Source organism: Burkholderia sp. HAN2018, from assembly GCF_024704855.1.
GTDB lineage: Bacteria > Pseudomonadota > Gammaproteobacteria > Burkholderiales > Burkholderiaceae > Burkholderia > Burkholderia cepacia.
In genome coordinates this window covers 57490-113227 of record NZ_QOBB01000027.1, presented here as the reverse complement: position 1 = coordinate 113227, position 55738 = coordinate 57490, and the positions used below count along the sequence as shown (strand labels likewise).

Here is a 55738-nt window from a genome sequence, read left to right as displayed (position 1 = left end):
GCCGTACGACACGCGCTTGCCGCCTTCCAGGAACGCGCGGATCGACGGGTGCGTCTTGTAGCGCTGGAATTCCTCGAACGGCGACAGGTACGGGTTCGTGTAGCCCAGGCCCACCACGAAGCCGACCACGACCTGATTGTTGTCCATGTGATACAGGAACGAGCCGCCGTACGTATCGGACTTCAGCGGCCAGCCGGCCGTGTGGATCACGAGGCCCGGCTTGTGCTTCGCGGGGTCGATTTCCCACAGCTCCTTGATGCCGATCCCGTACGCCTGCGGATCGGCGTTCGCGTCGAGCTTGAACTTCGCGATCAGTTGGCGGCCGAGGTGACCGCGGCAGCCTTCGGCGAACAGCGTGTACTTCGCGTGCAGTTCCATGCCGAGCTGGAAGTTCTCGGTCGGCTCGCCGTCCTTGCCCACGCCCATGTTGCCGGTCGCGACGCCTTTCACCGAGCCGTCATCGTTGTACAGGATCTCGGCGGCCGGGAAGCCAGGGAAGATCTCGACGCCCAGCGCCTCGGCCTGCTGGCCCAGCCAGCGGGTCACGTTACCCAGCGAAATCACGTAGTTGCCGTGGTTCTGGAAGTTGGCGGGCAGCGCCCAGTTCGGCGTGGTGACCGCGCTTTTCTCGGACAGGAACAGGAAGCGGTCTTCCGTCACCTCGACGTCGAGCGGCGCGCCGCGTTCCTTCCAGTCGGGGAACAGTTCGGTGATCGCGCGCGGGTCCATCACCGCACCCGACAGGATGTGCGCGCCGATCTCGGAACCTTTCTCGAGCACGCACACGCCGATCTCGGTGCCTTTCTCGGCGGCCAGCTGCTTGAGCCGGATCGCCGCCGACAGCCCGGCGGGGCCGCCGCCGACGATCACGACGTCGTATTCCATCGATTCGCGCGGGCCGTATTGCTCGATGAGGCTTGCGGGGGTCATTGGCGTTCCTCTAACCGTTAGAATGCTTTTATTCGGGAGCGTATTGTCTGCGAAACGAAACGCTTGCCGCAACAGCATGCGGCTAGATTAGCACGATCGTTCTATTTTTGTGCTAGGGTAATGCCGCTCGGGCCGTGCTGCCCGTAGCGGCGAAACGACATCGAAAGGGGATGTGCAAATGGGTCGTTCGATCAATCTGGAAGGCAAGGTTGCGCTGGTCACGGGGGCGTCGAGCGGCCTGGGGCAGCGTTTTGCGCAGGTGCTGTCGCAGGCCGGTGCAAAGGTCGTGCTCGCGAGTCGTCGCGTCGAGCGCCTGAAGGAGTTGCGTGCCGAGATCGAGGCGGCGGGCGGCGCCGCGCACGTCGTGTCGCTCGACGTCACCGACGTCCAGAGCATCAAGGCGGCGGTCGCGCATGCGGAAACGGAGGCCGGCACGATCGATATCCTCGTGAACAATTCGGGTGTCTCGACGATGCAGAAGCTCGTCGACGTGACGCCCGCCGATTTCGAGTTCGTGTTCGACACCAACACGCGCGGCGCGTTTTTCGTCGCGCAGGAAGTCGCGAAGCGGATGATCATGCGCGCGAACGGCAGCGGCAACGGCAAGCCGCCGTGCCGGATCATCAATATCGCGTCGGTGGCCGGCCTGCGCGTGTTCCCGCAGATCGGGCTGTACGCGATGAGCAAGGCCGCGGTCGTGCAGATGACGCGCGCGATGGCGCTCGAGTGGGGGCGCCACGGGATCAACGTCAACGCGATCTGTCCGGGTTATATCGATACCGAAATCAATCATTACCTGTGGGAAACCGAGCAGGGCCAGAAGCTGCAGTCGATGCTGCCGCGCCGGCGCGTCGGCAAGCCGCAGGATCTCGACGGGCTGTTGTTGCTGCTCGCGGCCGACGAGTCGCAGTTCATCAATGGCTCGATTATCTCCGCCGACGACGGCTTCGGCCTCGCCTGAGCGGATGACATTCAGCAACACAGAAGACTGCAATGAGCGCAACAAGCGATTACTCCCCCGTATTTGAGATGTCGATGCCGATCCGCTGGGGCGACATGGACGCGTTCGGCCATGTGAACAACACGGTCTATTTCCGCTACATGGAGCAGGCGCGGATCTCGTGGTTCGAGGAGCTCGGCATCGCCGGCGGCAATGGCGAGGGGCAGGGGCCCGTCATCGTCACGGCGTCGATGGAATTCCTCAAGCAACTGCACTATCCGGGCGACGTGATCGCGAAGATGTCGGCCGCGAAACCCGGCCGGAGCAGCTTCGACACCGGTTTCGAGCTTACGCGCGCGGACGATCCGCAGCACGTCTATGCGCGCGGCAAGGCGCGCTGCGTGTGGGTCGACTACGCGCTCGGCAAGTCGGTACCGCTGCCCCAGTTGCTGCGCGACACGATCGAGCGCGCGCTCGCGACGAAGGTCGGCTGAGCGCCGGCACGGCGAGGCCGGTGCCCGGTCGCCGGCGGCACGCCATGCCTGCCTGTTTCACGAATCGGCCGCCATGCGCGGCCGATTGTCATCCGGGAGCCGCCATTCACTGCCCGAGCAGGCGCTGCAGCAGCTCCGGCGTATTGTTGGTGCCGTACTTGCGCATCAGCCGCGCGCGGTAGATGTCGACCGTGCGCGAGCTGATGTCGAGCACGCGCCCGATCTGCTTGCTGGTCTTGCCGGTCGCAAGCTGGGCAGCGATCTCGCGCTCGCGCGGGGTCAGTTCGACGGCGACCCGGCGCGTCGCGCTCAAATCCTCGAAGGTCCAGACGCCTGCCGCGAGCGGTGCGGTGCGGTCGAGCGCGCGGCCGGTGACGTGGCACCAGAACAGCTCGCCGTCCGCGCGTTTCATGATTCTGTCGTCCGAGTAGATGCCGTTCGCGGCCATCATGCGCGCGATACGTTCGCCGATTCGCTGGAATTCGTCCGTCGACGGGTAGAGCACCTCGTACGATTTCCCGATCAGGTCGGCCCGCACGCAGCGGAAGATCGACGCGAGCGCGTCGTTGCAATCCTCGATCACGCGGTCGCGCGACAGGACGAGGCCGAGCGGCGCGAGGTGGAAGGCGGTCTGGTAATCGAGAGCGGGCATGGCGCAGGCAAGCGGAGGCAAACGCTTATGTATTTTTGCGTATTGTGCCGCATCCGCGCCGCATCGTACCCTTTCAGGCATCTCGTGGCGGTTTGCCGCGGTATAAAAACAGCGCGCCTCGACGCAGGCATCGCCGTGCATGCATAGAATGATGCGGCGGGCTTGCGGGCCACGTGGCGCGTGAACCGGTTTCGCTGGTTTCCATAGAGGAAGGGACAACAGATGAACAAAGTCTATCCAAGCGCGGCTGCCGCGCTGGAAGGGATCGTCCGTGACGGACAGACCTTCGCGGTGGGCGGCTTCGGCCTGTGCGGGATTCCGGAGGCGCTGATCGCAGCGTTGCGCGATTCGGCCGTCAAGGGCATCACCTGCATCAGCAACAACGCGGGCGTCGACGGTTTCGGCCTCGGCCTGTTGCTGGAAACGCGCCAGATCAAGAAGATGATCTCGTCGTACGTCGGGGAGAACAAGGAGTTCGAGCGCCAGTACCTGGCCGGCGAACTCGAACTCGAATTCACGCCGCAAGGCACGCTCGCCGAAAAGCTGCGCGCGGGCGGCGCGGGCATCCCGGCGTTCTTCACGAACACGGGCTACGGCACCGTGATCGCGGAAGGCAAGGAAACGCGCCAGTTCGGCGATCGCCACTACGTGCTCGAGCCGTCGCTGACGGCCGATGTCGCGCTCGTGAAGGCCTGGAAGGCCGACAAGTCGGGCAACCTGATCTATCGCCGCACCGCGCGCAACTTCAACCCGATGTGCGCGATGGCCGGCAAGATCACCGTCGCGGAGGTCGAGGAAATCGTCGAGAACGGCGAGCTCGATCCGGATCACATCCACACGCCGGGGATTTTCGTGCAGCGCATCGTGCTGAACGCGACGCCCGAAAAACGCATCGAACAACGCGTCGTACGCGCGAAAGGAGACTGACATGGCCTGGAATCGTGACCAGATGGCCGCGCGCGCGGCGAAGGAACTGCAGGACGGCTTCTACGTGAACCTCGGCATCGGCCTGCCGACGCTCGTCGCGAACCACGTGCCGGAAGGCGTGGAGGTGTGGCTGCAGTCGGAGAACGGCCTGCTCGGCATCGGCCCGTCGCCGACCGAAGACGAAGTCGACGCCGATCTCATCAACGCCGGCAAGCAAACCGTCACGACGCTGCCGGGCTCGTCGATCTTCTCGTCGGCCGATTCGTTCGCGATGATCCGCGGCGGCCACATCAACCTCGCGATCCTCGGCGCGATGCAGGTCAGCAAGCAGGGTGACCTCGCGAACTGGATGATCCCCGGCAAGATGATCAAGGGGATGGGCGGCGCGATGGATCTCGTCGCCGGCGTGAAGCGTGTCGTCGTGCTGATGGAGCATGTCGCGAAGGGCGATCAGCACAAGATCCTCGAGGAATGCAACCTGCCGTTGACGGGTGTCGGTGTGGTCGACCTGATCATCACCGATCTCGGCGTGATCGAAGTGACGCCGTCCGGCCTGAAGGTCCTCGAGCTCGCCGATGGCGTGAGCGCCGACGAGATCCAGGCAAAGACGGGCGCGCCGCTCGACGTCAGCGCGGTCGCCTGAGTTTTCTTCATGTCGATTCGCCCCGCATGCCGTCAGGCATGCGGGGCGTTTATGTTTGTGGCATGCGCGCTCGGCCGCGTCAGACGGCGGTCTGCAACGATTCCAAGCGTTGTTCGCCGGTGGGCGTGCCGTCGTCGGGCGAACCCAGCTGCAGTGCATGAAACAGGAAGCGTTGCAGCGTGACTGCCGCCGACGTGTGATCGCCGAGGTCCGCGCGGCTGAACAGCCCGAAATCCGCGGCGGGTGGCGCGGGCAACCCGGCTGCCAGCGGATCGAGTGCGCGCATCGTGTCGCGACGCACGTTCCAGTCGAGCAGTACCGCGACGCCGAGGCCTGCCTCGACCGCCGACTGGATCGCGGACAGGCTCGTGCTGGTGCAGATGACGCGCCACGCACGGCCGGCGTCGCGCAACATCGCGAACAGCTTTTCCTGCCACGGGCAGGTGCCGCCGAACGCAACGATCGGTACCGGTTCGTTGCGAGGGAGCCGGTTGGTGGTGGCTGCGGCGGCCCAGTGCAGCGGATGCTGCCATGTCGCGAGCGGCTCTGCCCGGATCAGCGCGGGGTCGCCGATCACGAAATCCAGCGCGTGGGTCGAGAGTCGCTGCGACAAGACGGGGCTCGTGTCGACGACGATCTCGAGCGCGACGTTCGGAAATGACGCTGCGAACTGTCGCAACGCGTGCGGCAGACGGCCGACGGCGATGTCCTCGAGGACGCCGAGCCGTACGGTGCCCGAGATGTCGCCTGCGGCGAGCGCGGCGCGTGCGGCGAGCCCGACGCCGAGCAGCTGATGTGCATAGGGCAGCAGCACGTTGCCCGCGGCCGTCGGCGTGACGCCGCGCGGCGAGCGTTCGAGCAGGCGCTGGCCGACTTCATCCTCGAGCCGTCGCAGCGCCATGCTGACGGCGGCCTGCGTGCGATGCAGCGCTGTTGCCGCCGTGCTGACGCTGCCGGTTTCGACCACGGTGACGAACGTGCGCAGCAGGGTGCTGTCGAGATCGCGGGTCATCAATATTCCTGATGCGAGCATAAGAATTATCAGCTTATATCAAGCATGCGGCCGCGGTTAGCATCGGCGTGTCACTGAACCGGAGCGGTTGCATGAGCGAGGAATCGAGTACGGTCCGACCGGATGTCGCGCAGCGCGTGGCGTCACCTTTCACGAATGCGGTGGCGCCGCTGCTGGCCGTCGCGTCGATGTGCAGCGTGCAGCTCGGCGCGGCGCTGTCGAGGCCGGCGACGATCGAGTACGGCACCGTCAGCACGACCTGGCTGCGGCTCTGTTTCGCCGCGCTCGCGCTGGCCGTTGTCGTCCGGCCGCCGCTCCACACCTATTCGCGGCAGCGCTGGATCGCGGCCATCGCGCTCGGCACGGCGATGGCCGCGATGACGCTGTGCTTCTTCGAAGCCGTGCGTCGCGTGCCGCTCGGGCTGGCGGTCGCGATCAACTTTCTCGGGCCGCTGGCGGTCGCCACGATCGGCGTGCGCAAGCCGACGATGCTGGCATGGCCGGCACTTGCGCTGGCTGGCGTGCTGCTGCTGGCGCGGCAGGACGGCATGTGGGTGACGGCGCCGGCCGCGCTGGTCTTCCCGGTCGGCTCTGCGCTTGGCTGGGCCGCCTATATCGTGTTGATGAAGCGTGTCGGCACGCTGTTCGACGGACTGCAAGGGCTGTCCGCGTCGCTGTTCGTGGCCGCGCTCGTCACGACGCCGTTCGGGCTGGCGCAAAGCGGCGGCCACTTGCCGGCCGGTCAACTGATCGATGCCGCGTATCTGGCGGTGCTCGTCCCGCTGTTTCCGTACGTGCTCGAACTGATTGCGTTGCGACGGATGAGCGCATCGGCATTCGGCATCCTGATGAGCGCCGAGCCCGCGATCGCTGCGGGGATCGGTTATGTCGTGCTGGCGCAGCCGATGAGCACGCTGCAGGTCGCCGGCACGCTGTGCGTGGTCGGTGCGAGCATCGGCGCGGTCATGCAGAAATAGCCGCGCTTTCCCGGTCATGACGGGCCGGTGCGCGATGGTGCGTTTGCGGCGCCGTCGCCGCGGCCGCAGGGGAGGCTGGATCGGTAGCCTGCTGAACACGGAACACCGCGCCCGATTCCGCACGGCCGCGTGACATGTCATTGGCGCTCGCACGAGCCGCAAGCCCGCAAGGGTGGTCAGGCGACTCGTGATCCGGAACGGGTTTACAATCGATCGCATCCCCCGGCTGCCCTGGCGGGCCGGGCCCACATGCCATCGCGCCGCACCGTTCGGCAGGACGCCTCCGATGCCCACTTCCCCAGTGAACTCCCCGATTCCCCGTCAGCGGCGCGTGCAGTGTGCGAGCGCGGCCGGCCTTCACCACGTCGCCTATACCGAGTGGGGCGATCCCGCGAACCCGCGCGTGCTGGTTTGCGTGCATGGCCTGACCCGTTCCGGGCGCGATTTCGACCGGCTCGCCACGGCGCTGTCCGATACGTATCGCGTCGTCTGCCCCGACATCGTCGGGCGCGGCCAATCGGACTGGCTGGCCGATCCGCGGCTCTATGCGATTCCGCAATACGTGGCCGACATGGTGACGCTGATCGCGCGACTCGACGTCGAATCGGTCGACTGGTTCGGCACGTCGATGGGCGGCCTGATCGGCCTGGCGTTCGCGGGGCTGCCCGGATCGCCGCTGCGCCGGATGATCGTCAACGACGTCGGCCCGCGCATCGAACCCGATTCGCTGACGCGCATCGGCGAATATCTCGGCGTGCAGCCGCGCTTTGCGACCGAGCAGGAGGGCATCGACTATCTGACGTCGCTGTCGCTGCCGTTCGGTGCGCTGAGCGCCGACGAGTGGCGCGAGATCAACGGGCCGCTGTTGCGCGAACTGCCCGAAGGTGGCTGGACGGTCCGCTACGATCCGCGCATCGCCGAGCCGTTCAAGGCAACCACGCCCGAGTTGGCCGCACTCGGCGAGGCCGCGCTGTGGCACGCCATCGAGACGACGGATGCATCGCTGCTCGTCGTGCGCGGCGAGACGTCCGACCTGCTGTCGCGCGAGACGGTGGCCGAGATGGTGCGTCGTGGCCGGCACGTCACGCACGCCGAGATTCCAGGGGCGGGCCACGCGCCGGCGTTCGTCGACGCAGGCCAGATTGCGCTCGCGCGGCGGTTTTTCGTCGAAGGCGGCGCATAAACGCGTCATAATATGCGGTTCGACGGCACGCGGGCCGTGCCGTCACCCGAATCTCCATCCACTCACGACCGGAACATTCCATGGCAGTCATTCGTCACCACGTCGGGGCCCGACTCTCCGAAACCGCGATCCACAACGGTACCGTGTATCTGGCCGGCCAGATCGCCGAAGACACCACGCAGGACATCAAGGGCCAGACGCGCGAAGTGCTCGGCCACATCGACCGCCTGCTCGCCGAAGCGAACAGCGACAAGGCGCATCTGCTGTCGGTGCAGATTTACATTTCCGATCTGGCGAATTTCGACGGCATGAATGCGGAGTGGGACGCATGGGTCGCGCAGGGCAACACGCCGCCGCGCGCCACCGTCGAGGCGAAGCTCGCGGATCCGGCGCTGCTCGTCGAGATCGTGGTGGTCGCCGCACAGCGGAGCTGAACCGGACGCAACCCGACGATGATCGCATTCCGCCAGGCCAAGCAATGACCGAGTCCGTTTCCGCTTCCCCCGTCGCGGCACCGTCGTTCGACGACGTGCTCGCGTTCGTGCGCGAACGGGCCGGCGACGCGCGCCTGTCGTCGGGCGAACTGCTCGCCGATCACTCGGCGGGCACGGCGTCGATCATGCGCACGCTGAACGTCGATCCGCCCGCGATGCAGGCGGCCGCACTGTTCGTGCTGACGCCGCACCTGAGCGACCCCGAGCGCGAACTCACCGAGCGTTTCGGCGACGAAGTGGCGCGGCTCGTGTCCGACGTGCGCAAGCTGTTGCGGCTCGGTACCGTCAGCCTGCGTGCCGCGCAGAACGCGGTGCCCGATGCGGGGCGCGACACGGCGGAAGAGCGGCGTACGCAGATCGAGGCGCTGCGCAAGATGCTGCTCGCGTTCGCGCAAGACATCCGCGTGGTGTTGATCCGGCTCGCGTCGCGCCTGCAGTCGCTGCGCTACTACGCGGCCGCGAAGATCGACCCGCCGCCCGACGTCGCGCGCGAGACGCTCGAGATCTATGCGCCGCTCGCGAACCGTCTCGGTATCTGGCAACTGAAGTGGGAGCTCGAGGATCTCGCGTTCCGCTTCGAGGATCCCGTCACCTACAAGCGGATCGCGAAGCTGCTCGACGAGAAGCGCATCGAGCGCGAAGCGTACGTCACGCAGGCGATCGACCGGTTGCAGCAGGAGCTGGCGGACGCGCACATCCAGGCCGATGTGAGCGGCCGGCCGAAGCATATCTACAGCATCTGGCGCAAGATGCGCGGCAAGGAGCTCGATTTCTCCGAGCTGTACGACGTGCGCGCGTTTCGCGTGATCGTGCCGGACATCAAGGATTGTTACGCGGTGCTCGGCATCGTGCATCACCTGTGGCAGCCGGTGCCGAAGGAATTCGACGACTACATCTCGCGGCCGAAGCCGAACGGCTACAAGTCGCTGCATACGGTCGTGATCGGCGATGACGGCCGCGCGTTCGAGGTGCAGATCCGCACGCAGGAGATGCACCGTTTCGCCGAGTACGGCGTCGCCGCGCACTGGCGCTACAAGGAGGCCGGCGCGCGCGGCTACGGCGGCCAGTTCTCGGCGAGCGACAAATACGACGAGAAGATCGCATGGCTGCGGCAACTGCTCGCGTGGAAGGATGACGTCGAGGACGGCGCGGAAAAGTCGGGCGACAAGGCGTGGGCCCAATTGCGCGAGACGTCGCTCGACGACGACCACATCTACGTGCTGACGCCGCAGGCGCGTGTGATCGCGTTGCCGCAGGGCGCGACGCCGGTCGATTTCGCGTACCACCTGCACAGCGAGCTTGGCCATCGCTGCCGTGGCGCGCGCGTCGACGGCGCGATGGTGCCGCTCAACACGCCGCTCGCAAACGGCCAGACGGTCGAGATCGTCGCGGTGAAGGAGGGCGGGCCGTCGCGCGACTGGCTGAACCTGCAGCTCGGTTACATGAAGAGCCCGCGTGCGCGTCAGAAGGTGCGCGCATGGTTCAACTCGATCGAGCAGGAAGAAAACATCTCGCATGGCCGCGCGCTCGTCGAAAAGACGCTGCAGCGCGAGGGCAAGACATCAGTCAACCTGGATAATCTCGCCGCGAAGCTCGGCTTCAAGTCGCCCGAGGAGCTGTTCTCGGTCGTCGGCAAGGAAGAGTTCAGCCTGCGCAATGTCGAGCACGCGCTGTCCGATGCGCCGCCGCCGGAGCCGGCGCCCGAAGCGCCCGCCGATTTCGAGAAGCGCAGCAGCGGCGCGAGCGTGGCGCACGGCGCGTCGACCGGCGTGCTGGTCGTGGGCGTCGACGCGCTGCTGACCCAGCTCGCGCGCTGCTGCCGTCCGGCGCCGCCCGATCCGATCAGCGGTTTCGTCACGCGCGGCAAGGGGATGTCGATCCACCGCACCGATTGCCCGACGTTCCGCCGGATGGTCGAGCGCGCGCCGGAGCGCGTGCTGCAGACGACCTGGTCGGCCGACGTACTCGGCGGGCGCGGTGCGTCCGTCTATCCGGTCGACCTGATGATCGAGGCAAGCGACCGGCAAGGGTTGCTGCGCGATATCTCCGAAGTGTTCGCGCGCGAGAAGATGAACGTGGTGGGTGTGAAGACGCAGAGCCGCCGCAATGCGGCATTCATGCAGTTCACGGTCGAGGTGTCGAACTCGGCGCAGGTGCAGCGCGCGTGCGCGCTGCTCGGCGAGGTGCAAGGCGTCGTGCGGGCGGGGCGGAAGGCATGATATGGGGTTGGAGCCCCGTCATTTTGCTGCGACCGCATAAAAACACTTGCCAAGCCGGTAACGGCTCCATATAATCTTAGCTTCTTTAGGCTCGTAGCTCAGCTGGTTAGAGCACCACCTTGACATGGTGGGGGTCGTTGGTTCGAGTCCAATCGAGCCTACCAACGAATTGAGAATGCCCGGTCTCCGGGTGTTCGATGCAGTAAATAACTCAACGCGAACAAGGCGAATACGGTTATGGCACCGCGAACGTTGACCGAAACCTTTTCGGAGCGACGCTAGTCGAGGAACCCTTTCGCCCTTTCAGTCTGAGTGAAGTATCGAATGCGGCCCCTCGAAAGCGGGGCCGCATTTTTTTTGTCGCGAAATTTTCCCGCGCGATTTTCATGTCGCGTACCTGGTCTGCCGCCCACTGTCGGCATCACGGAGATTGCTATGGTTTCGATACGCTTGCCTGACGGCTCAGTTCGACAATACGAGCATCCGGTGACAGTTGCCGAGGTTGCAGCCTCGATCGGTCCCGGCCTTGCGAAGGCTGCGCTTGGTGGCAAGCTCGATGGCGAGCTCGTCGATACGTCGGCCGTGATCGACCGCGACGCGTCGCTCGCGATCGTGACCGACAAGGATGCCGACGGCCTCGACATCATTCGCCACTCGACGGCGCACTTGCTCGCATACGCGGTGAAGGAACTGTATCCGGACGCGCAGGTGACGATCGGCCCGGTGATCGACAACGGCTTCTATTACGACTTCTCGTACAACCGTCCGTTTACGCCTGAAGATCTGGAGAAGATCGAAAAGCGCATGCAGGAGCTCGCGAAGAAGGACGAGCCCGTGACGCGCCGTGTCGTGTCGCGCGACGAAGCGGCGGGCTACTTCCGCAGCATCGGCGAGAAGTACAAGGCCGAGATCATCGAATCGATTCCGCAAAGCGACGAAATCAAGCTGTATTCGCACGGCGGCTTTACCGATCTGTGCCGCGGCCCGCACGTGCCGTCGACGGGCAAGTTGAAGGTCTTCAAGCTGATGAAGGTCGCGGGCGCGTACTGGCGCGGCGATTCGAAGAACGAGCAGCTGCAGCGCATCTACGGCACGGCCTGGACGAAGAAGGAAGACCAGGACCAGTACCTGCACATGCTCGAGGAAGCGGAAAAGCGTGACCACCGCAAGCTCGGCAAGCAGCTCGACCTGTTCCACATGCAGGAAGAGTCGCCGGGCATGGTGTTCTGGCATCCGAAGGGCTGGGCGCTGTGGCAGCAGGTCGAGCAGTACATGCGCCGCCGCGTGAACGAAGCCGGCTACCTCGAGATCAAGACGCCGATGATCATGGACCGCTCGCTGTGGGAGGCGTCGGGCCACTGGCAGAACTACCGCGAGAACATGTTCACGACGGAGTCGGAGAAGCGCGACTACGCGATCAAGCCGATGAACTGTCCGGGTCACGTCCAGGTGTTCAAGCACGGCTTGCGCTCGTATCGCGACCTGCCGCTGCGCTACGCGGAATTCGGTTCGTGCCACCGCAACGAGGCGTCGGGCGCGCTGCACGGCCTGATGCGCGTGCGCGGCTTCGTGCAGGACGATGCACACATCTTCTGTACGGAAGACCAGTTCATCTCGGAGTCGATCGCGTTCAATACGCTGGCGATGAGCGTGTACAAGGACTTCGGTTTCGATCACATCGACATCAAGCTGTCGCTGCGCCCGGATCAGCGTGCGGGCACGGACGAGACGTGGGATCGTGCCGAGCAGGGCCTGCGCGACGCACTGACCGCCTGCGGTCTGACGTGGGAAGAATTGCCGGGTGAAGGCGCGTTCTACGGTCCGAAGATCGAATACCACATCAAGGATGCGCTCGGCCGTTCGTGGCAGTGCGGTACGCTGCAGCTCGACATGGTGCTGCCGGAACGCCTCGGCGCCGAGTATGTTGCCGACGACAGCAGCCGTCGCCGGCCGGTGATGTTGCACCGTGCGATCGTCGGTTCGATGGAGCGTTTCCTCGGCATTTTGATCGAGCACCACGCTGGTGCAATGCCTGCCTGGCTCGCGCCGTTCCAGGCAGTTGTGCTCAATATTGCCGAAAGTCAGGCCGAATATGCGCAATCTCTGGCCCAATCGTTGCAAAAACAAGGGGTTAGAGTGACGGCCGATTTGCGCAATGAGAAGATTAGCTATAAAATACGCGAGCACACGCTGGAAAAGGTGCCTTATCTCCTCGTCGTGGGTGATAAGGAGCGTGATGCGCAAACGGTAGCCGTGCGTGCCCGTGGCGGCGTCGATCTTGGCGTGATGCCGGTCGAAGCCTTCGTTGAGCGTCTGCAGGAAGACCTGCGCTCGTTCAAGTAACCGCCCTGGCAGCGCGGCTCGTTTTTTTAATTTTTAGAGGAAACGTAACATCGCTACTGATAAGTCGTCGCATCGCATCAACGGTGAAATCACTGCGCCGGAAGTGCGTCTGGTCGGGATCGAGAACGAACCGCTCGGTATCGTAAAACTCGCTGATGCTTTCCGTAAATCGGAAGAACTGGATGTTGACCTGGTGGAAATCGCGCCGCAAGCGGTTCCCCCGGTTTGCCGTCTGATGGATTACGGCAAGTTCAAGTACCAGGAATCGAAGAAGCAGCACGAAGCGAAGCTGAAGCAGAAGGTCATCCAGGTCAAGGAAGTCAAGTTCCGCCCGGGTACCGATGACGGGGATTACAACGTCAAGCTCCGCAATCTCGTGCGCTTCCTCGAAGAAGGCGACAAGACGAAGATCACGTTGCGTTTCCGCGGTCGCGAAATGGCTCACCAGGAAATCGGTATGCGGATGCTTGAGCGTCTGCGCACGGATCTCGAGGAAGTCGGCCAGGTCGAGCAGATGCCGAAGATGGAAGGGCGCCAGATGATCATGGTGCTCTCGCCGAAGAAAAAGAAGTAACGGGCCCGCGCGCTTCGCGCGCAGGTTTGCAGTGGTTCGGCGCGTTGCCCGGTCAGGGCAACGTGCCAGCAATGACGGCGGCTGCGCAAGCGGTTCGCCGTACACAAGTGGACTGGGTTTCGAAGGGCGGGTCAAGGGCGCAAGCCAACCGCACACCCATCGCCATCTAATAAACTGGAGTTGTTCGTCATGCCTAAGATGAAGACCAAGAAGAGCGCTGCAAAGCGCTTCGTGGTGCGTCCGGGCGGTACCGTCAAGCGCGGTCAAGCCTTCAAGCGTCACATCCTGACCAAGAAAACCACGAAGAACAAGCGCCACCTGCGCGGCGCAACGGCAGTTCATGATTCCGATCTGAACTCCGTCCGCGCGATGCTGCCGTTCGCGTAACCCCTCAATCGATACTCTAAGGAGAGAAACATGCCTCGAGTCAAACGTGGGGTAACCGCACGGGCCCGCCACAAGAAGATCATCAACCTGGCCAAGGGTTATCGCGGTCGCCGCAATAACGTCTACCGCATCGCCAAGCAGGCGGTGATGCGCGCTGGTCAGTACGCATATCGCGATCGTCGCAACAAGAAGCGTGTGTTCCGCGCACTGTGGATTACGCGTATCAACGCGGCGGTTCGTCAGCACGACATGACCTACAGCGTGTTCATCAACGGCCTGAAGAAGGCGTCGATCGAACTCGACCGTAAGGTGCTGGCTGACATGGCGGTGTTCGACAAGGCTGCTTTTGCTGCGATCGTCAAGCAGGTGAAAGCCGCCGTTGCAGCCTAATTGCGAAATTAGCACTGCGTGGTTAGTTGCAGCGATGCTCCGGTAGTTTCGGCCGCTGCAGCGAAAACGGGGCTCTTCCGAGCCCCTTTTTTGTTTGGTGTGCGATTTCGCTCGCCAAGACCGAATGACGTTGGAAATGATGGGATCTATGGATCTGGACCAGATTGTCGCCGACGCGCAGCAGTCCTTCGAACAGGCTGCCGACATCACCACGCTCGAAAACGAGAAAGCACGATTTCTCGGCAAGTCGGGTGCGCTGACCGAGTTGCTGAAGGGCCTCGGCAAGCTCGATCCCGAAGCACGCAAGACCGAAGGCGCACGCATCAACGTCGCGAAGCAGCAGGTTGAAGCCGCGCTGACCGCACGCCGTCAGGCACTGGCCGACGCGCTGCTGAACCAGCGCCTCGCCGCCGAGTCGATCGACGTGACGTTGCCGGGCCGCGGCGCCGGTGCAGGCAGCCTGCACCCCGTGATGCGCACGTGGGAGCGTGTCGAACAGATTTTCGGCTCGATCGGCTTCGATGTGGCAGACGGCCCCGAAATCGAGACCGACTGGTACAACTTCACATCGCTGAACAGCCCGGAGAACCATCCGGCGCGTTCGATGCAGGACACCTTCTACGTCGAAGGCAAGGATGCCGACGGCCGCCAGCTGCTGCTGCGCACGCACACGAGCCCGATGCAGGTGCGTTACGCGCGCATGAACCGTCCGCCGATCAAGGTGATCGCGCCGGGCCGCACGTATCGCGTCGACAGCGATGCGACCCACTCGCCGATGTTCAATCAGGTCGAGGGGCTGTGGATCGACGAAAACATCAGCTTCGCCGATCTCAAGGGCGTCTATACCGACTTCCTGAAAAAATTCTTCGAGCGCGACGACATCCTCGTGCGCTTCCGTCCGTCGTATTTCCCGTTCACGGAACCGTCGGCCGAGATCGACATGATGTTCGAGCAAGGCAAGAACGCCGGCAAGTGGCTCGAGATTTCCGGTTCGGGGCAGGTGCATCCGACCGTGATTCGCAACATGGGCCTCGATCCCGAGCGCTACATCGGCTTCGCGTTCGGCAGCGGCCTCGAGCGCCTGACGATGCTGCGCTACGGCGTCCAGGATCTCCGGCTGTTCTTCGAGAACGACCTGCGTTTCCTGCGCCAGTTCGTGTAACGCCGCGCGCCGCGCCGACCTGTGCCCGTGCACGCCCCGACGGACGATCCGACGGGGCCCGGGCGTCGATCTAACCTGTTTCGAACGTAGACATCCATGCAATTCCCTGAATCCTGGTTGAGAACCTTTGTCGACCCGCAGCTGACGACCGACGAACTGTCGCACGCGCTGACGATGGCGGGGCTCGAAGTCGAATCGCTGAGCAAGGCTGCGCCGCCGACGTCGAAGATCGTCGTCGGCCGCGTGCTCGAAGTCGTCAAGCATCCGGATGCGGACAAGCTCAATGTCTGCCAGGTCGATGCCGGCACCGGCGCGACGCTGAATATCGTCTGCGGCGCACCGAACGTCGCGCCCGGCATCAAGGTGCCGGTCGCGCTGGTCGGCGCGGAACTGCCGCCGGCGGAAGAGGGTGGCAAGCCGTTCGCGATCAAGCTGTCGAAGCTGCGCGGCGTGGAGAGCCAGGGGATGCTGTGCTCGGCACGTGAACTGAAGCTGTCCGAGGATCACAGCGGCCTGCTGGTGCTGCCGGAAGTTACGCCGGTCGGCCAGGACATCCGCGAGACGCTCAATCTCGACGACACGATCTTCGAAATCAAGCTGACGCCGAACAAGGCCGACTGCCTGTCCGTGTTCGGCATTGCGCGCGAGACGGCCGCGATCACCGGTGCGCCGCTGACGCCGGTCGATATCCGCCCGGTGCGCGTCGAACTCGACGAAACGCTGCCGGTGCGCATTGCCGCCCCCGATCTGTGCGGTCGCTTCTCGGGTCGCGTGATCCGCGGCGTGAACGCGCGTGCGAAGACCCCGCAGTGGATGATCGAGCGCCTCGAGCGCTCCGGCCAGCGCAGCGTGTCGGCGCTCGTCGACATCTCGAACTACGTGATGTTCGAGCTCGGCCGCCCGTCGCACGTGTTCGATCTCGACAAGATCCACGGTGGCATCGAGGTGCGCTGGGGCAAGCGCGGCGAATCGCTGAAGCTGCTCAACGGCAACACGGTCGAACTCGACGAAACGGTCGGCGTCATTTCGGATGACCGCCAGGTCGAGAGCCTGGCCGGCATCATGGGCGGCGACAGCACGGCCGTCACGCTCGACACGACCAACATCTACCTGGAAGCCGCGTTCTGGTGGCCGGACAGCATCCGCGGCCGCGCGCGCAAGTACAACTTCTCGACTGATGCGGCCCATCGCTTCGAGCGCGGCGTCGATTACGCGACGACCGTCGAGCATGTCGAGCGCATCACGCAGCTGATCCTCGAGATCTGCGGCGGCAAGGCCGGCCCGGTCGACGATCAGTCCGTGAACCTGCCGCAGCGCGCGCCGGTGAAGATGCGCGTGTCGCGCGCGAACCGCATCATCGGCGTGCAGATCGGCGCCGACGAGATCGCCAGCATCTTCACGCGCCTCGGCCTGCCGTTCGAGCGTGAAGACGACGCGTTCCTCGTCACGCCGCCGTCGCATCGCTTCGACATCGAGATCGAGGAAGACCTGATCGAGGAGGTCGCGCGGATCTACGGCTTCGAGAAGATCCCGGCGCGTCCGCCGGTCGCGACGAGCGAAATGCGCGCGACCAACGAGACGCGGCGTTCGATCCACGATGTCCGTCACGCGCTCGCCGCGCGCGACTACGCGGAAACCGTCAACTTCAGCTTCGTCGATGCGGAGTGGGAGCAGGATTTCGCGGGCAACGACCAGCCGATCCGCCTGCTGAACCCGATCGCGAGCCAGCTCTCGGTGATGCGCACGACGCTGTTCGGCAGCCTGATTTCCGTGCTGCGCCACAACCTGAACCGCCGTGCAGATCGCGTGCGCGTGTTCGAGGCTGGCCGTGTGTTCCTCGCCGATGCGTCGGCGAAGGCCGGTGAGCTGACGGTCGAGGGCTACGTGCAGCCGAAGCGCGTCGGTGCGCTTGCCTATGGCCCGGTGCTCGACGAGCAGTGGGGCGTGGCGACCCGTGCGGTCGACTTCTTCGACGTGAAGGGCGATCTCGAGGCGCTGCTCGCGCCGGCAGCCGCACGCTTCGTGAAGGCGGAGCATCCGGCCCTCCATCCGGGGCGCAGCGCGCGAATCGAAGTCGACGGCCGTGCGGTTGGCTGGATCGGCGAGTTGCACCCGCGCCTGATGCAGAAGTACGAGCTGCCGCACGCTCCGGTGATGTTCGAAATCGACGCGGACGCGCTGATTGCGCGTGCGTTGCCCACGCCGACCGAGGTGTCGAAATTCCCGCCGGTTCGTCGCGATATCGCCGTTGTCGTCGATCAGGCGGTCGAGGTTCAGGCACTTTTCGACGAAATGAAGAAGGCGCTTGCCGAAGAGGCCTGCCGATTCGTTCAGAAGGTTGTACTCTTCGACGAATTTCGTGCAAAATCAAATACTTCCGGTGGCCTTGCCGCGCACGAGAAGAGCCTTGCCTTCCGCGTGACGCTGCAGGACGCGGCTGGCACGCTACAGGACGAGGTCGTCGATCAGGCGATCCAGGCGCTGGTCGAGCGGATGGCTCGCGCCGGTGCGCGCCTGCGCGGCTAAGGAGGAGGTCCGCCCGCTCGCGGGCGGCCTTTTCCGATCGTAAGTTTTGATTTAACGCGCTGTATGGCAGATATGAACGACATGACCTCGAGTGAATTCGAAGCCCTCCTGACGGCGCAACGCAGCGCCATGAACCGCGATGCTTCGGCACCGGCGTCCACCGAGACGCCCACGCTGACGAAAGCGGAACTGGCGGAGTTGCTGTTCGACAGCGTCGGGCTGAACAAGCGTGAAGCGAAGGACATGGTCGAGGCGTTTTTCGAGGTGATTCGCGACGCGCTCGAAAACGGCGAAAGCGTCAAGCTGTCGGGGTTCGGTAATTTCCAGCTGCGCGACAAGCCGCAGCGTCCGGGCCGCAATCCGAAGACGGGCGAGGCGATTCCGATCGCCGCCCGCCGGGTGGTAACCTTCCACGCGAGCCAGAAGCTGAAGGCGCTGGTCGAAAACGGCGCGGAGTAAGCCCCCGCGCGCTGACGTCTCCGCGCGGCCGCCGCGCACCCTTTACCGACGGTTAACCGACGATGACCACTACGGTTGAGAAAGTCGTCTTGCCTCCGATTCCCGCGAAGCGCTACTTCACGATCGGTGAAGTCAGCGAGCTGTGCGGGGTCAAGCCGCATGTGCTGCGTTATTGGGAACAGGAATTTACTCAACTGCGGCCGGTGAAGCGGCGTGGCAATCGTCGGTATTACCAGCACCATGAAGTGCTGCTGATCCGGCGGATTCGCGAGTTGTTGTACGAGCAGGGATTCACGATCAACGGCGCGCGCAACCGGCTCGATTCACCGGGCGGCGAGCGGGCCGCGCCGGCACCCGTCGAGCCGGAGGCCCAGGCCGCCGATGCGCGCACACCGGGCAAGCCGGGCGCAACCGTCGACGTAATTGCATTGCGGCAGGCGCTGCTCGACGTGATCGATGGACTGAAGCACGACTGAGTGCGAAACGCGAAGCATGAAATGAAAAGCCCGGTTGGCGACGCGCCACCGGGCTTTTTGCTGCGCGTCGCGCATGCACATCAACGCGATGCGAGCGGATTCTTTTGGCCCATGTCGACGACCAGCGTGCCGTCCGGCAGCATCCGCACGGAACCTTGCGCGACCTGGCTGCGGTAGCCGTACAGGTCGAAACGCATCGGGCCTGCCTCGGCCGAATTCCTGATCAGCGCGCGCACGTTCAGTTCGAGCACGTTGAACATCTTCATGTCGCCGCCTTCCATCCACATGTAGCTCGGCGCATCGATCTGCGGCCGTTGCGGCGCAGGCGAGCCCGCCAGACGCCTGAACGTGAGGCGCAGCCCGTCGCGCTCGACCGTTGCCTGGCCGAGCTTGCCGTTCAGCACGGGGGGCGGGAACACGGTGTACTGGTCGAGCACGAGCGTGTCGCCGCGCAGTTCCGCGCCGCGACGCTGCAACGGCGTCAGCGAAGCGAGCTCGATGCCGAGCGAACGCAGCAGCTTCGCCTGCGGAACCCCGAGCACCGACACCTGGGATGGCTTGAACGCGAGATGCCGGTCGTCGAGCACGGACAGCGAGCCCTTCATGTCGGTCGGCAGCCAGACGCCGGGCACATGGTTCCACAGCTTGATGCCGCCCTGGACACGCAGGTTCGTGCCGTCCGCGCTCAGCTGCAGGTCGTTGAGCGAGCGCGGCGAGTAGTCGAGCAGATAGTCGTTGAAGAGCGCGGACATCGCCTTCCACGACTCGACGACCGTGCCGCCGAGAATCCGGATGTCGTACTGGTTCGGGTCGTCGAGATCGACGGGTTCGCCGGGCCGCTTCGATACGAGTTCCACGTCGAGATCCTCGACGTGAAAGCCGATATCCCCGGACAGGTTGAAATCGACGTTGCGCAGATGGATCGTCGGGTTGCGGTTCGACACGTGCCGCTCGTTGAACGGCGTGGTCGACGTGCGCCGCATGGCGACCTTCTGCATGCCGGGGTGCGTGGCGTTCGCCGCGAGTGCGTAGGCTTCCCAGTGCTGGCGTATGTCACGCAGCGCAGTCTGCTGCGCGGCGAGGAAGCTGTCGTTCAGGCGCGCGGCCGCGTTGCCGAGCAGCGCGCCGCTGGCCGGGCCCGTGTACGAAGGCATCCGGATCGCCATCGCACCGCTTTCGTCGAAATTGAAGTAGCCGGCCGACACCTGGTCGCGATAGTGGTACAGGTCGAACACGAAAGTCTGGTCGCGCTTCGCCGGATCGACCGGGCCGATCAGGATGTCCGCGTTCATCGGCATCGAGCGCATGAACTTCACGTCGCCGCCTCGAATGTACATGGCTTGCTGGGGCGCATTCGCAGGCATCGCGAAGCCGGCGTGCGTGCCGTCGTCGAGCTTCAGGTCGAGGCCGGCCGGTGTCACGCGCACCGCGGTGATCGTGAGTTTCAGGCGCGGCGGCGGCATCAGCTTGTCGACCGACATCACGAGATCGTCGCCGGCGAGTTGCGCGATCGGTGTCTGGACTTTCAGCAAGTCGGCCATTTTCACGTTGGCCGCGCGCATCACCGGCTGCGCGTTGATGCCCGAAACGCGCACCCCCGTCGGATGGAACACGAGCTGGCTGCCGTCGCGGATCGCGAGCGTGCCGGTCAGCGAGAACGGCACCCAGCCGTCGCGCTGCATCTCGCCTTGGAGGTGAATCACGCCGTCGCCGGCCGACACGGCGAGCTTGCGCAGCGGCGCGTTGCGGTAGCCGAAGATGTAGGTGTTGAAGAGCGCGGTCAGCTTCGCGTTGTCGAGCGTGACCGTGCCTTCATGCACGTCGATCTCGAAACTCGTCGGATCGTCGAACACGATCGGCGTGCCGGCCTGCGTCGGCACCAGCGTGGCGGACAACTGATGGATGAAGAAGCCGAGGTTGTTGACGATACGGAAATCGACGTCGCGCAGGAACGTCATCGCGCCGTTCTGGCCCGAGTCGCGCAGCGTGAACGGGCGCGGTTGCGTCAGGCTGATCGATGCGAGCGACGGCACGGTACGTGCGAGCTGCTGCTCGCGGGCGAGCCGCTCGGCCTTGGTGCGTTCGATCTTCGTCGACGCGACCGACGTGTTGCCGTCACGCTGCGCCGACGATTCCGCGCAACCGGTACAAAGCAGCGCAAGCGCCAGCATGCCGCAGCCGAACACGCGGGATGTTCCGGGCGAGATAGGCCGGGCCGCGCGTTGCGGGCCGGAAATCCAGTCGAAAATTGCCAAAGGCGAGCGATGGCCGCGCCGGACCGCATTCCGCATCGTCTGTCTCCATGTCTTGTCGTGATCGACGGCGGTGCGCGCCACTACACGGCGCGAGCGTCGATGCCGTGCAGTGTGGCATAGCACGCTAGAGCGGCGTTACCAAACAACGGGCGCCCGGGCAGAGTGGGCCAGCGTGCTGCGGGACAACGGATTCGGGGTGGTCGGGCGCGCGGATCAAACGGTCGTTTGGTTCGCGCGGCCCGCCCCAGGCGGCTTTCGTTGCAACCGGGAAAACCCGCCCAGGCCTTGGCCGGTAAGGGTTCCGCCGGATACGAGACGCAGCGGCCGCTGCGATCGAAGCGCAGATGCGATCCGGCCCCGTCGAAGCGGCCCGCGGGTGGATCAGGCCAGCATGTGCTGCCGGATGGCGTTCAGCGTTGCCTGGTCGAGTTGCAGGCCGTTCGCGATATACGACGCCATCGAGCCGTACGACGCGGTGACCTGATCGAATGCCGCCTGCAGATAGTCAGCGTGCGCGCCCTGCAGCGCGGTCATCATGTCTGCCGCATTTTGCCCGCCGGCTTTTTGTGCCTGGGCGATCGAGGCGGAGATTTCCGACGCGCTGTAGGCGTTGGTCAACAGGTAGTCGGCGAGTATCGTCTGCCCGGAGATGCCGAGGATCGTGTGCAGAATGGCGGTGGCCCAGCCAGTGCGGTCCTTGCCGGCCGTGCAGTGGAACACCAGGTTCTCGCCGGAGGCAGCGAAGCCGGTGAAGAGTGCACGATAGCTGGCATGCGCGGAGTCGGACGTGACGAACGCACGATACATGCTCGACATGAACGCTGTCGCGGTGGCGCCGGTCGTCGGGATCGGGGTGATGCTGGCGGCTCCGAGCACGTTGAGGTTTTGCCATGTGGCACCGACCAGCGGCGCATCCGGTTGTGTCTTGATCTCGGCGGGCGTGCGCAGGTCGCAGACTTGCCTGATGTCGAGCGTGCCGACGGTGGCGATGTCGGCGGCGGATAACGCGAGCGCGGATGACCGATAGATCACGCCTTTCTTCATCTTCGCGCCGCTCGTCGTTACATAACCGGCTCCGTCCGGGCCGGCCGTGTCGCGAAAATTCGATGCGGAACCCAGCCGCGGCGTCGCGACCGGCGCGACCGAAATCGAGTCGCCCCCGCATGCCGACAGAAATGACGCGCTCCCGAGCGCCGCACCTATCGTGCCGGCACCCAGCCGGAGAAAATGTCGACGTGAAATTTCGTTTTTCTGATGCATTCAATGTCCTTTGTCGGAGAAGGTTGCAAGCGGTCGCGACCGCGGTGGTGACCGACGCCGCCTCGTGTCTCGCACGCGACGCGGCAAAGCCGGGGCGGGCCGCATCGAGCGGCATGCAGTCGGACGGATCGCCCGCGCGCATCGGTCTCGCGCCGGGTAAGCGCACGGTAGCGATTTGCGGCGAACCGGCCATCGTCCTTTTCGATTAGGGCGGAATGCGGGATACCGATAGCGGATGTGCGTCGTCGACGGGTAGGATCGGTGGCAGCGGCGAGGTAAGATCGGCGACAGTGGCTGTATCGACCAAAGCACAAGTAGCCATCACGGGGAAGCGTCATGGATCTCAAGGAAGTCGACGTACTGGGTGCGGGCGTGGGCGATCACTGGTACTACGCGTCGAAGGCGAGTGCGATCCGCCGGTTCCTGGGTGCATCGGGCGCGAACCGGATACTCGATGTCGGTGCAGGCTCCGGCTTCTTCTCGAAGCACTTGCTCGAGCGTACGCAGGCGTCGGAGGCATGGTGTGTCGATACGAGCTACGCCGACGATACCGACGCGGAGGCGGCCGGCAAGCCCATCCACTTTCGGCGCTCCGTCGAACGATTCGATGCCGATCTCGTGTTGCTGATGGACGTGCTCGAGCATGTCGACGACGACGTCGGTTTACTCGCACGTTATGTGGCGGGCGCGCCTTCCGGAAGCCGGTTCCTGATCACGGTTCCCGCGTTCCAGTTCCTCTGGAGCGGCCATGACGATTTTCTCGAGCACAAGCGCCGATATACGCTCGGCAGTCTCGAGGACGTGGTGCGCCGCGCGGGGCTCGACGTCGAGCACGGCGCCTATTATTTCGGCCTTACGTTTCCGCTTGCGGCAGCGCTGCGGCTGGGGGAGCGGGCGCGTCGGCATCCGCGCGAGCCGGCGTCGCAATTGCGCCGTCACCATCCGTTCGTCAACGGCTTGCTCAAGACGATCTGCCGGATCGAGTTGCCGATGTTTCGCTTCAACCGCGTCGCCGGCCTGACGGTCATCTGTATCGCGCGCAAGCTTTGAATGCGATGCGCGGGGGCCGTGCGGCCGGTGCGAAGGTCGCCATATCATGCGCGTCGTTGGCTGCACGGGAGGCGTCACGCCAAAAAATTTCACAAGAACATTCACAAAATGCATGTGACCCGTTCTAAATTGGGAAACTGTCTGTTATAATTTTTTTCTTTCGGGGCGTAGCGCAGCCTGGTAGCGTACCTGCATGGGGTGCAGGTGGTCGGAGGTTCAAATCCTCTCGCCCCGACCAGGAAAATCAAGGACTTACGGTGAAAGCCGTAAGTCCTTTTCCATTTGGGGCGGATTTTGCCCCCACATTTGCCCCCACACGTTGAGTGGTTCTCGCGGGAACGGCACGGACTTCCGCCGAGCGAGGCGGCGTCCGATCGGTATTCCGGCTGTAGCGACGTCGCCCGCCCCCGCACAACTTGTGCAGCACTGTCGACGTTGCCGCTGTCGTAAAACTGATCACAAGTCACTCCAGCCTTTCTGCCTCAATTGAAAGGCGACCGACCGAGGTGCCACGTTGATTGTGACCGCTGTCGGAGGCCGCAGCCAAATGGACCCAGAAAATGAAATCGAAGCCTCTTTCCTCAAGGCGCTCGAACTGCGCCTCAGCTGCTGCAAGCTTCAGCAGGCATTGAGCTTGCCAATCCAGCCCCACCACGAACCATTTCCACGAATTGTTCCATCCGCGCCACAGGATGGCCCCGGCGCTGCAATGATCGTGTGCAAATTTCTGGATCCGTCGGTCGATTACTTTCGCATCGTCACGCGAAATGGATCCAGATACGCGGATTGCGACCGTGTTCGCTGCATCGTCACGCGTGAGATATACGTCTGCAATGCCGCCCAAGTGCCGACGAACGCTTTCGAGATGCTCGAGCTCCATATCTGTGTCCACTGGCATCGCGCCGCACAATACATATTCGCCCTTGTCTAGGGCATCTTCGATCTCCATGATCGTCACTCCGCTGATGTTTCGCCGGACAGGTTAAGCGACTGACTGGATGCTCCGGCGTGGGACAGGCGGCCAGCGACCATGCGACGGCGTGCTGCCGTGCTGGGCGTTCGGGAGAAAAGTCAGGAGTCGCCATGCGCCGTCGACGGGCAATGCTCTGGTGTGCGAGTCCAGATAATGGAATCTCGGGAGAGGTCGATATGCCGGTCTAGGCCGAGCGGCAAGAATGAAACGTCGCCGGCCCAATTCCTTGTGAAAATTGCAGCGGCGCTTGCGTGTTTCTGCGCAAAGTCGGCAAGCACTTTTTCCACCGCGAGCCATGCGTTCGGTAATAGTCCGCCTGTGAGGCAGATGACTAGACAGTGCGCAACTGTGTCGGTGGCAAAATAAACATCGACATTGACCTGTTCGGTCAACTTGCTGGCGAGGTTTTCGGCGTGTGCATGGCGAAAGTGGGCACCGACCGGTAGCGCGCCGCGGAGTATGTAGTTGGCCATGGTTTCCTCCGGACCGATTCGCCGCTTGTGCGAGCAGGCATGATGGGGCCCCGCTCAACAACGTGCGGTAACATCGAGAAGTCAAATGGTATGACGAGATTAGTACTCGTTTGTACCATTGTCAACGAACGAAATATGACAAATGGATGATTTCCAGACACGCCTCAAGCAGGAACGCAAGCGCATGCGCTTGACCCAGCCCGAATTTGCAGAGCTGGGCGGGGTCCACAAGCAGGCTCAGTTTCATTACGAGCGAGGGACGCGCCGACCGAATTCCGATTACCTCGTCGGACTGGCGTCTGCCGGCGTGGACGTGTACTACTTGCTTACCGGGAGGGTCGCGACGCTTGCATCGACTGTTGAGGAACAGCAGATCCTGACTAGATACAGGGCTCTCGACGCAGATCAGCGCATTGCAATGCTGGCGCTTATGGACACCATGGGGGGATCAACCCACCGTGTGAAAAAGAACGGTGATTCGTAGGGGAACTAAGAGGTCGGCACGTTCACGGATCGTACGATCTGACGATCGTGATCTGTAGACGAATTCGGGACGTCGTGTAGGGCCAATGTCTCTTCGGCTAGAAGAAGTCCCGTCAACGGCCCTGCCTAGAAACGATGACCGGCGTCTTCGACACAGCCAACCTTAACGGACAGCACTATGATGGCGACCGGCCTCATTAGATATGGACTGGCGGTATCACCTGCGATGGCCCGGACTCGATGTACTTCCTAGTGTGTGCTGCTCACCATTGACATATGTTGTCAGAAGGGTGATGCGGACTATTGCAGAGCCGAGGGCGCAGCCGGACAGTAGCCGAACTTCCACCGGTCGCGAAGCCGCGTTTCATCGCTCTAACGTCTATTCCGCGCAGTGCAGAGGTGCATGGCGCCCAGAACCGGCGCAAGCCTATCCTGCAGTCACTCATTTTTCATCTTGTTTTCTCTGCCGAGCGTGACTTCCGTATGCGTGATGTGCAAGCTATGCGCATTCTGAAATTGCGTCCGTATAGTTGCCGTGTGCGGCGCGTTTGATGCAGCGGTGTCAAGAAGTGAGCCGGGCATACACGATCGCATGATCTCGAGCGCATCACGTGTAAACGCATGGTGAATGCCTGAAAGCATGTCTTGAGTGATTGGTGCGTCCGACGCACCGCGTCGGGTCGTGCCGGTGGTACCCGAGTTTGGTCCGCAGTGGCGCGGCGGTGAATGTCTGCGTAACGCCGGAGCACGCGTGTAGCGCTGGCGTTGAAAGGACCGGGCAGAAGAGGTGAATGCCGAGTGCGCGCCGGTGGCATCGAATGCGTTGTGGATTGCTATTCAGCGCGAATCGACGGGCAGCAGTGTTCACTGCAATTCGTGTCCATACGCGCGCGAATGAGAAGTCAGATGAGGCGTCTGACGAGAGCAAAAATATTTCTTTTTCCGTCATATTCCTATGCATTCCTCTACATTCTGTTTGCTTCGAAAACGACATAGAACGAGGGTTGACGGAGCGTAAACGCGTGCGCAAGATGCAGTGAAGGGTGTGCGTCGGAGGTCGTCATGTCGGTTGCCAGAAGATTTACTCGAGGACAGTGGGCAGCGTTCGGTCGTAGGCTGGATGCGCTGCCGGAAAAACCGAAAGACGCGCAACCTGTCAAGGTCGGGGACGGTGTCAAATCTATACAGACACAGATCGTGGCGGCGCGGGAGAAGGGATATACGTTGTATGAACTGATAGAGCAGGCCGCGCAAGACGGCATCGACGTGAATCTCAATTCGCTGAGATATGCGATGCGCCGTGCGGACGGAAAGGGAAGGGTTCGGCGAGGCAATCGAGACACGGCACGAGAGCAGGCGACAGCGCCTGCTCGAGGCAGGAAGTCAGCACGGGCCAATGCGTCACGCGACAACCCGCCGCGCACGGGATTGCAGCAGAAAGAGAACACGGGGACAACCAGGCCGGGGCAACAGGTACAGGGCTTTCTTGGATTTCCGATCAGCCCGGATACCGAGAACTTGTAGAGGTCTCACATGGCAAGGCAAAATCCCCCCATCTATATGGTTGGTGGTAGCAAGGGTGGTGTCGGCAAGAGTTTTGTGACGCTGGCACTGGTCGACTATCTGCAACGCACGGACATCAACGTCGTGCTGGTGGAGACGGACACGTCCAATCCTGATGTCATGAAGGCGGTCCATGCCGAAATCGAGTGCGCGTCATGTAATTTGGACGACGTCAGCGGCTGGATCGACTTTGTTAACTTCTGCGATACGCACCGGGACGCGATCGTTGTCGTCAACACGGCAGCCCGGAGTCAGGCGGGTGTCGAGCAGTACGGAGGAACGCTCGCTAGCGCGCTCGATGAGCTCGCCCGGCGTCTGGTCGTGTTGTGGGTCATCAACCGGCAACGCGATAGTCTCGAATTGCTGCTCAAGTTCGGCGCGACGTTCCCCAACGCAATCACGCATGTTGTGCGCAATGGCTACTTTGGTTCGCCAGATAAATTCACCCTTTATCGGGACTCGCAATTACGCAACGCCGTTGAAGCACAAGGCCAATCGTTGGATTTTCCCGACCTTGCGGATCGCGTCGCGGACGAGTTACGTAGCCAGCGCCTGTCGGTCGGGAAGGCGGCGCAAACGATGCATATTGGTGAGCGGGCGGAACTGCTGCGCTGGCGTGCGATATACGGCACGATGTTCGCCAAGCTGACAGATCATGTGCAATTGGCGCGGTGAGGTCGCCCGGTGCGCTCGCGCGCCTGTTACTCGAGGTCGGGACGTCCCGGTCGGTGAGAATATTCGGGAGCCGCGCAAACTTCGCCAACTACCGTTTGCTAGCAGTGATATGGCTTATATGACGGACTTAAGGAGAGCCTGTCAGGAAAAAATCGAATAGTTATCCTGACGGGATTGGTTTGAGTAGGGCGACGCGATGCCGCCCTACGGCACTTACACTTTCATTTGGCGCATGGCGTCGGCCAGCATCCATAGGGCGCGATTGAGCTTTACGTTCTGGTCGATTCCGGTAACGGGGCGTGTGGACATTGCACGCCCGGTGCGCGAGCGTCCATGCAGCCCGCCTTTCGTGAGATTTTCCTGCACCCGGTTAAACACCGTCCAGAGGTCGTCACGGCGATCCTCGAAACGGCGGGGAGCGAGCAACTGGCTTTCGGTGATCGGGGCAGGAGCCTCGGCATCGGTTGGATCGTAGCGCAGCGCGAGCGCGGAGCGGGCGAACGCATGCTGCTCGTCACGGTTCAGCGAAACGTCGCGCATGCCTTCCTTTTGTTCGCGAATCAGCTCGAAACCGTCGAGCACGTCGAACGCACCATTGATGACGTCCTGAATGATGTTCCCTTTGTGCGGCACGCGAATATCGGCGACGTTGTCGCCCGCAACCATGCCATTCTGGCAGACAAAGCGCAGCAAGCCGGCGAGCATCTGGTAGCTACTCGTGCCGTCGTGCGAGTTCATCAACACGATTTCGTTGGCTTCGTCGCCATTGATCTGCTCGGCGTGGCGAAGGCGAAGCATGTGCTTCGTGTAGTCGCGCTTGCCCGGATCGCGCACGCGGGTCTGGCAGATCATGAACGGCTGGAATCCTTCGTTACGCAAGCCTCGCAATACGTCGATTGTCGGAATGTAGGTGTAGCGCTCCGAGCGGCTTTCGTGCTTGCCGTTGCCGAAGATGGACGGTGCAACGCGGCGAATCTGGTCGTCTGAGAGGGGTGAGTCGGCCCGAAGCATCGGGGAACTGTAATGGAAAGAAGAAGCGAGTTGCATGGCAATCTCCACAGCAAAAAGGGTTGAACGGCGGGCTGTGGGATGACCGTGCCGCTCACGCGGAAAACGCTCCCGGTGGAACTCGGGATTGGCTTTTGCTTTTGCCTGACACCCTGTTTCCTGCCCGTGCGATCCAAGGAGCCGAGCGCTGGACGGTGTCAAGGAAGGAGGCGAGGGATGGTGCGGGCAACCCGGTCCCTCGCCCCTTGATGCCGTCCAGCGCTTGGCTACGGTCGCGGGACAGGGCAGGAAATAAGGTGCCAGGCGCAGGCCAAGGCAGGAGTTTCACGGGAAGAATGACGAAGCCCCGGTTATTCACAGTCTCTGGGGGCAACGCTGTGAACAACTTTCGCGGCCGGAGCGTAAGTGATTGAGGTGTCTTGGATCTCGGGGCGAACGGTGCAGTAAGCGTGAATCGGGTCAGGATTCGGGAATTCGATCGCCCAAGTTCACTTTCGCTCGGAATCACATAGGCATCGGAAGTTAGCCGCCCCGTATACTGGGGCCGACGTAAGGACATGGGGGTGGGTATGGGGCTTCAGTGGATCGAGTATCTGAAGCAGAGCGGCTGGATGGATCTGCTGAAAGTTGGCGGCGTCGCCGGCGTTGTGAGCTCGGTCGTCACGCTGAGTTGGAATGAATTGCGGGAGGCCAGGGTCAGCAGGCGCAAAGCACGGCATGTCGCGTTGACAGTGGCGCTCTCGCTGGAAAGCTATCGATCCACGCATCGTCTCGCTGATTGCCGCGAATCAGGTTGGCGCGCGATCGTGGTCGACACCTCGATCTTCGACGCATATCCAGCACGAGATAGTCGAGCCCCGCACGACACAGGAAGTAGGCGGTGGCAAGCCCGGCCTGGCCACCGCCGATGACTACAACTTCAAGGTCTGCAGGCATGCGCTTTCGTCCCATCTCCTGATTCGAATTCCGGCGGTCACGCGGCCCATTGAGCTTAAAAGCGGTGGGCGGTGCACTGCACTACTCGGTCGCCCGCGACTTAATCACGTGCTCGAGGCCAACTGGCCCGACCGGTGCCTCTGGGAGCCACGGAATGAGCGCGGTGCGCTGCGCCAGATCGTCCGCCACGCGGCGCACGAACGGCACCTCGTAAGTGCCCCGCTGGCACAGCATCGGGTCGGTCGTACCGCTCGCCAGCAACGACTGGTTGATGACCCACGCGTACGGCGTAATTCCCGCGCGCGCGAGGTCGGCGCTCAGCCGTTCCGCTTCGTGAACGGGCGTCGCTTCCGGCAACGTGACGATGAGAATCCGGCTGTAGTTCGGGTCGCGCAAACGCGGCAGCAACTGGCGGACCGACTCTGGCATGTCGCCCTGGGTGCGCATCACTTCGCGGTGATAGGCCTCTGCTGCGTCCAGCAGCAGAATGGTGTGCCCGGTCGGCGCGGTGTCCAGCACCACAAAGCCTGACTTGCCTTGATCGACCGTGCGCGCGAAAGCCCTGAAGACGGCGATTTCTTCCGTGCAGGGCGAGCGCAGATCTTCTTCGAGCATCGCCCGGCCGCCCGCATCGAGATGGGATGCCGCTTTGCCCAGCACTTCTTCGGTGTACTGCTGCACTTCGCGCACCGGGTCGATGCGAGTGACGCTCAGCCGAGGCACGACGCCATCGACGGTCGCGGCCACATGCGAGGCCGGGTCGGTGGTCGAGAGGATCACGTCGTGTCCGCGGCCCGCCAGCGCGACTGCGATTGCCGCCGCTACCGTGGTCTTGCCCACGCCGCCTTTGCCCATCGTCATGATCACGCCGTGGCTCGCCGCCGACAGCTCATCGACGAGGCCGCCCAGGTCCGGCGGCAAGATGGTTTCGGGCATCCGGCGTTCGGTCGGCATGCGCACACGCTCGGGATGCGCCATGTCGCGCAGCGCGTCCAGCCCGACCGTGCCGCGCGGCAGAAACGGAATGCGCGTCTGCGGTAAGCCAGCCAACTCGCACGGCATGTCGGCCAGCGCCTGTTGCGCGCGCTGCGCCATGGCGGTCGCAATCGCGTCGTCGGTGCGGTCTGTGGCAAAGAGGCCGTTGATCGCCAGCACCAGGTTGCGAATACCGAGTTCGGCCAGCTCGTGCCGCGTGCGATTCGCTTCGCGCAGTGCGGCGACTTCGGGCCGGCTCACCAGGACGACGGTCGTTTGCGCTGCGCTCGACAGGCGTTCGACGGTCGCCGCGTACAGCGCCTTCTGCTTTTCCAGTCCGGCTAACGGCCCGAGGCAGGAGGCACCGCCCGTCGACGACGAGATGAACTCGTTCCACGCCGAAGGCAAGGTCAGGAGGCGCAGCGTGTGCCCCGTCGGCGCCGTATCGAAAATTACGTGATCGAAATCGGCCGTCGCGGCCGGGTCGCCGAGCAGTTTGGAGAATTCATCAAAGGCCGCAATCTCGACCGTGCAGGCGCCGGAAAACTGCTCTTCCATATTGCGGATCGCCGCCGCGGGCAAGACGCCGCGATAGGGTCCGACCATTCTGTCCCGGTAGGCCTGCGCGGCCGCTTCGGGGTCGATATTCAACGCGAACAGGCCCGGCGCGGCGGGCACCGGCGTCGGCAACTGACTCAAGCCGACGCCGAGTACCTCGTCGAGATTGGAGGCCGGATCCGTGCTGACGATGAGCACCCGCTTGCCGGCATCTGCCATGGCGAGACCGGTGGCACAGGAAAGCGAAGTCTTGCCGACGCCGCCTTTTCCGGTGAAAAAGAGATTTCGGGTTTGCGTTTCAGGCAGGGACATGGTCGCTCTCTAGCAACAGCCTGAGCCCGGCACGCGGCAGCTGCCGGCCTTGATGTGTGGTTTTTCCGCCGTGGTCAGCGCGATGCCGAGTTTCCGCACAAGCTGCTGGCGCGACGGATACATGCCCGTCGATACGATGTGACCATCGATCACGAGGATCGGCAGTCGTTCCATGCCGGCTTCCATTTCCTTGACCACCGCGGAGTTGGCGGCGAACGCCTGCGGTTCCTGGCCCAGGTTGTAGCGGGACACGGTGACGCCGTGTGCCTCGACCCATTTCAGGTCCGCGGCGAATTGCGCCAGCACGGGGTCCACATCGACACCGCAAACACCCGTCGAGCAACACATCGCGGGATCGAACACTTCGAGTTTCTTCATGGCAGGGCCTCGGCACAATCGGGATGCAGCGGTTTCCACAAGCACGGATGCGTCTGCGGGCAAAGGTGCGTGAATTCGGGCAGACCGCGAATCAGCTCGGGAATTTGGGTTCGCTCGATCTGCGTGAAGCCGCGCCGCGCAAAGAAGGTGCGGGCGGCTTCATCATTCGGAATAAGGTAAAGCGCGCGCAGCGATCGCGTTTGCGCTAGCGCAACGGAAGCGTCGATAAGACGGGTACCCAGACCGGATGCGCGCAGGCGCGGGTGAACGGCGATCGAACGCAACAGGGCCGCGTCGCCGGCTTGTTCCAGTCCCGCCACCCCGACGATCCCGGCGTCGCGCACGGCGACGTGGAAGCCGTCGAGGCTCCGTGCCGTGAGGTCGCTCGCCGGTAGCCCGCAGGTATCCAGCAACGCGCGGATACGGTCGAAGTCCGTGGCGGTTGCCCGGCGAATGTCCTCAACCGGCGTACTCATTTCAATCCTCCGCTGCGTTCATGGCGTCGAAGCGTCTGCCGGATGGTGATGCATCGCGCCCGGATCGTGCCCGGCCATCGCGTCGTGTCCGTGGTCGGACAGTTGGGCATCGAACCAGTCGTGCAGCGCGGCGACAAGACGAGGCTGCTCGCTGCGATACACGATTTCGCCGCCGCGGCGCACGTCGTGATAGTCGATAGTCAGCTCACCGCGTCGGGCCGCACGCAATACAGCGAGGCCCGGCATGTCGTTGCCGTGGATCTGCTCAGGCGCGCCAAAGTCTCCCGCCGAGAAGCGACGGGCGATCGCGGCGAGATGTCCGCGGATCAGCGCGGTCTGCCGCGCGTCGGGGCGCTTCGTGACGACCCGCTGGATGCCGCCGTCGGCCGTCTTCGTGAAGATGTGGGTGGTGGCCGCGAGCGAGAACAGCATCACGTTCGCGCCGTGTTGCGCGACCTCCTTCTGGCGTGCGGTGGCATCGGCAAGGGCGAACGGCGAAACAACCACCATGCCGAGCAGGGCCAGAATCGATGCAGCGACGACTGTTGCTGAACGGCGTTTCATGGAATATCCCACCTGGAATCGTGCCGGAGCCTGGCGCCGGCATCCTGTTCGACGGTTGAGTGAAATCATACGGCGGGCACGCGCTTCTTTGCTCTACCGGGTGGATACCGACATGACGCGATCGCGACTACGTGAATTCATGGCAATCGCAGCGACTGCGACCGCAGACACGAGGGAGAGGAGCCGCACCGTCCGCGCGACGGCCCCGTAACCCCGATCGATGTCTTTCAAGGCAACCTCCCTGATCTGTCGCTGATGGTGGCTCGTTCATCACCGTGATTCAGGTTGCCGGGCGATGATGGTGGGCGCGTTGATACACGTCAAGATGGCTAGGACCGCCCCTGGACATCATGAAAGGCACATTTCGTCCGCGAACAGACCTGTCCCGATGACCACGCCACCGTACAGGATTGCAGCATCCAAGCTTGAAGAAATACGGCACCGTCTTTGACAGCATCCCCCCGCAACCGCATTGCGGGCACGATCTGCCGTACCACCCTGAGTTCGTACGATTCCTTTGAGGAGTAATGCCATGAGCAACGTTGACGTCGTCTTGTGCAGCCCGGTACGCACCGCGATAGGAACCTATGGTGGGACGCTCAAGGACGTAGCGGCACCAACGCTTGGCGCTGCCGTTATCCGCGAAAGCCTCAAGCGCGCCGGATTGCCGCCTGCCAAGATTCAATCGCTGGTAATGGGCAACGTCATTCAGGCGGGTGTGAAAATGAACCCGGCACGGCAGGCTGGCATCGCTGGAGGCTTGCCGGTCGAAGTTCCCGCGCTCACGGTTAACCGCGTGTGTGGGTCAGGCGCGCAGGCAATTGCCAGCGCGGCCAACGAAATCTGGGCCGGCATGATCGACTGCGCGGTCGCAGGGGGTATGGAAAGCATGGACCGCGCCCCCTACCTGTTGCCGCAGGGACGCTGGGGCGCGCGGATGGGCGATGTGACACTGTTCGACAGCATGCTGCTCGATGGACTCAACGATGCTTTCAGCGGTCAGCATTCCGGTTGGCACACCGAGGATCTCGTCATGAAGTGCGGCATCTCGCGAGAAGACCAGGATCGATGGGCGCTTCGCTCCCAGCAGCGTTTCGCGAAGGCCCAGGCCGCAGGTCTCTTCGATGCCGAGATCGCGCCGCTGGAGATTCCAGGTCGCAAGGGAGCGACGGTCTTTGACCGCGATGAGCACAACCGGCCAGACACCAGCGCCGAATCGCTTGCCAAGCTCAAGCCGGCTTTTCGCAAGGACGGGACGATTACCGCGGGCAATGCGCCCGGCTTGAACAGTGGGGCGGCTGTGATGCTTGTCGCCGGGCGCGCCTGGGCCGAAAGCAATGGCCTGACACCGATGGCACGGCTGGTCAGTTACGGCGTGGGAGCGGTGGAGCCGAGTTTGTTCGGACTCGGCCCCATTCCGGCAGTGCGACAGGCCATCGCACGCGCTGGCTGGTCTGTCGCCGACGTGGATTGCGTGGAAATCAACGAGGCGTTCGCGGCGATCGCCTTGGCTTGCTCGCGTGAACTCGGTTTCGCGGAAGACATCGTAAATGTGGAGGGCGGAGCCATTGCGCACGGACATCCGATCGGTGCGAGCGGGGCCGTACTGACCACCCGGCTGTTGCACCAGATGCAGCGTGGTGGGGGCCGGCGCGGTATCGTGACGCTATGCATTGGCGGAGGACAGGGAATCGCGCTGGCGCTCGAACTTCTGTGAAAACCGCATAACGGCTGCGCCCGAAAGCCACGATTCGTTGAATAGGGGAACCGCCCAACGACATGTGCGCAAGAGCACTACACCGCACGACATCGCTCTTCGTAGAAGTGCGGTGACGGTCATCTGCAATGTGACCGTGCGGACGTCCCCTTATAGGCACAAAGCTGTCATTGGCCTCAGTGTTCGCAGAAGAGACGGATATGGGTCGGCTGCCGCCGGCCGAGCCCGGGCGCGGAGACGTAGGGCGACCTCCGGCCATGAGGCGTCGTTCGCGCTTGCGATCGAGCAGACGTTCAGCCGTCGGCTCTCCATCGTAAATCGGCCGTTCGCAATCTTTCAACCGATTTGCCCGGCCACCAATAGTCATTTGATACCGATCCCTAGTCCGGCGACTGCGGCCAGTCGATTATGAACGCAGCGCTGTAAGGTCAACCGGGGGAGCCTTCGCCGGTTGACGGGAGTTTGTCAGTGCATCTGCCCCATGAAACCGTACCTCTTCGGTGGATTCGTCCTGGAAATCCGGCCGTTGCCGACGCTTTGATCTGTTGATGCCGGTGCCAGTGCCGCTGGCGCACGTAAACTCAACGTCCAGCTGCTGTCCCGCCATCAACCGGAAGAAGCACGCCCGTAGTGAAATCTTCATGTTGATGTCCGCGCATCCCCGGTGGGTTAAGACTCGGTGGAAATCAACAAGGCGGCCCACTCGCGCGGTGCGAGGTGGGAGCGAGGACCAAATGGACGTACCGTCACATTTTAGTCACATTGGGTCTCTATCGTCTCGGCACCCGACGAATTGGCGTCGAACTGGAGATGATATGAGGATTTCTGTCCTTGCCGGCCTTGTGCTAGCCGCTTTCACAGCAAGCACCCACGCTGCGGACATTACAGGCGCAGGGAGCACATTCGCCGCTCCGATTTATACGAAGTGGGCCGACGCCTACCAGAAGTCGGGAGGCGGCAAGGTTAACTACCAAGGCATCGGTTCGTCCGGTGGTATCAAGCAAATCAACGCGAAAACCGTCGATTTTGCCGGCTCGGACGCGCCGCTAAAAGATGACGAACTGGCCAAGGACGGCCTGCTCCAATTTCCGACGGTCGTCGGCGGCGTAGTGCCCGCAGTGAACCTGCCCGGCATCAAGCCGGGCGAGATCGTTCTCTCGGGCCAGGTCCTTGGCGACATCTATCTGGGCAAGATCAAGAAGTGGAACGACCCGGCAATCACCGCGCTGAATCCGAAGGTCAAACTGCCGGATACGGACATTGCCGTGGTGCGCCGCGCCGACGGCTCGGGCACGAGCTTCATCTGGACGAACTACCTGTCGAAGGTGAACCCGGAATGGAACGCGAAGGTAGGCGAAGGCACGACGGTCAACTGGCCGACGGGTACCGGCGGCAAGGGTAACGACGGCGTTGCGGCGTTCGTGCAGCGTCTGCCGGGTGCGATCGGCTACGTCGAGTGGGCCTATGCGAAGCAAAATCACATGGACTACACGTCTATGAAAAACGCGTCGGGCGCAGTGGTTCAGCCGCAGACGGAAACCTTCAAGGCCGCTGCCGCCGGCGCAGACTGGAAGAAGTCGTTTTACCAGATCCTGACGAACGAGCCGGGCAAGGACGCATGGCCGGTTGTCGGTGCGACCTTCGTACTTCTGCACACGACGCAGGACAAGCCGGCGCAAGGTGCGGAGACGCTGAAGTTCTTCGACTGGGCGTTCAAGAACGGCGATCAAGCTGCGCAGGATCTTGATTACATCTCGCTGCCGAAGTCTGTCGTCGCGGAGATCCAATCGCAGTGGGCCGCGAAAATCAAGGACGCCGCGGGAAAACCGATCGCGCGGTAACCGTCGGTGATCTGCACGTCCCCGCTGCCATTCGCAGCGGCATCAATCATGACGCGTGCTCGCCGTATCGCAAGCGCGTCGGTTTAGTACGCGACACGTCGTGCGTGGAGACAGGGGGCAATCCGACGGTTGCCCCTTGAATCGCCTGCAGTAGTACTCACGCATTGGCCCCGGCAGTTGCCGGGATTTTTTTGCCCCATCTGCCGCACCGTCGGACCGTCTGACCAGAGCCCGAACGCCTATGATTCAGGCGGTCATCTATTGTTGAAGAGCAGGGCTTCCGCGAGACTTAGTGGAACGAGAAAGTCCGCGGGGAACCGCCTGTCAGTGGTCTTCGATTTCGATGCGCAATCGAACTTCTGTGCCTCGTTACCAATGTACTTAGACAGACGTCACCCACTGAGTGATCTGGTCGCCCGACATCGCGCCAGTGCGGCGATTGCGTTCGATTCCGTTGCGAAACAGAACAACGGTGGGTATCGATTGGATTCGATATTGAGCGGCAATGTGTTGTGCATGGTCCGTTTCCACCTTGGCAAACAGCACGGAGCCGGTCAAACGCCGCGCGGCCGCGGCGAACTGCGGCGCCATCGCTTGGCATGGCCCACACCAACTGGCCCAAAAATCGACCACCACCGGAAGGTCGTTCCGGCCCACGAACGTGGCGAAATGGCGCTCATCAAGGTTCGCTGGCTCGCCCGTTAGCAGGGGCGCGCCACATGTGCCGCACAACGGGTGTTCGCCAAGACGGTCAACATCGAGCCGATTGACGGCGAAGCAGCGACTGCAGACGATATGCATGACGTTCCCTCCTTGCTCGTGCGACGAGTACCGCGTGAGCCGACTCGCTCAGTGTTTCAGCTTTCTGATGCCCAGCATGTCTAGCAGCAGGCGCTCGTATGCCGGCTCGGTCGCGCCGGTTCTCATGCGATGGAGAAAATACTTCTCGAACGCGATCTTTGCCGCGTGCACCCATTTTCCTTCGCTCGACCAGTTCAGGTTGCGTGGTGGAATCTGCGGAAGTGCGACGAACGCGATCCCGCGATCGCCGAAATCCGCCAGGCAGACGGCATTCCATGTCGCGCGCGCCGACGGTTCGTGACCGTCGAGGGAAGCACGGATGTTCTCCGCCGCGGCATGCACCATCGATTCGATCATGAATCCGGTTTTGGGCACGCCGGTCGGGACCGGCGTGGGCTCGAGCGGCGCGATCGCGACGCACACGCCGACTGCATACACGTTCCGGTACGTCGGGTTGCGCTGGAATTCGTCGATCAGCACGAAGCCGCGCGGATTGGTCAGATCGCCGATGCCGGACACTGCGTCGACGCCTCTGAAGGCAGGCAGCATCATGCAATAGCCGAATGGCAGTTCGTGCGTGCGCCGCTCGTGCCCGAGATCGTCGAGTTCGGTCGCATACAGCGTGTTCGGCTCCACGCGATTCGTTTTCGCGTTGCAGATCCACTTGATGTCGTGCTCGCGCAACGTCGACTCGAGCATGCCTTTCGAATTGCCGACTCCGCCCAGTCCCAGATGGCCGACGTACGGTTCGGGGGTAACGAGCGTCATCGGTACGCGGTCGCGGATCTTGCGCCGGCGAAGATCGGTATCCATGATCATCGCGTATTCATAGACCGGCCCGAAGCAGGACGCGCCTTGTACTGCCCCCACCACCACGGGGCCGGGGTTTCGGACAAACGCATCCCAGGATGTCGCCGCCGCTTCCGCGTGATCGACATGGCAGATCGACTGCGTGTTGGCCTGCGGACCGAGCCCGTCGATTTCGTCGAACGCGAGCTTCGGGCCCGTCGCGATGATCAGGTAGTCGTACGCGACCGTGTCGCCGCTTGCCAGTTCGACTTCGTTTCGCTCCAGATGAACCCGTTTCACGCCGCCCGCATCGAAGCCTACACCTCGCTTCTGAAGTATGGGCTGCAGATCGACCGAGATGTCGTTGCGGTTGCGCCACCCGACGGCTACCCACGGATTCGACGGCACGAAATGGAATCGTGTGCTCTCCGACAGCACCATCACCGAGTCGTCCGTCCGCGCGGCCTTGCGCATCGCAAAGGACATCGACAGGCCGCCGAGTCCGGCGCCCACTATCACGATTTGAGCCATATCGTCTCCTCCTGGATTTGATTGCCTGCTGGAGCGGTTCAGATGAAAATCCATGCGCACCGCCGCGTGAAACCGGAATGCCGGTGGCCCGGCTATTGAAGATAGCCGTTGATCCGTGCCAGCAGCGTCTCATCGAGCTCACCGGCGGCGGCAGCGAGCCGCAATCGGTTCATCACAACCTGATAACGGGCGGCTGCGAGATCCCGGCGGGTCGTATACAGCGCCTGTTGCGCATTCAGCACGTCGATGGATGGCCGATCGCCGGCCTCGAATCCCGTCTGGTTCGCATTCAGTTGGCGTTCGGCCGAACGTAATGCCAGCGCAAGGGCGGCGACTTGCGCCATTGCGCTACGCAGGCCCAGAAACGCCTGTCTGACCTCGCGCGCAACCGCGATGCGCGCGGCTTCCTCGTCGAACCCGGCTTTGCGCAGCAATGCCGCGCTTTCATCGCGCTTGGCATTGCGCAAGCCCCCCGTGTACAGCGGAATGGTCACCATGACGCCGACGACCGCGCTGTTGCTGCGCATCGAACTGTTTCCGCCATAGCCGGTGCCGTTCGTCCGATCGCCGATGTACGATGCAAACGCGTCGACCGTCGTCCCGGCTCCGGGGCGATACCTTGTTGCCTCCGCCCTTGCGCTTTCCATGCCCAGCCTGCGCAGCGCGATCAGCGGGTTGCCCGTCATCGCGCGCGCTTGCCAGTCAGCGAAGTCGCCCGCATCGATGGCATCGAGCGTCGACGTTCGGCCAAGGTGACGCAGCGCAGTGTCGGCATTGCCGGTGACGTCGCGAAGTTCGGCGCGCTTCAGGTCGAGCGCCGTCTGCGCAGCGATCAGCTGCGCGTTCGCGAGGTCCGCGCGTGCTTCTGCGTCCCTGACGTCCGTGATCGACGCATCACCGGTCTCGAAGCGAGCACGTGCGATATCGCGAGCTTCGAGTGCCGCGGCCCTGGTCGAGTTCAGCGCGGCTACGTCGTCTTCCGCGAGCAGGATGGCGAAGTAGGTCTGCGCGACTTCGAGCATCACGGATTGACGGGCCTCGGCCAGTTGCGCGTCGCCGGCGTCAGCGGCTGCATTCATCTGGACGGCGACGGCGTTTCGTTCGGCGCTGAACAGGTTTTCCTTGATCGTGATGGCCCAGCCGGCGCCGGTCGCACCGGCCGCGCGCGTGTCGAAAGCGATGCCGTTGCTGGAACCGAAGCCGCCGCCAGAGAAATGTGCGCCGGTGGTTTCCTGATCGACGGTTCCGTAACGCACGTTCCCGGTCGCCACGACCTGGGGCAGGAAACCTGCGTGTCCCTGTCGGCGCTTGGTCGCGTCGGCCTGATGCTGGGCAAGTGCGGCCGCATAGCCGGGATCGTGTGCTAGGGCGTCCTTCGCGGCGGCCAACAGGTCTGTTTCCGCGCGTGCAAGCGGAATCCAGGCAAGCGTGAGCAGGATCAGCAGGCGTGCGGTGCGCGTCATGATCGTCACCATCGTGAGCCGGGAGATTTGTCGCCAGCGCTCAGGCGCCGCCCTTCACGCCGAGCTTGCGCATGAAGATTTCCATCGGACACCATTGCGTGAAGCCGCTCTGCAACAGGTTCGCCCCGACGAAGGCGGTCAACCAGAGCCACCAGCTGCTCTCGTACAACGGGCTGGCGGACGCGCCGATGGCCAATGAAACCAGGATCAACATGCCCGCGACGATTCGCGTGATTTGCCAGGATGTCATGATCGTCTCCTCAACGATGGACAGCGAGAGGGCGCTGCCGGTAGGCGGTGTAGTAGAGCAACGGGATGACGACGAGCGTCAGCAGCGTCGATACCAGGATCCCGAAGATCAGCGATACCGCCAGGCCGTTGAAGATCGGGTCGTCAAGGATGAAGAACGCGCCGATCATCGCGGCGAATGCGGTGAGCAGGATGGGCTGCGCGCGTGTCGCCGCCGATCGCACGATGGCATCCTTGAAGGGAACGCCATCGGCGACCTGAAGGTTCACGAAGTCGACGAGCAGGATGGAGTTGCGCACGATGATTCCGGCGAGCGCGATCATTCCGATCATCGACGTCGCAGTGAACTGCGCGCCGAGCAGCGCGTGTCCAGGCATCACGCCGATGATCGTCAGCGGGATCGGCGCCATGATGATCAGCGGTGTCAGGTACGAGCCGAATTCCGCGACGACGAGCAGATAGATCAGCACGAGTCCGACCGCATATGCGATGCCCATGTCCCGGAAGGTTTCGTACGTCACCTGCCATTCGCCGTCCCATTTGATCGCGAACGAGCGGTACGGGTCGTCGGGCTGCCGGATGAACCATTCGCCGAGCGGACTGCCACCGGGCGTCGCGAGCTTCGACAGGCGGTCGCGCATCTCGAACATCCCGTACAGCGGACTGTCGATCCTGCCGGCCATGTCGCCGACGACATAGGTGACGGGCAGCAGATCCTTGTGGTAGATCGGCTGTTCGATCCGGCTGCTCCGTTCGCGTACGAGTTCCGACAGCGGAATCAACTGGCCGTCGCTGCCGCGGACCGCCAGCGCCAGCAGCGCCGACGCATCGCCTTCGAGCGTGGCAGGCAACACGAGCCGAACGGCAGCCGGGTATTTGCTGCCGTCGTGCAGGTAGGTCACGTCGTTGCCGGTCAGCCCCGCTTTGAGCGTGCTGGCGACGTCAGCCTGCGAGACGCCGCGCAGGCCGGCCTTGCGGCGGTCGAGATCGAAATCGCGTTGCGGGGCCGCGGCAACCGTGCTGTCGTCGACGTCCACGACACCGCGCGTCGTCGAGAAGACACGACGAACCTCGCGTGCCACGCGGTTTCGTTCGTCTGTCCCGGTGCCGTATACCTCGGCGACGATGGGCGCAAGCACGGGCGGCCCCGGCGGCACTTCGACCACTTTCACGCGTGCACCGCTGCGCTCGGCGATGCGCTCGAGCGCCGGTCTCACGGCGGTCGCGATCGCGTGGCTTTGCTGCCGGCGCCCGGACTGGCCGACCAGATTGACCTGGATATCGCCCACGTTGCCGCCTGCCCGCAAATAGTACTGGCGGACGAGGCCATTGAAATTGATCGGGGCCGACAGGCCTGCGTACGCCTGGTAGGTGGACACTTCCGGGACGCTCGCAAGGTACGCGCCCATTTCGTGCAGGACTGCCGCGGTCCGTTCGAGCGGCGTGCCGGCCGGCATGTCGACAACGACCTGGAACTCGGACTTGTTGTCGAACGGCAGCATCTTCAGCACGACCCACTGGAACACCGGCAACGTGAGCGAAAGCGCGATCGCACCGGCAATGGCCAGCCACAGCAGGTTGCGGTGCCGCGCGCCAGCCGCATCGTCGAGGAACGGCGCGAAGATCCTGCCAAACAGCGGTTCGAGCTTCGCATGCAAGCCGCCTTTCGCATTGGGCCGTACTTGCGCCAGCCAGATGCGTGACAGCCACGGCGTCACCACGAAGGCGACCGACAGCGAGATCGCCATTCCCATGCTCGCGTTGATCGGTATCGGGCTCATGTACGGCCCCATGAGACCTGTGACGAATGCCATCGGCAATAGCGCCGCGATCACGGTCAGTGTCGCGAGTATCGTGGGGCCGCCGACCTCGTCGACCGCGCGTGGGATGACCGACGCGACGGGCGCTTCCGGCTCGAGCAGATGGTGGCGATGAATGTTTTCGACGACGACGATTGCATCGTCGACGAGAATGCCGATCGCGAGAATCAATGCGAACAACGAGACGCGATTCAGCGTGAAGCCCCATGCCCACGATGCGAACAGCGTGGCGGTGAGCGTCAGGACGACCGCGAGACCGACCACGAGCGCCTCGCGCCAGCCGAGCGCGACGAGCACCAGCACAACGACCGATGTGGTGGCGAAGGCGAGCTTCTCGATCAGCTTCAGTGCTTTCGCGTTGGCGGTGACACCGTAGTCGCGCGCGACTTCGATTCTCACATCGCCCGGGATAACGGTGTTTCGCAACGTGTCGACTCGCTTCAGCACGTTTGCCGCGACGGCGACCGCGTTTTCGCCCGGCTTCTTGGTCACCGTGACGGAGATGGCCGGGTATTCGGCCGGATGCGCGCCGGCAAGACCCTCCCACACATAGCGGGTGGGCGCGGGCGCGCCGTCGCGCACATCGGCCACGTCGTCGACGGATACGGGGTGGCCGTCATGTACGGCCACGATCACGTTGCCGACGTCGCGCGCATCGGCGAGTACTGGGCCGCTTTCGACATGGATCGCACGATTGTCACGCACGAGATCGCCGACCGACGCACCCGCATTGGCGGTGGCGAGTACGCGGCGCAGATCGTCGATCGTGACCCGCGCGGCGCGCATGCGGGCGGGATCGAGCAGCACGTTGACGGCGCGTTGCGGCCCGCCCATCGTCGTGACTTCCCGCGTGCCGGGCACGCGCTTGAGTTCGGCCTCGATCGAATGACCGACGCGCTCGAGATCGAATGCATTGGCATCGGGCCGCGTGCCGTAGAGCGTGAGCACGACGATCGGCACGTCGTCGATGCCTTTCGGCTTGATCAGCGGGGGCAGCACGCCAAGATTTCGCGGCAGCCAGTCCTGGTTCGAGAACACGGTGTCGTACAGCCTGACCAGCGCCTCGGTACGCGGCACACCGACCTTGAACTGAACCGTCAGCACCGCAAGCCCCGGCCGCGAGACCGACATGACGTGCTCGATGCCGTTGATCTGCGACAGCACTTGCTCGGCGGGCCCGGCCACCATCTGCTCGACGTCGTGCGCGCTCGCGCCGGGAAACGGCACGAGCACGTTGGCCATCGTAACGTTGATCTGCGGCTCTTCTTCGCGAGGCGTCGTGACCATCGCGAACACGCCGAGCAGGAGCGCCACCAGCGCAACCAGCGGAGTGATCCGGTGTTGCAGGAAGAAAGCGGCGATTCTGCCGGACAGACCGAGACGAGGCGTGCTCATGGCATGGATTCCATCCCGGCATCACTGTCGAGCGGCCGCCGCAAGCGGGTCCAGTGCGATCCGCTCGCCCGGCGACAGGCCGGCCAGGATTTCGACCTGGCCGGCGAATGCCTTGCCGACGCGTACCTGTCGCAGCGCGACGCGGCCATCGCTTCCGACGACATAGACCGCGGTCACTTCGGTACGGTGAACAACTGCGGATAGCGGAACGAGCAGCCGCCGGTGCGCATCGCCTATTGGAAAGTACGCGCGGGCAAACATGCCCGGCCGAATGTCGCCGGCCGATGCCGGCAGGCCCAGGCGCACCTGGGCCGCATCGCTTTGCGGGTCGGTGAGCGGCAGGACCGTGACGGCCGTCGCCGTCTGCCATTGCGTCGAGCCGGGCAGGTCGGGCAGTTCGATCCGGACGGGGGCACGCTCGTGCAGCGCCGGTAGGCGCGATTGCGGTACGGTGGCCACGGCGCGCAGCGCGACGGGGTCGAACAGCGTGAGCAGGGGCATCCCCGGCATCGCCATCGATCCGATTTCGACGTTGACGCTGGCGATCACGGCCGGATAGGGAGCGCCGATCTTGCGCAATGTCGGCTCGACCGCGGCCGCGCGTGCATCCGCCTGCCGCGCGTTTGCGATCGCCGCCGCTGCCTTGTAGCGCGCGCTGGCGCGATCTAGTGCCGCCTGGCTGACGTACTGTCGGTCGAACAGATACTTGGTGCGCTCCATCTCGCGCTGCGCGACGTGGGCTTCTGCCAGTGCCGCGCCGACCTGCGCACGAACCGCGGCGAGTTGTTGATCGGTTGCGCGTTGGTCGACCGTGACGAGAATTTGTCCGGTGTCGACGTGATCGCCCGCCTTGACCTGAATCGCAGTGATGCGGCCGGCGACCTGCGCGGCGACGGTCGTTTGCCTGGCCGATTCGATCACGGCTTCGGAAACGAACTCGTCGAACTGTGTCGTCTGCGCGACGACGAGCGTAGCGAGCGACTGCGCATGGGCCCATTGCGGCGGCAGTGCGATCGAGCAGGCAAACACGATCGGCCACCCGAGGCCGGTTCGCACGGCGACGCGCGAAACAGCGCACTCCGCACGGGCAAGCATCACTGCAATGGTCCAGCGCTTTACCTGCATAGGGGCCTCGGCAAACGCGTTCGTCCGGATGACTGGCCGTTTCGGGCATCGCGGGTAAAACACGTCGCCGTTGCCTGCCGGAGATCCTGTCATGCACGGCTGCCCGATTGCACGGGCGTTGTCGGCTTCCGCCAATCACCCCACCCATGTCGTGAAGTCAATAGTGGATCGGGCCGGCAATGGGGGCTTGATGCAGATCAACGGCCGATTCCCGGCGGTTCATTCGCGCCAGACGCGCGACGGTGCTGCGCACGAACGCTTGCATTCGGCCGGGATTCGCCGACGTGAAGGCCCGGCATCGACGGACGCCGACGCTGTTAGTGAAGCCGCTTTGCAGGGGCGACGTGATGAAGCATCGACAAGGTCTTCATGATTTGTCTGATCTCATCGTCGGCGAGGCGGTAGTAGACGTACTTCCCGTTGCGTCGCGCCGACACGATCGATTCCGCACGCAGCACGCCGAGATGCTGGGAAAGACTGGGCTGATGAACGCCCACGCGATGCTCGAGTTCCTGCACGTTGCGCTCGCCTTCCGCGAGCTGGCACAGCAGGAGCAGGCGGTCGCGATGTGCGAGTGCCTTGAGCAGCGACGCGACCTTCGCTGCGGAATCGCGCAGCGTCGCAAGCGCCTGGGGCGGCAGAGATACGGTCATGGCCTTCTTCCTTGCTGTCACGGCGCCTGCCGTTTGATCGCCGGCCTGAATCGATCCGGAGGCGAATTCGGAACGCCGACGTCGGCCAACGGTACCATGCATGTACCGAAGCTGGCGCCGGATGCATCGTTCCTTCGGCGCGTCCGTTCGTGCCGGAGCGCCGCATCGACGATGCTCGTCCGATTCGACTCTAGGTACGCGAGGCCGGCGCCATTTGATCTCGGACAAGGATCGTGGTCGACATTGCCCGAGCTCCCGTGACGCGACAATCGGCTTTCCCGGCGATCGCATGCTTCGAGTGCGAGCACGGGCGGACGGGATGATCGTGGAGTTGGCCGTTGACACAGATCAATCGGCGAGCCGGGTGAATCGCTAACGTGATCTGCACTCGCAAGCTTTCGTCTGGAGTGCGCAATGGAGACTGTCCTTTCCATCCAGGCAGTCAGCAAGATCTATCCGATGGGAAGCGTCAGCGTCCATGCGCTCAAGGACGTCACGCTCGAACTCGAAGCTGGCGAGTTCGTGGTGCTGCTCGGTACGTCGGGTAGCGGCAAATCGACACTGCTTAACTTGATGGGCGGACTCGACACGCCGACGAGCGGCATCATCAATTACCGCGACCATCGTCTTTCAACCGCAACCGAGCGCGAACTTACCCGGTTCAGGCGTGAGCACGTCGGTTTCGTGTTCCAGTTCTACAACCTCATACCCGGCTTGACTGCTCGCGAGAATGTCGCGCTCGTGACCGATATCGCAGAGCATCCGCTCGATCCCGATGACGCCTTGCGCATGGTCGGCATCGATTCGCTGGCCGGGAACTTTCCTTCGCAAATGTCCGGTGGCGAGCAGCAGCGTGTGGCGATAGCTCGAGCGGTTGCCAAGCGGCCTGAAGTCCTGCTGTGCGACGAACCGACGGGCGCGCTGGATTTTCGCACCGGGCGGCTCGTACTCGACGTGCTGGAGCGGGTCAACCGAGAGTTCGGCACGCTCACCATAGTTGTGACCCACAACGCCGTTATCGCGGAGATGGCGAACCGGGTCGTGCGCATGAGTAGCGGCACGATCGTCGAAGAGCACCGCAATGTGCGACGTTCGGATGCCCGGGGTCTCACATGGTGAGCACCTTGACACGCCTGTCGTGGCGCGATCTGTGGCGCATGCGCGCCCAGGCGATGGCGGCAGTCCTGGTCGTTGCGTGCGGCGTGGCCTCGTTCGTCGCGATGCGCAGCACGTACTTGGTCCTGCTGCGGGCGCAACAGGAATACTATGCGTCGCACCGGTTCGCCGACCTGTTCGTGCACCTGAAGCGCGCACCGCTTGCGGTCGCGACGCAAATAGCGGCATTGCCCGGCGTTGCCGCAGTCGACGCACGCGTGGTTGCCGATGTGACGCTCGACGTGCCTGGGCTCGCCGAACCGGCTACCGGCCATGTGGTCTCGGTTCCCGAACGGGGCGGGCCGTCGCTCGATCTACTGCATCTTCAGCGCGGCCGGTACGTCGCGCCAGGCCGTGACGACGAAGTGCTGGTCAGCGCCGCGTTCGCAGACGCGAACCACCTGCTCACGGGGCAGCTCATCGGTGCCGTGCTGAACGGACGCTGGAAGCGGCTCCAGATCGTCGGCATTGCCATTTCACCGGAATACGTATACGAAACCGGAGCCGGCTCCATCTTTCCCGACAATCGCCACTATGGCGTGCTCTGGATGGGCACCGAAGCCGTATCGGCCGCCTTCCGGATGGACGGCGCATTCAACGACCTCGTGCTATCGCTCGATGGCAGTGCGATCGTGCCACGCGTTGTCGCGCAGGTCGATCGCGAGCTGGCTGCCTACGGCGGGCTCGGCACGATAACGCGAGAAGATCAGGTTTCGAACCGGTTCATTTCGGACGAGATCGCGCAGAACCGGATCACGGCGACCTATGTTCCGGCCATCTTCTTCTGTGTAACCATGTTTCTGCTTCAGAACGTCCTGAACCGGCTGGTCGATACCCAGCGCACGCAGATCGGTCTGATGAAAGCGTTCGGATACGGAAACGCCCGGGTCGCACTGCATTACCTTCAGTTCGCGTGCCTGATCGCCGCGGCGGGGGCCGCCGTTGGCTATGCCGCCGGTCTGGCGCTGGGCTCGTCGCTGACCGCGCTGTACGCGCGGTACTACCGATTCGCGCATCTTGAATACCATGTCGACGCGCATGTCGCGATCCTCGCTGCCATCGTGAGCTTCGCCACCGCGCTGGTCGGGACGGCCGCCGGTGTGACGAAGGCCGCCGGGCTGATGCCCGTGGAGGCAATGCGAGCGCCGCTGCCGCCTGCGTTCGCGGCCGGGTGGCTTGAACGGTTCGGCCTGTACCGCCATCTCGGCGTAACGTGGCGGATGATCGCCCGCAACATTACGCGGCAACCGCTCAAATCGCTGCTGTCGTGTGTTGCGATGGCCTGTGCAAGTGCGATTCTCGTAACGGGCGGCTTCTTCTTCGACGCAATCGATTATCTGTTCGACGTTCAGTTTCAGCGCGTCGAACGGCAGGACGTGACCGTCGCATTCGGACAGCCGTTGTCCCATCGAGCCATCTACGCGCTCCAGCGACTTCCCGGCGTGCTGCGCGTCGAGCCGTTTCGCGACGTCCCCGTCCGGATCTCTGCCGGATATCGATCGCGCCGCTTGTCGCTGAGCGGGATCGCGCCGGCGGCGCAGATGCATCGACTGGTCGACGAGCGGAGCCTGCCGATGCGCGTGCCGCCGGACGGCATCGTGATTTCGTCGCAACTCGCCGACACCCTCGGCGTGCACACGGGCGACCGGGTCACCGTGGAGGTGCTGGAAGGCAAGCGCCAGTCGCGGCAGGTCATGCTCGCGGGACGGGTCGGAGAACTGGTCGGCGTTCGCGCCTACATGGACCAGCAGGCTCTCGCGCGTCTTCTCGGAGAAGGCGGCAACTGGTCCGGCGCCTGGCTGCAGATCGACGCGCGCGCGGCCGATCGTCTGTACGCCACGCTCAAGCACATGCCCGCCGTCAACGCAGTGGCCGTCCGACAGTCGGTGATCGACAGCTTTCGCAAGATCATGAATGAAAGCGTCCGGCTTTCGACCTCCATCAATTTCACGTTCGCCTGCATCATCGCATTCGGTGTCGCATTCAACGGAATGCGTATCGCCTATTCGGAGCGCCTGCAGCAGCTGGCGTCGCTGCGCGTGCTCGGATTCACGCGCATGGAGGTTGCATGGATTCTGCTCGGTGAACAGTTCCTCCTCGCCGCGCTTGCGACGCCGGCCGGTCTCTTACTAGGCTATGGCGTATGCGCGTTCCTGGCGGATCGGCTTGCAACGGATCTGTATCGCCTGCCGCTCGTGGTGCAGCCGGCGACATTCGCGCAGGCATTTCTGATGACCGCGAGCACTGTGGCAGCGTCGGGTTGGCTGGTGGCACGGAAGATCGGAAGTCTCGACATCGTCGCCGTGCTCAAGGCGAGGGAATCATGACGCGCGCCAGCAAGGGCCCGCTCCTGTTCTTCGCGTCCGGCGCACTCGCGGTCGCGTTCGCGCTCGGCTATGCGTTCTGGCCGGCGCCGACCGCTGTCGATACAGCGAAGGTGACGACCGGTCCGCTCCGGGTCACGATCGACGAGGATGGCGAAATTCGCGCGCATGATCGCTACGTGGTCACGGCACCGATCACGGGCCGCTTGCTGCGCGTGACGCTGCGTGAAGGAGACCGGGTGCGAACCGGAGACGTGATCGCGGTGCTTGTGCCCGTGCCGATGACCCCCGGCGAAAGCGCCCAGCAGCGTGCACGCGTGCAGGCTGCGGAGGCGTCACTGCGCGAGGCGCAGGCGCGTGTCGAGCACACCCGTGCCGATCTCGCGCAGGCGCGCCGGGAACGCGAGCGAGGCCAGACTCTGGTCGACGCAGGCGCAATCTCCAGGCAAAGCATGGAGCAGTTGCGCGCCATCGAGGCAACTGGCAGGAGCGATCTCGAAGCAGCGTCCGCACGCGAGAAGTCCGCAGCCGCCGAAGTTCGGGCTGCCGTGGCGAATCTCGAGGCACTCGAGGCAGGGCAGCCCGTCAAGGTTCGTGCTCCGGTCGACGCGGTGCTGCTGCGTGTCGACGAAAAGAGCGAGCACGTCGTGCCCGCAGGCACCGCGATCATGCTGCTGGCCGATCCTTCGCGCTACGAAGTCGTCGTCGACGTGCTGTCGACCGACGCGGTCAAGATCAGCCCGGGCATGCGCGTTTCCGTGGAAGACTGGGGCGGGGCAGCGCCGATCGGCGCACGGGTGCGTGTCGTCGAGCCTGGCGCGTTCACGAAGATCTCGGCGCTCGGCGTGGAAGAACAGCGCGTGCATGTGATTGCAGACCTGACCACGCCGCCCGGCCGGTTGAGCGACGGTTATCGCGTGCAGGGCAGAATCGTCATCTGGGAGCGCATGGATGTGCTGAGCATACCGGTCGGGGCGTTGTTCCGGTGCGCGGAGCAGTGGTGCGCGTTCGAGGTCGATCACGGACGGGCGATACGACAGATCGTTCAGATCGGACAGCGCAACACGGAGGCCGCTCAAGTGCTCGCTGGCCTGCAGGTCGGAAAAACCGTCGTCGTGTACCCACCGACCACACTTTCGGAAAACATGCCGGTTCGGTCGCGCTAGACGTGATTTCAAACCGTTGACCTGGCGCAACACAAGGGCCCGGCGAGCGTCGATGATGAGGATGGGCGCAGCGAGCGGGTTCAGTCATTGAGCGAGGTTTGCATGTACACGAAAATCATGATCGCCATGGATGGCAGCCCGTCATCGAAACAGGCGCTTGTCGAAGGTATCAAGCTGGCCAGATTGTGCGGCGCCAGCCTCTTCGTCGTGTTCGTCGTCGACAGATCCACCCTGTTCGCATATGGCGGGCGCGTGGAGCCTGACGAATTACTCAATGAGATCCGGCACTATGGCGAGTCGGTGTTGCGAGATGCCGTTCAGGCGATTTCGAACGCAGCGTTACGCGGCGACAGGGAAATCATCGAGACTGAGGCCGGTCAGGATGTCCCGGAGCGCCTTCAGCGCTACGTTGTGGACAACTCAATTGATCTGGTCGTGATCGGGACGCACGGGCGACACGGTGTGCGGCGACTCTTTCTCGGCAGTGTCGCGGAACGCTTCCTGCGCGGATCGACTTGTCCGGTCCTGCTCGTGCGCGGTAACGATGTTGCACGCGCCACCTCTGCGACAGCTTAACGCCACCACGGACAGTGTGCGTTGATGGCTTGCGATGATTGTGCAAGCTGTCGGACGACTCGCCGCGGACCGGCGCTCGATTCACTTGCCTGCCGCATCCTGATTTCCGAAAATTGCGGGCAACCGGACGACGTCCACGTGTCCGGGCAGATCGCCCGCCAGATCACTCTTGGCGAACGAGAAATACAACACAACGAGACGCCGAATATCCAGAATCCGAATTATGTGTATCGATCTGAAAACCGGATCGATCGATTCGTCAAACACCTGCGCCTGTTGCGGCACGCGTGCCGTGGTCGAGAGCGGTCCGACTTGATGGCAAGAGACCGACGTTGCCGTGCCTCCGGTATTTCGGTCATGGAGATTGCGTCGATCACGATTCGAGACCGGTCCGGAAATGAAACACGTCACACCCTTGAGTAGCGGGTCGTCGTACGCGGAAATGCCGATGTGGGTGCCGTAACGCTGCGAATGCGCAGGTATCCGCGCTAGCTCTTCGGCGTTCGAACTGTAGGCGGTAAGGAGCGCGAGAGAAACTGAGGCAATATACGCGCTTGCTCGGGTATGAATCATCATCGGAATCCGTAGCACTACGTTGGCTTCGGGACGCGAAGTCGATTGATAACCAGACTAGATTCCGTGTCGAATGATCGATTGATTTGAGTCAAGATCGAAGTGCCTAACAGCGGGATCCTGACCACGAGTTCAACGAGATTCGCACACGGCGCCTCGACAGTCGCGTTACACGCGGAATATCCGGTCGGAAATCGATCTGAAAGACGTCATGCGCGGGCGGAGAGAATCATGCCGACCAGAATCATCGGCGCGCTGTGCGCGTCAATTTGTCTTCTTGCGACGGTAACAGGTACTTATGCCGATACTTCTTTGACACCGGTTGAGCACGGCGGGGTTACATACGTAACGGGTGGCATCGGTGCAGACGAAGTAGGTGCGTTCCGCGAGGCGGCTTCCCGCTATAACCTGAGGATGACGTTCGCGTCGAAAACAGGCGAGTATTTGTCCGACGTGGATGTCAGCATCCTGGAAGGTATGCGGCATGTTCTCACCGTACAAACGACGGGCCCGTTCCTGTACGTGCGCTTGCCGGCGGGTCGCTACACGGTGTCGGCACGCGATCGTCATATTCATGAGACGAAACAGGTACGGGTGGATTCTCATCGAGGCGTCGATATCCGGTTTTACTGGGAAGACCCTGATCGACACGACGTCATGCGCCTATGCTCTGGCTGCGCAAAGGCGAGCCGGCAGATGCCGCGATGATGCCGGTCGATCTGTATGACTGGCCCGTTCTCCTCAGGTGTTTGGCGAGCTGAAAATCGTTTGTATCAGCGCGTCGCTACAGCAGGCTTTTCCGGGATTCTCCGAGCGGTCGATTCGATTGCGCAGTTGTGTGACATCGTTCCGGCTGACGCACGCCGGGACGTTAAGAATGCGGTAAGGAATCCGCCCGAACATGAACGCATCGCCCAGGAGAATCACGATGCGGATATCCCGTTCCATTGGCGCGCTTTGTTATCCATGCGTTTCTGTATCGATGCTGCTTGCAGCCGTCGCGTGTGCCTACGCCGAAACGTCTGCCCGGTTGCTGGACGGCTATACGGCTAAGGCAGGCTCAAGCGCCGTGCCGTCGCGAGGGCAGCAGTTCTTCACGTCCCGACACGGGCGCGACTGGGGTTGCGCGACCTGTCATGGAAGTACGCCGACCGGCCAAGGCAGGCACGTGGTCACCAGCAAGACCATCGAGCCGCTTGCTCCTGCCTTCAATCCGGCACGGTTCACGGACAAGGCGCGGACCGAAAAATGGTTCCGCAGAAACTGCAAGGACGTCGTCGGGCGTGAATGTTCGGCAATCGAAAAGGCTGACGTCCTGAGCTGGCTCATGAGCCTGAAACCCTGATGGCGAACAATCATGAACGACGTTGACACGACAACCTCCTTGCGCGGAATTGCTCCCGTCCGATATGTGCGCGCAAGCGTGCTCGCGCTGCTGCTGATGTCGCTGCTGCCGCGCGCGGCGCTGGCCGAAGACGACATGCGGGGCGTCGTGATTCCGTTGCTCCCCAAGTACAAGCAGGAGTGCGCGACCTGCCATGTCGCCTATCCGCCCGAGGCGCTGCCCGCCGAGTCGTGGCGCCGCATTCTGAACGGTCTCGATCACCACTTCGGCACCGATGCAACGCTGGATCCGACGAGCATCGGGCAACTGGAAAGCTGGCTGACGGCACACGCGGCAACGGGCGCCGCGGCTCGCCGTCCGCCGGAAGACCGGGTTACCCGGTCGGCGTGGTTCGTCGCCTCGCACGACGAGGTTCCCGCGTCCGTGTGGCGCAGCCCCGCAGTGAAGCGGCTGTCGAATTGCGCCGCATGTCATACGCAAGCAGACAAAGGAAATTTCGATGAACGATTCGTCCGCATCCCGGGCTCACGGTGAAACGACGCGCTCGCGTCCTGCCCGGATACTGGTCTGGGACGCGCCGCTTCGTGCGTTCCACTGGTTGACGGTGGTTGCCTTCGCCGGCGCGTGGCTGACCGCCGAGAGCGAGCGCTGGCGACTGATGCACGTCGCGTTCGGATACACGATGCTGGCGCTCGTCGCGTTTCGCGTCGTATGGGGCGTGGTCGGCCCGCGTCATGCGCGGTTCTCGTCGTTCGTACGTTCCACGGCGGCCGTTTTCCGCTACGTGCTGAGCCTTGCGAAAGGGAGGCCGGAGCACCACGTCGGCCACAATCCGGCGGGCGCGGTCGCGATCGTCGCCATGCTGGCGATGACGGTCGTCACCGGGGTCACCGGCTGGGCGGCCTACACCGGAAACGGCGAATCGTTCGGTGATCTTCATGAAGGCGCAGCGAACGTGATGCTCGCGCTCGTTGCGGTGCATCTCGCCGCCGTGCTCGTCAGCAGCGTCGTGCATCGGGAGAATCTGACCGGGTCGATGGTGACCGGCTACAAGCGCGGTGCGCCGCTCGACGGCATCCGGTGTGCCTGGTGGGGGATTGCCGTCGTCATGACAGCGGCGGTGATCGGCTGGTGGTGGGCGCAATGGCATGCGGCGCCGCAGCCCCTTCAAGCGGACCGGCCCGTCGCGACGGACGCCGGCCGCCCTGCGAATGCGATGGGCCGGGATGACGACTGACGGCCACCGGCGGAGTGCCTGATCGTGCGTATCCTGCTCGTGGAAGACGATGTCCTGCTCGGAGACGGGATTCGCGCCGGATTGCGCCAGCAAGGGTTCCAGGTCGACTGGGTGCATGACGGCGACGCGGCCCAGCGCGAGCTGCGCGCGCGTGTTCATGCCGCGGCCGTCCTCGATCTCGGGCTGTCGCTCATGGATGGGATCGATGTCCTGCAACATATTCGTCGCAGCGGTATTGCGTTGCCGATCCTGACCGCACGCGACGCCGTACCGGACCTAATAAAGGCCCCTGACATAGGGGCGGACGATTACGTATCAAGCCCGTGGACCTATACGAGCTCGGTGCGCGTCTGAGGGGCTCTGGTGCAGCGGTCCCACGGCCGCCCGACAGAGCAACTCCACGCGCAGGACGTTGAGCTGGAGCCCGCGTCGCGAACTGCACGCCGCGCTGGCGAGGCCGTCTCGCTGTCCATGCGCGAGTTCGACCTGTTGCACATCCTGATGCTGAATGCCGGCCGGGTGAGACCATCGAACCATGCGTCGGGTCGAGAATAATGGCCCGGGCATGGGCAACGACGATCTGTACCGACTGGGTGAGCGATTCTTTCGGCCTGCGGGAACCGGGCCAAGTGGCAGCGGCCTTGGGTGGTCGATCGTGCGGAGAATCGCGGCGGCGCATGACGCCGATATTCAGGTTGACCGATCAACCGTACTTGGCGGGCTACGCGTGACAGTGTCGTGGCCAGCGCCTGGCGAACCCAATTCGGCTACGCGTTTGGCCCGTCATGCGCATGACTGAGAAGACAGGTCAATTTGGCCGCATGGCGGGTGTGCGCAAGAACGGCCGGAGGCGAATGGTTCGACGCGCTCGTTGCCGGATGTGCCGAACCGCGCGATCACTGCCCGGCAGCGCCGCTCGCGGGGCCGCTGGGCCAGCCATGCATGTAGCCGGGCCCCATGCCCATCCCCATTCCTTGCCCGCGATGCATGCCGCGCATGGGGGGCGCGTCGGGGAGCTTGATTCCGCGCGCTTTCGCACGCTTCTGCATCTCGGCATGATGTTCGGCGCGGATTTTCTCGCGCTCCGCATCCGACGCTGCCGCGAGCATTCGCGTACGGTACTCGGTCCGTTCGGCCGTCGTCATCAGTTGACTGCCATAAATCATGCCTCCCGACTCGACAGCGGGGCCACGAGCAGGCTGGCGAGGCTGGGCGTCCGCAAGGCCGGCCATCACTGCAATCGCGACGCCGATCAGGAACGAAACGGTGAACCTGTTTGCTCTGGACATGATGGTCTCCAGGTCGTTTGCATGAGTCCAACGGTACGCAGAACGGGCGGGGGGGCCTTTGTCGCAGATCAAGTCTTGCCGAGCGTCCGTCAATACCATGGAATACATGCCCGAGATCACGCCGTTGTCAGACGCGCGGTGCATCATTGCCCGTCGCAGAAGCGAAGCGTCGTGAGCCGTCCAGATTCTCTCGCTTCGGAGTGGCCCAGCCATGTCGAACTCGTTGCGTTACCGTGAAAGAACCGCCGAAGTCGCCGAGCAGATGCGCAAGCTTCGGCAGTCACAGCCAGAACTCCTGTCCGCCTTCGGCGCGTTGGGCGCGGCCGCTACCAAAGATGGCGCACTGACGAAAAAGACCCGCGAACTCGTCGCACTGGGCATCGCGATCTCGTGCCGCTGCGACGACTGCATCGGCTTCCATATGCAATCGCTGATCAAGCTGAAGGCGACGCGTGAGGAGGTCGAGGAGGTTGCTGGTGTCGCCGTCTACATGGGGGGCGGTCCGTCGATGATGTATGCGGCACATGCGCTGGTGGCGTTCGACGAGCTTTCGACGTAAATGCCGGCGACCGTCGCTACCAGAGACGCGCGCATGGGCCTTCGTGTCCGCTTGCGACTATCCGACTTTGGTCAACCTTGGAACGTGACCGGAGTCATGATGTCACAGCAATCTAACCTTGTTTCGGAAGCCGTCGCGGAAGCGACGCCTGCAATGGCCACCGCGGCCACGCGAAGTACCTGGGTGAGCGTTGCGGTCAACCTTGCACTGAGCATTGGACAAGTGGCGGTCGGCATCCTGTCCCGATCACAGGGCCTCGTGGCGGACGGGATTCACTCATTGTCCGACCTCGTCGCGGATTTCGTCGTGCTGCTGGCCGGTCACCATAGCCGCAAGCCCGTCGACGAAATGCACCCTTATGGCCATCAGCGCTTCGAAACCGGTGCGTCGATCGCACTCGCGG

At 63.4% G+C, this 55738-nt stretch carries 56 protein-coding genes, 2 tRNA genes and 1 pseudogene (2 of these 59 running past the window's edge); 37 read left to right on the top strand and 22 right to left on the bottom strand.

Features of this window, described 5'->3' with window-relative positions; translation table 11 throughout:
* A protein-coding gene (locus DPV74_RS09725; RefSeq protein ID WP_060151308.1) for an electron transfer flavoprotein-ubiquinone oxidoreductase crosses the window boundary here: on the bottom strand, positions 1-930 show its 5' portion. 744 nt of this gene lie to the left of the window's left edge; only the first 930 of its 1674 coding nucleotides appear in the window; its start codon is at positions 928-930; the stop codon falls past the left edge of the window.
* Between the two features lie 178 nt (positions 931-1108).
* Between DPV74_RS09725 and DPV74_RS09720 the strand changes: the two genes are divergently transcribed.
* Positions 1109-1891: an SDR family oxidoreductase gene (locus tag DPV74_RS09720; RefSeq protein WP_011351770.1), complete on the top strand. Its 783-nt coding sequence runs from the start codon at positions 1109-1111 to the stop codon at positions 1889-1891.
* 32 nt (positions 1892-1923) lie between these two features.
* Entirely contained in the window at positions 1924-2364 is a 441-nt protein-coding gene (locus DPV74_RS09715) for a thioesterase family protein (protein WP_027787712.1), read from the top strand.
* A gap of 106 nt (positions 2365-2470) precedes the next feature.
* Here the strand turns inward: DPV74_RS09715 and DPV74_RS09710 are convergent, their stop codons facing one another.
* The gene (locus DPV74_RS09710; protein ID WP_027787711.1) at positions 2471-3016 is read right to left on the bottom strand and encodes a LuxR C-terminal-related transcriptional regulator; all 546 of its coding nucleotides are present in this window, start codon (positions 3014-3016) and stop codon (positions 2471-2473) included.
* 222 nt (positions 3017-3238) lie between these two features.
* Here DPV74_RS09710 and DPV74_RS09705 point away from each other — a divergent pair, with 222 nt between their 5' ends.
* Both DPV74_RS09705 and DPV74_RS09700 read left to right on the top strand, forming a co-directional pair.
* Entirely contained in the window at positions 3239-3943 is a 705-nt protein-coding gene (locus DPV74_RS09705) for a CoA transferase subunit A (RefSeq protein WP_021162428.1), read from the top strand.
* A gap of 1 nt (position 3944) precedes the next feature.
* Positions 3945-4586 (top strand): CoA transferase subunit B, encoded by a 642-nt coding sequence (locus DPV74_RS09700; protein ID WP_021162427.1) that lies wholly within the window; start codon positions 3945-3947, stop codon positions 4584-4586.
* Between the two features lie 79 nt (positions 4587-4665).
* Here the strand turns inward: DPV74_RS09700 and DPV74_RS09695 are convergent, their stop codons facing one another.
* Complete coding sequence (locus tag DPV74_RS09695; protein ID WP_091921456.1) at positions 4666-5598, bottom strand: LysR family transcriptional regulator; 933 nt, start codon at positions 5596-5598, stop codon at positions 4666-4668.
* A 92-nt stretch (positions 5599-5690) separates the two neighbouring features.
* Between DPV74_RS09695 and DPV74_RS09690 the strand changes: the two genes are divergently transcribed.
* From DPV74_RS09690 to DPV74_RS09630, 13 genes are all read left to right on the top strand, one after another.
* Positions 5691-6575, top strand: coding sequence for a DMT family transporter (locus DPV74_RS09690; RefSeq protein ID WP_091921454.1), 885 nt, complete (start codon positions 5691-5693; stop codon positions 6573-6575).
* Between the two features lie 286 nt (positions 6576-6861).
* Positions 6862-7758 carry an alpha/beta fold hydrolase gene (locus DPV74_RS09685; protein WP_119337064.1) on the top strand — a complete coding sequence of 299 codons (897 nt, stop codon included), beginning with the start codon at positions 6862-6864 and terminating at the stop codon, positions 7756-7758.
* Between the two features lie 80 nt (positions 7759-7838).
* On the top strand, positions 7839-8192 hold the full coding sequence (locus DPV74_RS09680) for a RidA family protein (protein ID WP_021162422.1): 354 nt from the start codon (positions 7839-7841) through the stop codon (positions 8190-8192).
* A 44-nt stretch (positions 8193-8236) separates the two neighbouring features.
* A complete protein-coding gene (locus DPV74_RS09675; protein ID WP_060358202.1) occupies positions 8237-10471 on the top strand; it encodes a bifunctional (p)ppGpp synthetase/guanosine-3',5'-bis(diphosphate) 3'-pyrophosphohydrolase in 2235 nt (744 codons plus the stop codon).
* 87 nt (positions 10472-10558) lie between these two features.
* Positions 10559-10635: transfer RNA gene (locus DPV74_RS09670), tRNA-Val, on the top strand.
* Between the two features lie 271 nt (positions 10636-10906).
* Complete coding sequence (thrS, locus tag DPV74_RS09665; RefSeq protein WP_027787704.1) at positions 10907-12814, top strand: threonine--tRNA ligase; 1908 nt, start codon at positions 10907-10909, stop codon at positions 12812-12814.
* 49 nt (positions 12815-12863) lie between these two features.
* Positions 12864-13388 carry a translation initiation factor IF-3 gene (gene infC / locus DPV74_RS09660; protein ID WP_071734130.1) on the top strand — a complete coding sequence of 175 codons (525 nt, stop codon included), beginning with the start codon at positions 12864-12866 and terminating at the stop codon, positions 13386-13388.
* 189 nt (positions 13389-13577) lie between these two features.
* On the top strand, positions 13578-13775 hold the full coding sequence (gene rpmI / locus DPV74_RS09655) for a 50S ribosomal protein L35 (protein ID WP_004191477.1): 198 nt from the start codon (positions 13578-13580) through the stop codon (positions 13773-13775).
* A gap of 30 nt (positions 13776-13805) precedes the next feature.
* Entirely contained in the window at positions 13806-14165 is a 360-nt protein-coding gene (gene rplT / locus DPV74_RS09650; protein WP_004192938.1) for a 50S ribosomal protein L20, read from the top strand.
* 148 nt (positions 14166-14313) lie between these two features.
* Positions 14314-15327, top strand: a complete 1014-nt coding sequence (gene pheS, locus DPV74_RS09645) for a phenylalanine--tRNA ligase subunit alpha (RefSeq protein ID WP_162923002.1) — start codon at positions 14314-14316, stop codon at positions 15325-15327.
* 96 nt (positions 15328-15423) lie between these two features.
* Positions 15424-17853 carry a phenylalanine--tRNA ligase subunit beta gene (gene pheT, locus DPV74_RS09640; RefSeq protein WP_119337063.1) on the top strand — a complete coding sequence of 810 codons (2430 nt, stop codon included), beginning with the start codon at positions 15424-15426 and terminating at the stop codon, positions 17851-17853.
* Positions 17854-17925: 72 nt separating this feature from the next.
* Positions 17926-18312 (top strand): integration host factor subunit alpha, encoded by a 387-nt coding sequence (locus DPV74_RS09635; RefSeq protein ID WP_006486093.1) that lies wholly within the window; start codon positions 17926-17928, stop codon positions 18310-18312.
* A gap of 62 nt (positions 18313-18374) precedes the next feature.
* Positions 18375-18788 (top strand): MerR family transcriptional regulator, encoded by a 414-nt coding sequence (locus DPV74_RS09630; RefSeq protein ID WP_027787702.1) that lies wholly within the window; start codon positions 18375-18377, stop codon positions 18786-18788.
* Between the two features lie 80 nt (positions 18789-18868).
* Here DPV74_RS09630 and DPV74_RS09625 read toward each other — a convergent pair whose 3' ends face one another.
* Together DPV74_RS09625 and DPV74_RS09620 are read right to left on the bottom strand one after the other, a co-directional pair.
* Positions 18869-21079: a hypothetical protein gene (locus DPV74_RS09625; RefSeq protein WP_119337067.1), complete on the bottom strand. Its 2211-nt coding sequence runs from the start codon at positions 21077-21079 to the stop codon at positions 18869-18871.
* Between the two features lie 345 nt (positions 21080-21424).
* Entirely contained in the window at positions 21425-22192 is a 768-nt protein-coding gene (locus DPV74_RS09620) for a tyrosine-protein phosphatase (protein ID WP_240439950.1), read from the bottom strand.
* An 86-nt stretch (positions 22193-22278) separates the two neighbouring features.
* On the opposite strand from DPV74_RS09620, the gene DPV74_RS09615 reads away from it, so the two are divergent.
* From DPV74_RS09615 to DPV74_RS09605, 3 genes are all read left to right on the top strand, one after another.
* Positions 22279-22512, top strand: coding sequence for a hypothetical protein (locus DPV74_RS09615; RefSeq protein ID WP_162922997.1), 234 nt, complete (start codon positions 22279-22281; stop codon positions 22510-22512).
* A 127-nt stretch (positions 22513-22639) separates the two neighbouring features.
* Positions 22640-23353: a bifunctional 2-polyprenyl-6-hydroxyphenol methylase/3-demethylubiquinol 3-O-methyltransferase UbiG gene (locus tag DPV74_RS09610; RefSeq protein WP_027787698.1), complete on the top strand. Its 714-nt coding sequence runs from the start codon at positions 22640-22642 to the stop codon at positions 23351-23353.
* Positions 23354-23514: 161 nt separating this feature from the next.
* Positions 23515-23591: transfer RNA gene (locus tag DPV74_RS09605), tRNA-Pro, on the top strand.
* A gap of 225 nt (positions 23592-23816) precedes the next feature.
* Here DPV74_RS09605 and DPV74_RS09600 read toward each other — a convergent pair.
* Positions 23817-24302 (bottom strand): hypothetical protein, encoded by a 486-nt coding sequence (locus DPV74_RS09600; RefSeq protein WP_111017931.1) that lies wholly within the window; start codon positions 24300-24302, stop codon positions 23817-23819.
* Positions 24303-24424: 122 nt separating this feature from the next.
* Positions 24425-24799 (bottom strand): hypothetical protein, encoded by a 375-nt coding sequence (locus DPV74_RS09595; protein WP_111017237.1) that lies wholly within the window; start codon positions 24797-24799, stop codon positions 24425-24427.
* 142 nt (positions 24800-24941) lie between these two features.
* Here DPV74_RS09595 and DPV74_RS09590 point away from each other — a divergent pair, with 142 nt between their 5' ends.
* From DPV74_RS09590 to DPV74_RS09580, 3 genes are all read left to right on the top strand, one after another.
* On the top strand, positions 24942-25283 hold the full coding sequence (locus DPV74_RS09590) for a helix-turn-helix domain-containing protein (RefSeq protein ID WP_111017236.1): 342 nt from the start codon (positions 24942-24944) through the stop codon (positions 25281-25283).
* A 1061-nt stretch (positions 25284-26344) separates the two neighbouring features.
* Complete coding sequence (locus DPV74_RS09585; RefSeq protein WP_080938721.1) at positions 26345-26806, top strand: hypothetical protein; 462 nt, start codon at positions 26345-26347, stop codon at positions 26804-26806.
* A 9-nt stretch (positions 26807-26815) separates the two neighbouring features.
* Positions 26816-27520, top strand: a complete 705-nt coding sequence (locus DPV74_RS09580) for a protein mobD (protein WP_111017235.1) — start codon at positions 26816-26818, stop codon at positions 27518-27520.
* Between the two features lie 213 nt (positions 27521-27733).
* On the opposite strand, the gene DPV74_RS09575 is transcribed toward DPV74_RS09580, so the two are convergent.
* The 6 genes from DPV74_RS09575 to DPV74_RS09550 all read right to left on the bottom strand — a co-directional run bounded on the left by DPV74_RS09575 (position 27734) and on the right by DPV74_RS09550 (position 32727).
* Complete coding sequence (locus DPV74_RS09575; RefSeq protein ID WP_119337060.1) at positions 27734-28567, bottom strand: DUF932 domain-containing protein; 834 nt, start codon at positions 28565-28567, stop codon at positions 27734-27736.
* Positions 28568-29224: 657 nt separating this feature from the next.
* The gene (locus DPV74_RS09570) at positions 29225-29464 is read right to left on the bottom strand and encodes an FAD-dependent oxidoreductase (RefSeq protein WP_239511285.1); all 240 of its coding nucleotides are present in this window, start codon (positions 29462-29464) and stop codon (positions 29225-29227) included.
* Between the two features lie 81 nt (positions 29465-29545).
* Complete coding sequence (gene arsA / locus DPV74_RS09565) at positions 29546-31309, bottom strand: arsenical pump-driving ATPase (protein ID WP_111017233.1); 1764 nt, start codon at positions 31307-31309, stop codon at positions 29546-29548.
* Positions 31310-31318: 9 nt separating this feature from the next.
* Positions 31319-31687, bottom strand: a complete 369-nt coding sequence (arsD, locus tag DPV74_RS09560; RefSeq protein ID WP_091925743.1) for an arsenite efflux transporter metallochaperone ArsD — start codon at positions 31685-31687, stop codon at positions 31319-31321.
* Entirely contained in the window at positions 31684-32163 is a 480-nt protein-coding gene (locus DPV74_RS09555; protein WP_091925746.1) for a GNAT family N-acetyltransferase, read from the bottom strand. The genes arsD and DPV74_RS09555 overlap by 4 nt, the downstream gene beginning before the upstream one ends.
* A gap of 18 nt (positions 32164-32181) precedes the next feature.
* Positions 32182-32727 (bottom strand): aspartate carbamoyltransferase, encoded by a 546-nt coding sequence (locus DPV74_RS09550; RefSeq protein ID WP_091925749.1) that lies wholly within the window; start codon positions 32725-32727, stop codon positions 32182-32184.
* A gap of 532 nt (positions 32728-33259) precedes the next feature.
* Between DPV74_RS09550 and DPV74_RS09545 the strand changes: the two genes are divergently transcribed.
* The gene (locus tag DPV74_RS09545) at positions 33260-34444 is read left to right on the top strand and encodes an acetyl-CoA C-acetyltransferase (protein WP_091925752.1); all 1185 of its coding nucleotides are present in this window, start codon (positions 33260-33262) and stop codon (positions 34442-34444) included.
* An 815-nt stretch (positions 34445-35259) separates the two neighbouring features.
* Positions 35260-36285, top strand: coding sequence for a phosphate ABC transporter substrate-binding protein PstS (gene pstS, locus DPV74_RS09540; protein WP_091925756.1), 1026 nt, complete (start codon positions 35260-35262; stop codon positions 36283-36285).
* A 381-nt stretch (positions 36286-36666) separates the two neighbouring features.
* On the opposite strand, the gene trxC is transcribed toward pstS, so the two are convergent.
* From trxC to DPV74_RS09505, 7 genes are all read right to left on the bottom strand, one after another.
* The gene (gene trxC / locus DPV74_RS09535; RefSeq protein ID WP_091925759.1) at positions 36667-37086 is read right to left on the bottom strand and encodes a thioredoxin TrxC; all 420 of its coding nucleotides are present in this window, start codon (positions 37084-37086) and stop codon (positions 36667-36669) included.
* A 48-nt stretch (positions 37087-37134) separates the two neighbouring features.
* Positions 37135-38406, bottom strand: a complete 1272-nt coding sequence (locus tag DPV74_RS09530; protein ID WP_119337059.1) for an NAD(P)/FAD-dependent oxidoreductase — start codon at positions 38404-38406, stop codon at positions 37135-37137.
* Positions 38407-38498: 92 nt separating this feature from the next.
* Entirely contained in the window at positions 38499-39869 is a 1371-nt protein-coding gene (locus tag DPV74_RS09525; RefSeq protein WP_239511284.1) for a TolC family outer membrane protein, read from the bottom strand.
* A gap of 40 nt (positions 39870-39909) precedes the next feature.
* Positions 39910-40119 (bottom strand): DUF2892 domain-containing protein, encoded by a 210-nt coding sequence (locus DPV74_RS09520; RefSeq protein ID WP_091925768.1) that lies wholly within the window; start codon positions 40117-40119, stop codon positions 39910-39912.
* 10 nt (positions 40120-40129) lie between these two features.
* Positions 40130-43333, bottom strand: a complete 3204-nt coding sequence (locus DPV74_RS09515) for an efflux RND transporter permease subunit (protein ID WP_091925771.1) — start codon at positions 43331-43333, stop codon at positions 40130-40132.
* 21 nt (positions 43334-43354) lie between these two features.
* Positions 43355-44593 carry an efflux RND transporter periplasmic adaptor subunit gene (locus DPV74_RS09510; RefSeq protein WP_240439949.1) on the bottom strand — a complete coding sequence of 413 codons (1239 nt, stop codon included), beginning with the start codon at positions 44591-44593 and terminating at the stop codon, positions 43355-43357.
* A gap of 182 nt (positions 44594-44775) precedes the next feature.
* Positions 44776-45111: a metalloregulator ArsR/SmtB family transcription factor gene (locus DPV74_RS09505; protein ID WP_091925774.1), complete on the bottom strand. Its 336-nt coding sequence runs from the start codon at positions 45109-45111 to the stop codon at positions 44776-44778.
* Between the two features lie 414 nt (positions 45112-45525).
* Between DPV74_RS09505 and DPV74_RS09500 the strand changes: the two genes are divergently transcribed.
* The 4 genes from DPV74_RS09500 (at position 45526) to DPV74_RS09485 (ending at position 50332) form a co-directional block, all read left to right on the top strand.
* On the top strand, positions 45526-46230 hold the full coding sequence (locus DPV74_RS09500; protein WP_119337058.1) for an ABC transporter ATP-binding protein: 705 nt from the start codon (positions 45526-45528) through the stop codon (positions 46228-46230).
* On the top strand, positions 46224-48593 hold the full coding sequence (locus DPV74_RS09495; protein ID WP_119337057.1) for an ABC transporter permease: 2370 nt from the start codon (positions 46224-46226) through the stop codon (positions 48591-48593). Before DPV74_RS09500 ends, DPV74_RS09495 begins: the two co-directional genes overlap by 7 nt.
* Positions 48590-49756, top strand: a complete 1167-nt coding sequence (locus DPV74_RS09490; RefSeq protein ID WP_119337056.1) for an efflux RND transporter periplasmic adaptor subunit — start codon at positions 48590-48592, stop codon at positions 49754-49756. Before DPV74_RS09495 ends, DPV74_RS09490 begins: the two co-directional genes overlap by 4 nt.
* 102 nt (positions 49757-49858) lie before the next feature.
* Positions 49859-50332 (top strand): universal stress protein, encoded by a 474-nt coding sequence (locus DPV74_RS09485; RefSeq protein WP_091925785.1) that lies wholly within the window; start codon positions 49859-49861, stop codon positions 50330-50332.
* Positions 50333-50413: 81 nt separating this feature from the next.
* Here DPV74_RS09485 and DPV74_RS09480 read toward each other — a convergent pair whose 3' ends face one another.
* A complete protein-coding gene (locus DPV74_RS09480) occupies positions 50414-50905 on the bottom strand; it encodes a CreA family protein (RefSeq protein ID WP_091925838.1) in 492 nt (163 codons plus the stop codon).
* Positions 50906-51136: 231 nt separating this feature from the next.
* On the opposite strand from DPV74_RS09480, the gene DPV74_RS09475 reads away from it, so the two are divergent.
* The 6 genes and pseudogenes from DPV74_RS09475 to DPV74_RS09450 all read left to right on the top strand — a co-directional run bounded on the left by DPV74_RS09475 (position 51137) and on the right by DPV74_RS09450 (position 54286).
* The gene (locus tag DPV74_RS09475) at positions 51137-51613 is read left to right on the top strand and encodes a hypothetical protein (RefSeq protein WP_091925788.1); all 477 of its coding nucleotides are present in this window, start codon (positions 51137-51139) and stop codon (positions 51611-51613) included.
* Positions 51614-51833: 220 nt separating this feature from the next.
* On the top strand, positions 51834-52250 hold the full coding sequence (locus DPV74_RS09470) for a DUF1924 domain-containing protein (RefSeq protein WP_111017229.1): 417 nt from the start codon (positions 51834-51836) through the stop codon (positions 52248-52250).
* Positions 52251-52262: 12 nt separating this feature from the next.
* The gene (locus tag DPV74_RS09465; protein WP_091925794.1) at positions 52263-52784 is read left to right on the top strand and encodes a diheme cytochrome c; all 522 of its coding nucleotides are present in this window, start codon (positions 52263-52265) and stop codon (positions 52782-52784) included.
* Positions 52750-53487: a cytochrome b/b6 domain-containing protein gene (locus tag DPV74_RS09460; RefSeq protein ID WP_091925797.1), complete on the top strand. Its 738-nt coding sequence runs from the start codon at positions 52750-52752 to the stop codon at positions 53485-53487. The genes DPV74_RS09465 and DPV74_RS09460 overlap by 35 nt, the downstream gene beginning before the upstream one ends.
* 24 nt (positions 53488-53511) lie before the next feature.
* Positions 53512-54009: pseudogene (locus DPV74_RS09455) on the top strand (response regulator); the annotation flags it as partial.
* 13 nt (positions 54010-54022) lie between these two features.
* The gene (locus DPV74_RS09450) at positions 54023-54286 is read left to right on the top strand and encodes an ATP-binding protein (protein WP_373394967.1); all 264 of its coding nucleotides are present in this window, start codon (positions 54023-54025) and stop codon (positions 54284-54286) included.
* A gap of 97 nt (positions 54287-54383) precedes the next feature.
* Here the strand turns inward: DPV74_RS09450 and DPV74_RS09445 are convergent, their stop codons facing one another.
* Positions 54384-54776: a hypothetical protein gene (locus DPV74_RS09445; RefSeq protein WP_091925799.1), complete on the bottom strand. Its 393-nt coding sequence runs from the start codon at positions 54774-54776 to the stop codon at positions 54384-54386.
* 211 nt (positions 54777-54987) lie between these two features.
* Between DPV74_RS09445 and DPV74_RS09440 the strand changes: the two genes are divergently transcribed.
* Both DPV74_RS09440 and DPV74_RS09435 read left to right on the top strand, forming a co-directional pair.
* The gene (locus DPV74_RS09440; protein ID WP_091925802.1) at positions 54988-55335 is read left to right on the top strand and encodes a carboxymuconolactone decarboxylase family protein; all 348 of its coding nucleotides are present in this window, start codon (positions 54988-54990) and stop codon (positions 55333-55335) included.
* A 96-nt stretch (positions 55336-55431) separates the two neighbouring features.
* A protein-coding gene (locus tag DPV74_RS09435; RefSeq protein WP_308355534.1) for a cation diffusion facilitator family transporter crosses the window boundary here: on the top strand, positions 55432-55738 show its start. The gene runs 716 nt beyond the window's last position; only the first 307 of its 1023 coding nucleotides appear in the window; it begins with the start codon at positions 55432-55434; the stop codon falls past the right edge of the window.

Excerpts from the sequence above, each read along its gene's own strand:
- DPV74_RS09720 (WP_011351770.1), top strand. The coding sequence starts at position 1,109 with ATGGGTCGTTCGATCAATCTGGAAGGCAAGGTTGCGCTGGTCACGGGG.
- DPV74_RS09715 (WP_027787712.1), top strand. The coding sequence starts at position 1,924 with ATGAGCGCAACAAGCGATTACTCCCCCGTATTTGAGATGTCGATGCCG.
- DPV74_RS09710 (WP_027787711.1), bottom strand. The coding sequence starts at position 3,016 with ATGCCCGCTCTCGATTACCAGACCGCCTTCCACCTCGCGCCGCTCGGC.
- DPV74_RS09705 (WP_021162428.1), top strand. The coding sequence starts at position 3,239 with ATGAACAAAGTCTATCCAAGCGCGGCTGCCGCGCTGGAAGGGATCGTC.
- DPV74_RS09700 (WP_021162427.1), top strand. The coding sequence starts at position 3,945 with ATGGCCTGGAATCGTGACCAGATGGCCGCGCGCGCGGCGAAGGAACTG.
- DPV74_RS09695 (WP_091921456.1), bottom strand. The coding sequence starts at position 5,598 with ATGACCCGCGATCTCGACAGCACCCTGCTGCGCACGTTCGTCACCGTG.
- DPV74_RS09690 (WP_091921454.1), top strand. The coding sequence starts at position 5,691 with ATGAGCGAGGAATCGAGTACGGTCCGACCGGATGTCGCGCAGCGCGTG.
- DPV74_RS09685 (WP_119337064.1), top strand. The coding sequence starts at position 6,862 with ATGCCCACTTCCCCAGTGAACTCCCCGATTCCCCGTCAGCGGCGCGTG.
- DPV74_RS09680 (WP_021162422.1), top strand. The coding sequence starts at position 7,839 with ATGGCAGTCATTCGTCACCACGTCGGGGCCCGACTCTCCGAAACCGCG.
- DPV74_RS09675 (WP_060358202.1), top strand. The coding sequence starts at position 8,237 with ATGACCGAGTCCGTTTCCGCTTCCCCCGTCGCGGCACCGTCGTTCGAC.
- thrS (WP_027787704.1), top strand. The coding sequence starts at position 10,907 with ATGGTTTCGATACGCTTGCCTGACGGCTCAGTTCGACAATACGAGCAT.
- rpmI (WP_004191477.1), top strand. The coding sequence starts at position 13,578 with ATGCCTAAGATGAAGACCAAGAAGAGCGCTGCAAAGCGCTTCGTGGTG.
- rplT (WP_004192938.1), top strand. The coding sequence starts at position 13,806 with ATGCCTCGAGTCAAACGTGGGGTAACCGCACGGGCCCGCCACAAGAAG.
- pheS (WP_162923002.1), top strand. The coding sequence starts at position 14,314 with ATGGATCTGGACCAGATTGTCGCCGACGCGCAGCAGTCCTTCGAACAG.
- pheT (WP_119337063.1), top strand. The coding sequence starts at position 15,424 with ATGCAATTCCCTGAATCCTGGTTGAGAACCTTTGTCGACCCGCAGCTG.
- DPV74_RS09635 (WP_006486093.1), top strand. The coding sequence starts at position 17,926 with ATGAACGACATGACCTCGAGTGAATTCGAAGCCCTCCTGACGGCGCAA.
- DPV74_RS09630 (WP_027787702.1), top strand. The coding sequence starts at position 18,375 with ATGACCACTACGGTTGAGAAAGTCGTCTTGCCTCCGATTCCCGCGAAG.
- DPV74_RS09625 (WP_119337067.1), bottom strand. The coding sequence starts at position 21,079 with ATGCGGAATGCGGTCCGGCGCGGCCATCGCTCGCCTTTGGCAATTTTC.
- DPV74_RS09610 (WP_027787698.1), top strand. The coding sequence starts at position 22,640 with ATGGATCTCAAGGAAGTCGACGTACTGGGTGCGGGCGTGGGCGATCAC.
- DPV74_RS09600 (WP_111017931.1), bottom strand. The coding sequence starts at position 24,302 with ATGGAGATCGAAGATGCCCTAGACAAGGGCGAATATGTATTGTGCGGC.
- DPV74_RS09595 (WP_111017237.1), bottom strand. The coding sequence starts at position 24,799 with ATGGCCAACTACATACTCCGCGGCGCGCTACCGGTCGGTGCCCACTTT.
- DPV74_RS09590 (WP_111017236.1), top strand. The coding sequence starts at position 24,942 with ATGGATGATTTCCAGACACGCCTCAAGCAGGAACGCAAGCGCATGCGC.
- DPV74_RS09585 (WP_080938721.1), top strand. The coding sequence starts at position 26,345 with ATGTCGGTTGCCAGAAGATTTACTCGAGGACAGTGGGCAGCGTTCGGT.
- DPV74_RS09580 (WP_111017235.1), top strand. The coding sequence starts at position 26,816 with ATGGCAAGGCAAAATCCCCCCATCTATATGGTTGGTGGTAGCAAGGGT.
- DPV74_RS09575 (WP_119337060.1), bottom strand. The coding sequence starts at position 28,567 with ATGCAACTCGCTTCTTCTTTCCATTACAGTTCCCCGATGCTTCGGGCC.
- DPV74_RS09570 (WP_239511285.1), bottom strand. The coding sequence starts at position 29,464 with ATGCCTGCAGACCTTGAAGTTGTAGTCATCGGCGGTGGCCAGGCCGGG.
- arsA (WP_111017233.1), bottom strand. The coding sequence starts at position 31,309 with ATGTCCCTGCCTGAAACGCAAACCCGAAATCTCTTTTTCACCGGAAAA.
- arsD (WP_091925743.1), bottom strand. The coding sequence starts at position 31,687 with ATGAAGAAACTCGAAGTGTTCGATCCCGCGATGTGTTGCTCGACGGGT.
- DPV74_RS09555 (WP_091925746.1), bottom strand. The coding sequence starts at position 32,163 with ATGAGTACGCCGGTTGAGGACATTCGCCGGGCAACCGCCACGGACTTC.
- DPV74_RS09550 (WP_091925749.1), bottom strand. The coding sequence starts at position 32,727 with ATGAAACGCCGTTCAGCAACAGTCGTCGCTGCATCGATTCTGGCCCTG.
- DPV74_RS09545 (WP_091925752.1), top strand. The coding sequence starts at position 33,260 with ATGAGCAACGTTGACGTCGTCTTGTGCAGCCCGGTACGCACCGCGATA.
- pstS (WP_091925756.1), top strand. The coding sequence starts at position 35,260 with ATGAGGATTTCTGTCCTTGCCGGCCTTGTGCTAGCCGCTTTCACAGCA.
- trxC (WP_091925759.1), bottom strand. The coding sequence starts at position 37,086 with ATGCATATCGTCTGCAGTCGCTGCTTCGCCGTCAATCGGCTCGATGTT.
- DPV74_RS09530 (WP_119337059.1), bottom strand. The coding sequence starts at position 38,406 with ATGGCTCAAATCGTGATAGTGGGCGCCGGACTCGGCGGCCTGTCGATG.
- DPV74_RS09525 (WP_239511284.1), bottom strand. The coding sequence starts at position 39,869 with ATGACGCGCACCGCACGCCTGCTGATCCTGCTCACGCTTGCCTGGATT.
- DPV74_RS09520 (WP_091925768.1), bottom strand. The coding sequence starts at position 40,119 with ATGACATCCTGGCAAATCACGCGAATCGTCGCGGGCATGTTGATCCTG.
- DPV74_RS09515 (WP_091925771.1), bottom strand. The coding sequence starts at position 43,333 with ATGAGCACGCCTCGTCTCGGTCTGTCCGGCAGAATCGCCGCTTTCTTC.
- DPV74_RS09505 (WP_091925774.1), bottom strand. The coding sequence starts at position 45,111 with ATGACCGTATCTCTGCCGCCCCAGGCGCTTGCGACGCTGCGCGATTCC.
- DPV74_RS09500 (WP_119337058.1), top strand. The coding sequence starts at position 45,526 with ATGGAGACTGTCCTTTCCATCCAGGCAGTCAGCAAGATCTATCCGATG.
- DPV74_RS09495 (WP_119337057.1), top strand. The coding sequence starts at position 46,224 with ATGGTGAGCACCTTGACACGCCTGTCGTGGCGCGATCTGTGGCGCATG.
- DPV74_RS09490 (WP_119337056.1), top strand. The coding sequence starts at position 48,590 with ATGACGCGCGCCAGCAAGGGCCCGCTCCTGTTCTTCGCGTCCGGCGCA.
- DPV74_RS09485 (WP_091925785.1), top strand. The coding sequence starts at position 49,859 with ATGTACACGAAAATCATGATCGCCATGGATGGCAGCCCGTCATCGAAA.
- DPV74_RS09480 (WP_091925838.1), bottom strand. The coding sequence starts at position 50,905 with ATGATTCATACCCGAGCAAGCGCGTATATTGCCTCAGTTTCTCTCGCG.
- DPV74_RS09475 (WP_091925788.1), top strand. The coding sequence starts at position 51,137 with ATGCCGACCAGAATCATCGGCGCGCTGTGCGCGTCAATTTGTCTTCTT.
- DPV74_RS09470 (WP_111017229.1), top strand. The coding sequence starts at position 51,834 with ATGCGGATATCCCGTTCCATTGGCGCGCTTTGTTATCCATGCGTTTCT.
- DPV74_RS09465 (WP_091925794.1), top strand. The coding sequence starts at position 52,263 with ATGAACGACGTTGACACGACAACCTCCTTGCGCGGAATTGCTCCCGTC.
- DPV74_RS09460 (WP_091925797.1), top strand. The coding sequence starts at position 52,750 with ATGAACGATTCGTCCGCATCCCGGGCTCACGGTGAAACGACGCGCTCG.
- DPV74_RS09450 (WP_373394967.1), top strand. The coding sequence starts at position 54,023 with ATGCGTCGGGTCGAGAATAATGGCCCGGGCATGGGCAACGACGATCTG.
- DPV74_RS09445 (WP_091925799.1), bottom strand. The coding sequence starts at position 54,776 with ATGTCCAGAGCAAACAGGTTCACCGTTTCGTTCCTGATCGGCGTCGCG.
- DPV74_RS09440 (WP_091925802.1), top strand. The coding sequence starts at position 54,988 with ATGTCGAACTCGTTGCGTTACCGTGAAAGAACCGCCGAAGTCGCCGAG.